The organism is Thalassotalea eurytherma, assembly GCF_030161415.1.
GTDB lineage: Bacteria > Pseudomonadota > Gammaproteobacteria > Enterobacterales > Alteromonadaceae > Thalassotalea_G > Thalassotalea_G eurytherma.
In genome coordinates this window covers 57,672-115,342 of the sequence record NZ_BSSU01000015.1, presented here as the reverse complement: position 1 = coordinate 115,342, position 57,671 = coordinate 57,672, and the positions used below count along the sequence as shown (strand labels likewise).

The following is a 57,671-nucleotide window of genomic DNA, read 5'->3' as shown; positions in this document are numbered from 1 at the left end:
GAAGCAGTATTTGAGCAATTAAGCGCAGATACATGGGTTATCTCAATAACACCGCAATTGAGAAAAGGGAAAATTGATTACCCGCTAAAAATAGAACAATTAGTTACGCTAGCAAAGCAGTTAAAAGTAAAGCGCATTATCTTAGTGAGCTCTACGGCAGTATTAAATGGCCTAACGGGTGACGTAAATGAGTCCGCTGCTCTAGATCTTAGTGCGCCGAAAGTGGATGTTTTAGCTCAGGCTGAACAACTCGTACTTGGCGTTGATAGCACAGCTATGCAAACCGCCGTCATTCGAATGTCAGGCTTAGTTGGTGAGGATCGTCATCCTGGACGTTTTTTCAAGCAGACTAAGCAATACACACAAGGTAATGCTCCTGTGAATTTAATTCACAAAGTCGATGCGGTTGGCTTGTTAGCGTGTTTGGTTAGCTGTAATGAGGTTTCAGGTATCTATCACGGTGTTAGTGAAACCAATGCAACTAAAGCCAATTTTTATCAGCAGTCTGCAAAGGTATTAGGTCAACCTGAACCCGCGTTTGATATCTCTGATAAAGAGGCAGGTTATAAACGTATTATTGGGATAGATTCAACAAATCGACTAGGTTATCAGTTTGAAATACCTGATTTAGTGCAGTGGATAGCAACATCGAAGTAACGGTGAATTAACGTCTGCCTTTGCTTGTCTAAAAAAATCTGCGTATGATGGGGTTACTGTTGTTTATCTCTTTTTGTTATGTCGTTTCGCGCTAAATATTCACTCGCCTTTTTGTTTCTTGCATTATTTGCTCATGTGTCCATCATGGATTTATTCTTTGTGAGTTATTCTGGCCCTGTTTTTTTATGGGAAGAAAATTTAGCGATTCGAACGGTGGTCGTGCATATCATATGTGCATTATTGTCAGCACTTAGTTATAAATTATTTGCTTATATTAGAAAGGATGCGGTTAAAGGTCGTATTGTTTTATCTGACAAAGTACTGGTTATTTGCTCTATCGCGCTTGTTTTTTCGATTGTATTTACCATTAGCCATTAAAAAAGAGGCTAATAAAATTAGCCTCTTTTTCTAAGCTTTAGATGACCCTGCTTATTACTTAATAAAGTAACCAACTGGCATCCATTGACCACTTTTTTTACTCAATGTTAACGTCTCAATCGATGACGCTTTATGTTCAAATTCCGTTTTATATTGGATGACAAGATACTCTCCATCAGGTACACCAGGTAAAGCGTTATAAGCGTTGTTACTTATTTCTGTGCGCGACCTTACTTCTCCTAATGGGGTTCTAACGTCCTGCAATGCGCTTTGCCATTTCTCTTGTGGTAACTGTGCTTTAAAGAAATCGTCGGTCTGATGCCAGCTTTGGCTATAGTCACCCGCATCTATAACTTTAAGCCAGTCATTTGCTATTTGCAGGCCCTGTGAATTCATTGCCAACACCTGCGCCGATATAAATAGCGATAGAATTAATGTCATGTATTTCATTTCAAAACTCCTTAGTTATGGTGTTTGTTGTTTCGACAGAGAGCATCGAAACAGCGACTATTTATTTTTATTGAGCCCCATGGTACTTAGCCATTGCTCAAAATTAAGTAAATTTGCAGGGAGAATGACTTTTCTGCTTTCATTACTTAACCCTTTCATTTTTGTTAAGTATTGCTCTGAAAGTTGCATTTCTATCGCCTGTTGCCCACCTTCTTGTGAAATAACGTTCGCCATTTTTTCTATGGCGTTACTGGTGGCTTCGGCAATAGCATAAATTTCCGCTGCTTTACCTTCTGCAGAGTTAATACGGCGCTGTTTTTCACCTTCAGAAAGGTTGATCATTTCACGTCGTAAACCTTCTGAACGGTTAATTCGGCTTGTTTTATCACCCAAAGATTTAGCAAGAATTGCTCGGCGTTCACGCTCGGCATTTACTTGTAATTCCATTGCGTTTTTTACCGTTAATGGTGGCGCGATATTTTTAATTTCGTAACGGTGAACACGAACACCCCAGCTTTCACCTGCTCTGTCGAGTACCTCTACAACTTTAGCACTGATAACATCACGCTCTTCGAATGTACGATCAAGATCGAGGGTACCGATAACTGAGCGTGTTGTTGTTTGGGCGAGTTGCGTCGCAGCAAATCGGTAGTCAGTAATGCCGTAACTAGCCTTGATAGGATCAACAACTTGAATGTAAATTACGCCATCAACTTCTACGTTGACCTCGTCACGAGAAAAACACTCTTGTGGCGGTACATTGATGGTTTCTTCTTTCAAGTCATGGATATAAGCAACACGATCAATGAATGGCAGTAACAGATGGAAACCTGCTTCCAACGTAGAGCGGTACTTTCCAAGACGCTCTACAACATACGCCTTCTTAGTTGGTACTAAACAAATAGATTTAACAAATTTAAACGCCACATAAAAAAAGATAGAGCCCCATATTGCAAGAATAAACAGGTCGAATTGTGATTGTGAAATAGGCATTATGCTTTACCTCCTTGCGTTGCGGCAGTGACTTTATCCATACCTTCAAAAAAGCCTTCAAGTTTGGCTATTTCAGTTGGTAACACTGAAATGTCAGCATTCGCTAAAATATCACCTGTTTGATTAATATATTGCTCCATTAAGCGCATCTTAATCGCATTATCTCCGCCTTCTTTTTGCACCGCTTTCGCGATCATGCTAACGCCTTGTGCTGAAGCTTGGGTTAGGATCTCTATTTCTTTTGCTTTACCTTCCGCTTCATTTATTTGACGTTGCTTGTCACCTTCAGAAAGGTTAATTGCTTCTTGTCTTTCACCTTCAGAAAGGTTGATTGTTGATTCACGTTCAGCTTCGGCAAGCGTGATTTCAGCACGTTTTGCTCGTTCTGCTTCCATTTGTTTTTCAAGGGTATGAATCACGTTAGGAGAAGGCGTTATATTTCGTACCTCATAACGCAATACTTTGATACCCCAAGGATCTGATGCTTTATCAATTTCTCGGACAATTGTTTCATTTAACGTATCGCGCTCAGAAAAGGTTTCACTTAAATTAAGCTTACCAATCTCGCTACGCATCGTTGTTTGCGCTAAGTTAACACTTGCTGTGCGGTAGTCTTCAATGCCGTAGCTGGCTTTCATGCCATCCATTACTTTGATATAGACAAGACCATCAACATTGATTTGAATATTATCTTTTGAAATACAGCTTTGTGCGGGAATATCTAATACTTGTTCACGCGTTTCATGGCGATAAGCTACGCGGTCAATAAATGGTATTAGAAAATGTACGCCAGGCTGCATAACAGCCCTAAACTTGCCTAAACGTTCAATAATACATACTTCTCTCATTTCCACGACAAGTATGAGTTTCAATAAAATGAACAGTAGGAATAAAAGACCAAAGGTCATTGTTGCTAACATAGGTAACTCCTTTGCTATGTTTTAAAATTAATTAGCTGTTTTAGGTTCAACAACTAAAGAAATGTTTTCTTTACATATGATGACTGCAGTCGTTCCTTCTTCAATCTTGCTGCCGTCACCAAGCGCTGTCCAAGACGTTCCTTGAAAGTCAACGCGGCCTTTTTGATGCCCAGGGCCAATAGTTTCAGTTACTTTGACTTCTTGACCAAAAACATCGAGCTCTTCATCGACATTGTCTATTCGCTGACGAGAAGGGAATAATTTATTGGTTACGTAATAGCCAATGAAAAGTAAAATAGTGGCGCTAATAAACCAAGTAGTAAGAACGGCAACACCGTCAGTAAGTAGGCTAGTTCTGATGCCTAGTGCTACGATGAGTGACGCGATACCTAGGTTTAGTAAGATTCCTCCAGGCACAAAAATTTCGGCACTCGCTAGTACGATTGTTAACACAATCCAAGTATCGAAAGATAGTAAAAAATCCATAGTTCCTCCGGATATTGTTGTACTCTTTTTATCAAGAGCGCGTGAGTTTGTTTTTCTCTTTACGGTGATCTTTAAAAGCAAGTAGCCAAAAGGCAACTTCTAAACCAAACCCAATAATCAATAAAATCAGTAAGTTGTTAATGCTTCCAAGGCTATAAAATACGATAGCAAGTACAAGTAATGACAGTATCAGTAAGTAGCGAATTAACTTCTTCATGATTTTCTCCTTGTCATAGAATATTTATTAACCTTATATCGGGTGACATAATATGTCAATGTGAAATTTTTGTTAAATTACGATTGGCTTGTCGTTTATTTGTTACGCGCTAAAACCTATGGCGGTAACAAATTGTTGCCTCTAATCATTAAACCTAAATAGAAGTAACTGACTGAATTGAGAGTGGTATAGATGTTGAAGACCACGATGAATTAGGTTTTTCTGTGGCTGATGTTGATCTCTGCAGCTGTATTTAGAAATAGACGGCTGCTAATAAAAGCTTACAGTAAGAAAATGGTGTTTTGGCATAAAGTCCTTAACACCATTTTTTTTTGCCTTATAATTCGGTTATTCAATACTTATAGCGATCTGCTATTTTCTTAAATCGGTGAAATCAGTGACTCAACCTAATATACATAAATGGCAAACTTTAATTGCCAACGTTAACTTAGCAACTATGACAAACGGTGCTAAAGGCTATGGTGAGATATTAAATGGTGCGCTGGCGATCAACGAAGGAAAAATTGCTTGGTTAGGTGAAATGTCAGCGATTCCTGAACATCAAACAGAATTAACTATTGATGGCCAAGGTAAATGGTTAACACCGGGTTTGGTCGATTGTCATACCCATATTGTTTTTGGTGGAAATCGCGCAAACGAATTTGAAATGCGCCTGCAAGGTAAAAGCTATGAGGAAATTGCCAAAGCGGGTGGTGGTATTATTTCGACAGTAAAAGCTACTCGACAAGCCAGCGAAGAAACATTATTGGCAGGTGCGTTGAAAAGAGCCAAAGCACTCAATAAGCAAGGCGTAACAACCATAGAAATTAAGTCTGGCTATGGCTTAGAAACCGAGACCGAACTGAAAATGCTTAAGGTGGCAACCCAAGTAGGGGAGCATTTACCAATTGATGTACAAAGAACTTTTTTAGGCGCACATGCATTACCACCTGAGTATAAGGACGATAGCCAAGGGTATATTGATCTCGTTTGTCAGGAAATGATGCCTAAAGTAAAAGAACACGCGTTAGCTGATGCTGTTGATGTGTTTTGTGAAGGTATTGCTTTTGATGCAGAACAAACAGAGCAAGTATTTGAATCGGCAAAAAGCCATGGTATTCCCGTAAAGGTGCATGCTGAGCAACTTTCTAATATTGGTGGCACTGAATTGGCTGCTAAATATTTAGCGTTATCATCTGATCATATTGAGTATTTAGACGAAGCAGGTGTAAAAGCTATGGCTGAAGCAAATATGGTTGCCGTTGTATTACCTGGCGCCTTTTACTTCTTAAGAGAAACTCAAAAACCGCCTATCGAATTATTAAGAAAGTATAACGTGCCAATGGCGGTTGCTAGTGACGCTAACCCAGGCTCTTCTCCTATCAATTCGCTACAATTGATGTTGAATATGGCTTGCACATTATTTAGGTTAACGCCTGCTGAGGCGCTTGCTGGTGTAACATGTTTTGGTGCTCAAGCGCTCGGCTTATCGAGTACAAAAGGTAAGTTAGCGATCGGTATGGATGCCGATATAGCGATGTGGGATATTCAACAGCCTGCAGAGTTGTGCTATCAGTTTGGTGTTAATCCACTTCATCAATTATTTAAACGTGGCGAATTAACAGGTTAAAGCAAAAGCTGTACAAAATTCGTTTTATTGCATAGGCTAAGTTAAACATCAACTGTGATGTTTAACTCTAGTGTAAGTAGTTGTGCATGATATATTCACGAATATTTTGGCTTTCTCTCTTTTTTGTCGCGTTTTCAGCTCGGGCTGAGAGTGTTAATTTCACGCTTAGTCATCTTTCATTAACGTTTTTTCTAGGTATAACCATTCCTGTGCTTGGCATGGCATTATGGCGTTCACTGAACAACGCCACTATTTTTGTTTTTCCAAGTTTACTTTGTATCACGCTACTCTTTTTTATTGGCTGCATAAGTCAAGATGCAAACTCGCTCAATCAGCGTAGTGATCATTTATGGCTATGCTCAGCCGCAAATGCCTATTTATGTTTATTATTTTTAATGCCTAACCGCAGTGATTGGCTATCAGAGCTTTTAATGCCTCGACTTCGGTGGTTAACAATTTCCATTGTTGCACTGTTCGTTGTTTTTGAAACAAGCTTGTTTGTTCTTCCTGATATCAATCACAATCTCACTTGGTTAGGCTGGTTTATGGTTACCGCATTAACCGCCTACATTCGTGGTTACATGTTAGTTCGCAGTCAAGCAAGTAGTTTTATTTGGTTGATGTGTGCGTTAGGCGTAACAGTCTCAAGCGGGACGATGTTCTGGTTATGGCTCAATGGAAGTATTGACGAGGGGCTCTTTTATTTGGTTATAGGCATTGGCTACACCATGGTGCTTACGCACTTTACATATACCTTAATAAGACATTCATCGGCAGAGAAAGAGTCTGGTGGAATCAGCCATGAAGATTGGCAATTATATGCACGCGACGCAGTAACAAACTTTCCTCTTCAGGGGCAAGCGACTAAAAAACTAGAATACTCCCTGCTAAATAATGAGCATCAAAAATTAGCAGCTATAGCATTTAAGCCAGTAAATTTTGCACAAGCCAACAAAATCTTAGGTTATGAAAATTCAGATGCTTTGCTACTACAGCTTGCCTATAGCATGCAAAAGCAATCGTTGAAAATTGATGGCTTAGTTAATTTATCCTTCGCTGATATTCCATTTTATGTGGCTAGATTGCACAGTCTTCATTTTCTCATCGTCGCTGATTTAACTGATAATAAATATGATGATAATGAAGTTGTTGAGCATATATGCCAGCAGCTGATTTCAGCATTACCACAGGCGATGACATTTAAAAGTTACACCATGAATTTTGAATTGGCCTTTGGTGTATCGATGCTGGCGAAAGGGGATAGCTCCGTTAAACAAGCCGTTACTTTAGCTGAAGATGCACTGTTAAAAGCTGAACAGCTAAATCAATCAATTTACTTTGTAGACCAGTCTATTAGTCAAATCTCTAAATCTCAATTAGTAAAAATGGAGCGATTAAAAGCCTGTATTGCAGAAGATGGCTTTGATTATCTCATTCAGCCACAAATTAACTTAGTAACCAAAGACGTTATCGGTTATGAAGTGACTATGCGTTGGCCATATAGTAAAACTGAAGATTTATCACAAGCGCAACTGCAAGAAATAGCGACGCAAAGTGGTGACGCCTTTAAAGTGTTCCAACAACTACTTAATACCGCCATTGATTGGCTTGAAACGCTGGAGTCAAAAGGCGCGTTAAAACCAGTCTCTATTAATTTTGAAAGCCTTGAATTACTTGATGAAGTAACAATAGAGCATATTGAACAAGAGCTGAAAAAGAAGTCTATTCAGGCAAACTATCTAATGATCTCTATTTCAGAGCACTTGCTATTGTCGGTTGGCGATAAGGTGCAGCTTGCCTTTGATCAGTTGAAACAGGTAGGGACGTTACTTTCTATCAATGATTTTTCTGGTAGCTATGAAGCGTTGCGCTATGTACGAAAATTAACGGTTGATCAAATTCGCATTAGTTGCGAATCGTTAATGTTTAAAGACAACAGAGAGCCTGAAAAGGCGATTACTAATGCGCTGATTCATTTAGCAAACGTTATTGAATTGCCGTTAGTAGGCACTCACATCAACAGTGCGTCAGTTGAATTGCTGTTTAGAGAGTTAGCGGGAGAAAACGCCCAAGGTGAAATTATTGCACCAGCGGTGCTCTATACTGATGCACCGCAATGGCTTGATAAGTGGTTAGCTCATCAGGAAAGCTCAAATAATGAATGAATCTAGCTTACTCAATATCTAATGGTTCGGGGGATAAAATGATGCCTGTATTATCGGCATATACATGATCATCGGGTAAGAAGGTCACGCCACCAAAATTTATTGCTGCATCTGCTTCACCAGTAAGCTCATCATTGGCACCCACAGGGATTGACACTAATGCTTGTATGCCGATATCAAAATCTTCTAGTGCATCAACATCACGCACGCTACCGTAACAAATGATACCATCCCATTGATTTTTTTGAGCAAGTTCAACAATAGAGGCATCTAATAGGGCGCGTCTTGTTGAGCCGCCACCGTCAATAACAAGTACTTGGCCACTGCCGTCTTGCGAGAGTACGTCTTTAATTAAGCCATTGCTTTCAAAGCACTTTATTGTGACAACTTTACCACCAAAAGAGAATCGACCACCATAATTACTAAAAATTGGCTCGACAACATCGATTAAATCGGCATAAATATCACAAAGCTCAGATGTATTGTATTCCATAAAGAGTGCTCATTGTTGGCTTGTTACGACAGATACCAGTATAACTTGTAAAATGGCATCTACAATAGCTAGATACCCTCACCTTACAATTTGTATTACAATGACTATAAGATATTAAATAATCGCAAAAAATTTAAAGACTCATTTGAATGGCAGAACAATTTTTTACTAGCCCAATATTATACTTGGTGGAAAGTATCGTCTTATTGTTATTGACGTTCTTTTTGCTGATGTTTTATCGTGGCTTTGGTCGTACTTATGTCAAACTTTGGGTTTACGCGCTTGGTGCATTAGTTATCAATCGTAGTGTGTCGCTAGTTATGTTGTCGCTTGAAGTTCCAAGGGCAACAGATCCTCTTCTTATCTCACTTACCTTCATTAATAAACTGAGTTTTAACTTTTTTGTTCTTTTTTTGTTATGGGCAATGTATCGTGCAGTCATCGATAATGCGATAAGTGCTAGGAAAATTGTCTGGAGTATTGTTGCTGTTGTTATGTTTACAACGATATCAGTAGGGCTCTATGCATTTGATGAGCTAGCGACCTATAACCGATTGTATTTGAGAGAAAGTTTAACCTCATTTCTGATAGGTTGTGGCTTCCTTACGATGAGTTTTTGGCTGTTCAACCAAAAGAAAATTTTCTTTGCAAGTCGTATTTTTATGTGGCTTTTCTTAGCAATGAGCTTTCGTTTTATTACTTATTCTTTAGCGTCGGTGATGCTTTTAGGCACAGAGTATTTTGGTGATATCGTGCGCGCAATTTTAGTTTTCGATAGCGGTGCTAATGCCGTTTTAGGTTATGCGATGTTGATCTGGATGCAGGGTGCAGAGCGCAACATTGCCGTGTCAGCTATTAATCGAGCTCAGTATTTAGGTAAACACGATCAACTTACTGGTGCACTTAACCGAGAACAAGTTATTGAAAAATTGCCAATTGCAATGGAGCGATGTCAGCAAAGTGGAGCGCGCTTAGCGGTATATTTGATCGACATTAAGCGCTTCAAATTTATTAATGATACTTATGGTTTGAGTGCAGGCGACTATATTCTTGCTCAGGTCGCGATTCGTTTATCAAAAAGCGTTTTAATGCCATCAGTCGTTGGACGGTTAAGTGGTGACTCATTTGTGTTTGCAATAGAAATACATGACTTAACGCAATTAACAAAAGCTGCAGATCATATTCATGACCTATTATCGGCGCCTTATAGCTATCAAAACATTAGTATTGAGCTACAAGCAAGTGTTGGCTATAGCTTGTATCCAGATCACGACAACAATGAAGAAGAGTTACTTAAAAAGGCCAATTTAGCCTTGTTCCAAGCTGAAACTGAAAACCTGAAAAGTGTTCAGTATATTGAGGGGATGCAGTCAAAAGGACGAGAGCTATTAGCTGTTGAAAAAGAGCTGAATAAAGCCTTTGAAAATAGCGAATTTGTTTTGTATTTCCAGCCTCAACTTAATTTATATAGTAATCGTTTAGAAGGGGTTGAAGCTTTGGTTCGTTGGCAACACCCTACTAAAGGGGTTTTAGCACCAGGTTTGTTTTTAGATAACATTGAACAATTATCGATGAACCGAGCACTTGATCATTACGTGTTAAGTTTAGCTGCACAAAAAGCTGCGAGTTGGATTAAAACATACAACAGACGAATTACTATTGCCGTTAATGTTACCTCCGTCGAGTTTCAAGATCCTCAATTTGTTGGTTACATTCAATCGTTACTTTATCAGCATGAGATACCACCAAATTGTCTTGAGTTAGAAATTACTGAAAATGTCGTTATTACTGACATAGAAAGTGTGATGAACACTATCGTAAAACTTCAGAACTTAGGGATACGGGTTTCTATTGATGACTTTGGTACGGGTTATTCATCGCTGGCTTACTTACGAAAATTGCCGATTGATAAGATAAAAATTGATCGTAGTTTTATTAGTGAAGTCGCTAATAACGATTCAGATGTTACCATTGTAAAGTCTATGATTAAGCTTTCACATGGCCTTGGAAAAAGGGTACTTGCGGAAGGCGTAGAAGACGCTAATCAATTACAATTACTTAGAAAATTAGGGTGTGATGCAGTGCAAGGTTATTATATTGCAAAACCCTTATCTGAAGACGAACTATCCAAATATTTAAACCGTTAAAATAAAAAACGGTTTAACCTCATACAATTTTTATTTAGGTCTATACTTTAACAATATCATTGTTTTAGGTGAGGCCCTTTGATGACCATTAAACAAAAATTAATGCTAAACATCGTAATCTTTATTGTTGCGTTGTTGATTATGTTGGGAATTTTATTATACGCGTTAAAGCAATCTTCATTGGAAGTGAAAATCACGCGTCATTTGGCTTATGTCGAACATGAAGTTTCGCAACTAAAGCACCACCAAAAAAACTTCCTGACTTTAAAAAATGAAGAGGATACTCAGGCTTTTGATAAAAGTTTGAAGGCCACGCAACAAGTCTTAGGGGTGATAAAAGAAGAAGTTTCGCATTTTGATGTAGACTTAGCGCCAATTAACTCAGTGATGAGCAAAATTAAACAATATGGTGAACTGTTTGACGATGTTGTTGAACAACAAAAAATTATTGGGCTAAATCCGAAAGATGGCTTATACGGAAGTTTGCGGGCAAGTGTGCATGTCGTTGAAGAAACGCTTGGCAGTAGTGACTTTGAACTATTGGCTGGGATGCTTCAGCTGCGAAGAAATGAAAAAGATTTCATGCTTCGCCTTGATGATAAATACGTATCTAGGCTGCAAAACAATACCCAAATTCTACAACAAAAAGTGCAAGCAAGCACCCTACCTGATGCAGTAAAGGGTGACTTAATCGATTTGTTATCTGCCTATGAAGCTGATTTTTTGAATTTAATAAACGCGCAACGCAAACTAGGTTACGCCCCTGATCAGGCGATGCTAGGCGAAATGAACCAAGTCAGCGAGGATATTCAAAAGCAACTTCAAATCATTTTGACAAACTCGACAACTGCTGTGGAAGGTCGCATTCAAACAGTACAACAATTTGCTTTTGTTGTGTTACTTATCATTATTGCTGGCGCTGTATTTTTAAGTGTTTACTTAAGCCGTAGTGTCATTACTACAATTACTGATATGAGAGACTTAATGCGTAAAGTATCAAGCACCAATGATCTGACGTTAAAGGCTGAGCTTAAAGGTAATGATGAATTGACTGAAATGTCGCAAGTATTTAATGATATGTTGGCTGCCTTTAGACATCTGATAGTGGAATGTAATCAATCCGTTGAAACTGTAAATATTGCCACTAACACATTAGCAGAGAATATAGGCCTTGCTAATGAAGGTGTTGAAACGCAAATGCAGCAAACAGATTTAGTGGCAACAGCTGTTACTGAGATGGTGGCAACAGTAGATGAAATTGCCAAAAATACCGAAGAAGCAGCTAGCAAAGCCCAACTGACCACGGAAAATGCCGACAATGGTAAAGAAGGGGTTAGCCGTACGATAGAGCAAATCTCGGTATTATCTTCCACGTTAGAAGAGTCAGAGCATATTGTCACTGAATTGGCGAAAGATAGTCACACCATTGGCTCAGTTTTAGATGTAATTCGCGGTATTGCGGAGCAAACAAATTTACTGGCATTAAATGCTGCTATTGAAGCTGCGCGTGCGGGTGAACAAGGTCGAGGCTTCGCCGTTGTTGCAGATGAAGTGAGAACATTAGCATCTCGTACTCAAGACTCTACCCAAGAAATTGAAGGTATTATTAGTTCATTACAAACCCGTACCAAAGAGATTGTTGAACATATGGGGACTTGTCGAAAACAAGGTGATGACAGTGCTGAGCAAGCGAGTTCTGCGGGTAAGATGCTAGAAGAAATCACAGCAGATGTATCACTGATCATGGATATGAGCACGGCAATAGCAACAGCTATTCAGGAGCAGAGCTCTGTAGCTTCTGAAGTTAATGAACACGTTGTGATGATACGTGATGTTACTGAACAAGCTGCTGATTCAGCAAAACAGAATGAGCACATGAGTGAAGAATTATCACAACAAGCTAAAGTGCTTCATACCGAGGTAAGCCGTTTTAATGTCTAGTGGAAATAACTAAACTTTTGTAATGAAAATGAAAAAGGGTCAGAGTCTATCAAACACTGACCCTTTTTAATGAAAGTCGTTTTATAGAATAAAGCGGCTTAAATCTTCGTCTTGAACAACGTCGTTCAATATTTTGTTTACATATGTTTCATCAATTTCAATGGCTTCACCTGATTTATCATTTGCATGGAATGAAATCTCCTCAACAAGACGTTCCATCATTGTATGTAAACGACGCGCACCAATGTTTTCAGTGCTTTCATTCACATGAAATGCTGCGTTTGCAATTGCTTTAACACCGCTATCTGTAAACGAAAGAGTAACGCCTTCAGTCGCCATTAATGCTTCGTATTGTTGCGTTAGGCTGGCATTTGGCTCTGTTAAAATACGAACGAAATCTTCAGCTCGTAATGCTTCTAACTCTACGCGAATTGGTAAACGGCCTTGTAATTCAGGAATTAAATCAGACGGTTTTGCCATTTGGAAAGCACCAGAAGCAATAAACAAGATATGATCCGTTTTTACCATGCCGTGCTTAGTGCTGACAGTAGAGCCTTCAACAAGTGGCAACAAGTCACGTTGCACACCTTCGCGAGATACATCTGGACCAGAGCTTTCACCACGCTTACAAATCTTGTCAATTTCATCAATAAAAACAATGCCATTTTGTTCAACTGCTTCAATGGCTTTTTGTTTTACCTCATCAGGGTTTACCATTTTTGCAGCTTCTTCTTCTTGAAGCGCTTTAAAGGCATCCTTGATTTTTAACTTACGCTTTTGCGTTTTGTCGTTAGACAAGTTTTGGAACATACTTTGTAATTGTGACGTCATGTCTTCCATACCAGGAGGCGCCATAATTTCTACGCCCATCGGTTGGGTTGCTAAGTCTAATTCAACTTCTTTATCGTCAAGTTTACCCTCACGTAATTTCTTACGAAATACTTGGCGTGTTGAGCTATTTTCAGATTTTTCTTCGTTACCAAACGTATCGCGAGGCGGAGGTAATAAAATATCTAAAATGCGCTCTTCTGCCGCTTCTTGTGCTAAATGTTTAACGCGCTCAACTTCTTGCTCTTTGGTCATTTTAATTGACATGTCAGCAAGATCGCGAATGATCGTTTCTACTTCTTTACCAACATAGCCAACTTCGGTGAACTTTGTTGCTTCAACTTTAATGAAAGGCGCGTTCGATAGCTTCGCTAGTCGACGAGCAATTTCAGTTTTACCAACACCTGTAGGGCCAATCATTAAAATGTTTTTAGGTGTTACTTCTGTGCGCAATTCATCATTTAATTGCATACGACGCCATCTGTTTCTCAAGGCGATGGCAACGGCACGTTTAGCTGAATTTTGACCAATGATATGGCGGTCTAATTCGCTAACAATTTCTCTTGGTGTCATATTCGACATATGTAAATCCTTAATAGATAGCTTGCGGGAAGTTACAGCTCATCAATCGTGTGATGCTGGTTGGTGAAAACACAAATGTCGCCAGCGATTTTCAATGATTTTTCAACAATATCTTTAGCGCCTAGATCGGTATTTTCTAACAAAGCTAATGCTGATGCTTGGGCATAATTACCACCACTACCTATTGCGATGAGATCGTGCTCTGGCTGAACAATATCACCATTACCGGTAATAATGAGCGATGTTTCTTCATCAGCTACTGCTAATAGTGCTTCTAATTTTCGCAGCGCGCGATCGCTACGCCAGTCTTTTGCTAGTTCTACTGCCGCTTTAGTTAAATGGCCTTGGTGCATTTCAAGTTTGCTTTCAAAACGTTCAAATAACGTGAAAGCATCAGCTGTACCGCCAGCAAAACCAGCGAGCACTTTATCGTGATAAAGACGACGTACCTTTTTGGCATTGCCCTTCATTACGGTGTTACCTAATGAAACTTGGCCATCGCCACCAATGGCGACTTTGCCGTTACGTCTTACAGAAACAATAGTAGTCACATTAAACCTCAATATTGTGGCCGAGTAGTTAGCTACTCGGCATATGCTATGAAGTTTAAATGAGGGAGAATTTTAATTTTTCAAGGGGAAACGTGTGATTAACGCCATAACCAAATTTGACAATAGTTCACTTGGTTACTTTTTAATAAATGCTTATCTTTCTCGGCAAGGCGCTTGCGTTCGTATGGACCAAGGATAACTTTAAACCACGTACCGTTTTTGCCTTTTGTTTCTCTTACTTGAGAGGTTATGCCGGCAAAAGCGATTTTAGCTTTTAATACTTCAGCCTGTTCACGCGATTTAAAGGAACCACATTGCATTTGATATGGTCCTTTGTTTGTTACTTCATACTCGCCTACTTCCACTTCTTTCGTTTCAAGCTCTTTCATGTAGTCCCACTTTTCTTGTGGGGGAGCTGGCAAATCAGTTTCTTGTTTAGCAGGCGCTGCTTTTTTAGTTTCTTCAAAAATAGGTGGTTGCGCTGGTGTTTGGTTTAGCTTCCATAACCCATAGCCAAAGGCTGCGGCGAAAAATATCGTGATAGCTAAAACGACCTTTAACTTTAAAGACATAGCCGGCGAAGGTTGCGCTTCTTTTTTATAGGGCGATTTTTTTTTGCTATTGGGTTTGCGAGAAACGTAATCTTGGGGAGCCATGGGAAATACCTACATCTGAAAAGAGTTATTTTAACTAAGTCGAAGTAAAAAAAAAGACTTTTTAGTCACGTGTTACCAAGTTAAGTCTTGAGGGTCGATATCGATAGACCATCGTACCTTTTTGCTACTTTCTAACGAAGGAATATTAACAATCATTAATTGCAACAATTGATGAAGCGCGGTACGACCTTTACTTTGAATCATCAGATGAAAACGATATTTGCCAGCGCGTTTTTCCATAGGCGCGGGCATTGGGCCTGCCATCATGCAGTCAGAGGTGGCAAACTGAGTGAGATCAGCAAGAAATTTTTGCGGATAACTTGGGTAGTTTGCCTCGGCTCGAATGAGCGCTTGAAAGGTAAATGGCGGTAATAAAGCTTGTTGGCGCTCGACTAGGGCAAACTTAGCAAAGTGATGGTAACCATTATTGACTAAATCTTGTAATAAGGCATGTTGGGGAAAGTTAGTCTGTACTAAAACTTTGCCTGGTTTGCTTGCACGTCCAGCTCTGCCAGACACCTGAACAAGCAGTTGAGCCAAGTGTTCAGGGGCGCGAAAATCATGACTAAATAGTGCACCATCGGCGCCGAGCACAGCAACTAATGTAACATTCGGGAAGTGATGCCCTTTGGCTAACATTTGTGTGCCAACCAGCACATTGTATTCATTGTTGTTAATTGCTTCGAGCATTCGTGTTAGCTCACCTTTTTTACGGGTACTATCGCGATCAATCCGGATGATATTGGCATCTTCAAATAATTCAGCGAGCTTCTCTTCAACTTGCTCTGTGCCTAGGCCGATACCTTCAAGGCGTACGCTGCCGCAATCATGACATTGGTGCGGGGTTGAGTGTTGATTACCACAATGATGACAAACCAGTTGTTGATCATTTTTATGCAAGGTAAACGGCTTATGGCAACGCTCGCACATTGCAATCCAATGACACTCTTTACAGGTAAGGGCTTGGGCAAATCCACGACGATTAATAAAAATTAGGACTTGTTCACCGCGCTTAATCGTTTGCTTTATTTCATGGGTTAACGTACCCGAAAAACCTTGGTCAACTTGTTGTTGAGCAATATCAATGAGGGTGATTGGCGCTAACGTGCTATTCCCCGCTCTTTTTGTTAATTGGTGATGATGGTATTTGCCGTTTAACGCATTTTGTAAGCTTTCTAAACTTGGCGTTGCAGTGCCCAAAATAACAGGTATATTTAGTTGTTTAGCGCGCAATATCGCGATATCTCTACCATGATACCTAAAACTGTCTTGCTGTTTTAGCGAGCTATCATGCTCCTCATCTATCACAATCAAGCCGAGCTTTTTTAGCGGGGTGAAAATAGCCGACCGCGTACCAATAATTATCGCGGCACTACCATTTTGCGCAGCTAGCCAAGTTGCCAGTTTTTCAGAGTTGTTTAATGCGCTATGGTGCAAATATATCGGGACGCTAAAACGCTTTTCAAAACGAGACAATGTTTGCGGTGTTAAGCCGATTTCAGGCACAAGTATAAGCACTTGCTTATTGTTCGACAGAACTTGTTCGATAGTTTGTAAATAGACTTCTGTTTTGCCACTACCGGTAACACCTTCTAGCAGGTGGCAGGCGAATTCGGTTGTTTGGTTGATTGCAGAAACCACAACAGCTTGTTCGGCATTTAAACTTAACTTATTGCTTTCGTTCAGCGATGCTTCATGCCATGTAAACACTTTGTCGGGACGTGCTTGTTCAATCAGCCATTGTTTTTTAAGTAAGCTATTGAGCTGTGCTTTGCTGTAGCCAAGTGTTCTAAGCTCTGGCCAAGTAATACCATGACTTTGCTCAACAACATCATATAACTCCGACTGTTTAGGGGCTTTTTTGGCAAGTTTTGAGCGCTCTGACTCGGTAGGGGGTATCTCTGAAGAAGCCAAATACTCTTTTTCTGGCTCAATGGTTGGTTGATTAATATTTCTTAGCGGCACAGGCAAAGCTTGCTGCATGACATCACCTATTGGGTGGTGATAGTAGTTTGCTGCCGTATGCAAAAGTTTTAGTAGATTAGCGTCAAAATGATACTTGTCTGTAACGCGAGATAGAATAGGCTTTATTTTTTCAAGATCACAATCATTACTTGTTTTAGTTATCACGCCAACAACTTTTCTTGGACCGAAAGGAACGACAACTCGTTCACCAAGTACAATATCATTTGTATGCAGCGTATCAGGAACAGCATAAGTAAATAGTTGCCTTAAAGGCACAGGTATTGCTACTTCAACAAATATATCTGCCACTAGATGTCTCGACGATTGCTTTCGCTATATTGTGAACTGTGAAGCGCTTAGTGCCAAGTAGTTTTCATAAAATTGATAGTGCGCAACTTTTTGAAAGTTAATTGTTTATATCTATTAAGCGTTATTGCGAAATAGGAAATATTTAGATAAGGTCGAAACACAAATATGCTTGTAATTTAACACGTTGTTGGCTTGTTACCTGCAGTTATTCTCCTATTAACCTTAAAGTAACATATGATATCTGATTCTCTAAAATTGAAAACTATCTCTCCGTTTTCTTCCCCTTTGAATATTGTTTTAGGCATAGATCACTTGTCTAAGTCTCATCACCTTTTTTTACAACGATTGGCGCAAAGTAATGAACGTTTTACTAACATTCACCAAGATAAGCCTAAAAAGGATTATCAAGATATCGAAGTAGATACCCGTGATATCCGTCTATTGATGTGGGCTAGCTCTGAATTCCCAGAACTTCGCATTCATGTTTTCCCTAATGCTGTTGCTATTGCTGAAATTGATATAACGGTAGAAGGGCACTTAACCGCAAAAGCAGTAGGTGACATGTGCAGTGACAAAACCGAGGTAATGCTTGCTGATGCTTACCCTCAATTTTTTAAGGATTTAAGACAAGCCTGTAGCTTTGAAAAAAATGACATTTTGACTTTTGATGATTCCAATACTCAAATTGACATCAAGTGGACAGCGCGAGCCTTGACCTTAGAAAAATCACAGCTGTCACAAGCGGGTATTGATACGTTTTTGAAAAATTGGTTGAAAGATACACAGCGCCCTGAAGACGCAGCAGATATTATTGCAGGACTTAAAACGTATTCGTTAACTTGGTTAAATTATGTTTTGATTGATCGCTGTCAACAAAATGAAGATCCGAGAATCTCTACAATGGTATTAGCGCAGTATTATTATTGCGCACAAGAAAACTGCAATAGCATGCTCAAGGACGCTATTGATAATGCTTATAATGGTTCTGACATGTCAATTACAGAAAAAAAACTGGCACAAAGTCGCGTTGCTACTCGTTTGCATCAAATAGATTTTCACGAACATTTGAAATACCTCAATCGATTCAAGCGAAAGCTTATTCACGATATTTTATCTAGTTGGGATTTTGAACAGATGACGGCAAATGGTCAGCGCATGATTGAGGTGTGTTCGAGCAGGTTAGAAGAAGTTGATAATAAACGTCGCGAACGAAGTACGGTGATGACAGATTTACTACTTGTAACATTGAGCTTCTTTGCTGTATTTGAGCTGTCTTTATATTTAACTGAATTTAGTCGAGAAGTGATGTCTCGTCCTGCGCTTGATTATCATGATGATGGCAGATCCTTCTTTTTAGAGTTTTTTGCCAATGTCGATGTTGATGTGATGTTTACCTTTGGTTTTGGTCTAACCTTCGCACTTGTTGTGATTTATGTACTAATCAAGGGGAAATAAGATGCGTATCACAACGACATTGCTATTACTTTATGTGCTGGTATTGCCGGCATTTGCTCAAAGTCTTTCTGTTACCACCGCGCCATGGCAACCCTACATCGATGAAAATCAAGGTGGCAAGGCTGCGAACCTTTTTGAACAAATTATGAGTCAGAACAACACCGCAGTTGAATGGCAAAGGCAAAATTATGACTTAGGTTTCGCGCAAGTGGTCAGTGGGCAAAAGCATGCTTCATTTCCCTATTTCAAAACATCAGAAAGAGTACAGCAGGTCCTTTTTTCTCGACCTGTATTCCAAGTAACAAGTCATCTGTATTTTAATCGCCAGTATCAAAAGAGTATTTTGATTAACCAATTGGGCGATTATCGTATTGGTCGAGTTGCAGGATACAGTTACGGTGAGCAAATGGATGCTTGGGTGAGTCAGGGCAAAATATTCATTAATGAACGACAAGCATTACAAGCGTTGCTTGATAATGATATTGACTACTTACCTATGACTGAAAGTGTGATGAATCACATGCTTAACACACAGTATTCCGCACAAAAACTTTTGATTTTACCTGTCGAGAACATAGCTGATCATGCTAGTTTGCATTTGATAGCGTCTAAAACCCCTAAAGGCGAAGCCATTATAGACCAAGTTAATCGGTTGATAGAACAAGCAGCTAGCTTCAAAAGCTTGCAACTTGAACCAGAGCGCTTAACTAAATCGCCTGATTTAGCCGTGCTTAATACATCAGAAGGTTATCCTGCCATTATCGCTCAAACAGATTTAAGCGGGTCTCCCTCTTATTACAGCTTAGCCAACGGTACTAAAGCGCTGGTGGTAGAATGGAGCTTAAAAATGACAGCGGCGTCTAAAACAGATCATATTTATCAAAATATGATGGAAATGAGTAAAGTCGTTATTCTTAATGGTCCATTAGTGGGTAAAGAAGTTTACGTTAAAAATATGCATATTGAGTTGCAATAATGATCAGTTTATTGGGTTGGGTAGGTACATTAACGTATTTGATTAACCACACATATATTTCTGTTAATAAGAATTGGCAGCGTAAAATTTATTACACAGGTAATTGCTTTGCCGCGATCTTATTGGTCATTAGCTCATATTATATTGGGTCGTATCAGGCGGTATTTATAAACGGGTTTTGGGCAATCATCAGTATTGCGTTGTTAGCGGGCGTTCCTATAAAGAGTATTCCAGTTAAAACGAAATACTATGTGGTCATGCTGGCGATGATTATTCTTTATATTGTTATTGATTCTGCCTTAAACCAGAAGCTCAATACTGTGGCAATGGGCTGGTCTTCGGCGTTTGTTTTTACGATTGGTTATTTGTTGTTTTGCAGTGAAAAATTGAGTCAAACACATTACTTATTGGGTGATGCATACGCGGCGTTAGTTTTATTACCTCAATTATGGTTTGATCACAATTGGCCAGTTTTTGTGTTAGAAATATCGTGGGCCACTATTTCTCTCTATGGTGTTTATATGCGCAAAGATAAGATCCACTTAATTGATTAACCATGTTTTTAAACATGTTTGAATATTATTTCTTACTTTGAAGAAAAAATATTCAATTATCGCTGTTTTATTCTTGTGTCAGTGTGCGTGATCAAGTATCATTCGCCACCATTAATTTTAACTCGTATGGTGCTTGGCAAAAGACCAAGTGGCGATGCGGCCTTAACAGAGGTTATCCCATGAAAGAAGGTATTCACCCTAATTACGTTGAGATCAAGGCAACTTGTTCTTGTGGTAATGTTATCACTACGCGTTCAACTGTAGCAAAAGATCTACACTTAGACGTATGTTCAGAATGTCACCCATTCTACACTGGTAAGCAAAAAGCTGCTGAGACTGGTGGTCGTGTTGACAAATTCAACAAGCGTTTCGCAGTGCTTGGTAAAAAATAAGCGATTGAGCTTATTTGAAAAAGCGCCTAAGGGCGCTTTTTTTGTGCCTAAAATAAAACTATTTCAATAAATTTAAAAAATTTAGCTCGGCGTTTAAACCCTTTTGTCAGATACTGCATCTAACTTAGTAACTTAATATTGTGAGAATGGACAAGTGCAGAGTAACCCCATCATTCAAGCCGAAGACAAATTTGGTGTAGATGAATCAACATGGATAGCTAAAGCGCAGCAAGGCGATCAAAACGCCTTTCACCAGCTTTATTTGCTGCATCACAGAAAGGTTTATGCCTTATGTTTTCGTATGCTTGCCGATGCCGGAAGCGCTGAAGATGTCTGCCAAGAAGTTTTTGTTCAAGTGTGGCAGAAAATAGTTAACTTTAGAGGCGAGAGTAAATTCTCAACATGGCTACACAGTGTGGCAACACATATTGTACTTAGCCATATTCGAAAGCATAAAAACTGGATACAAAAAGTATTTAGTGTCGAAGACCAAGGCATGATTGAAGAAAGTGCCGAGATGCAGGGATTAAGCGAATTGGATAAGCATATTATGAAGCTGCCTGAGCGAGCGCGCATGGTGTTTATATTATTTGCTGTTGAAGGTTATCGTCATGAAGAAATTGCGAGTTTATTAAAAATGGCAGTCGGTTCAAGTAAAGCTCAATATCACAGAGCAAGACAACTATTACAGGAGAGCTTGGAAAATGAATAATTCATCACAGAGTAGCCAAGCAAAGCTGGATAATGCGATCAACGATCTCAATTCAGAAATCGCACCAAGCAGAGACTTATGGCCTGGTATTGAAAAGGCGATTAGTCAGCAGCCAAGAGAGCAAGTGAAAAACAACCACTATAGTTGGCGATCAAATTTAGCGCTTGCCGCTTCAGTTGTTGCACTCGTAATCACATTAGTGAACGTTAATGGCTTGCCAAATCCATCAAATCAAACAGATGTTGTCGCGATGATGGTTGAGTCATTTGAGAATGAACGTCAAGCCATGTTAGTGAGCTTTGGTAACAAGCCAGTAAGTAAAAATGCACTCTCAGCTGACTTACAAAAGCAGTTAGACGAACTCATTAAAGCACGAAAAAGCATCATTTCGGCGTTAGAAGAAGATCCTGAAAATGCTGATTTAATACATTTATTGAAATTTACACAGCAGCAAGAATTATCGTTGCTAAACCATATTTATCGCCCTAAATGGCAAACGATTTAAGGACAGTATCATGAATATTTTTAAAAGTAGTATCGTACTATTAACAACAACAAGTTTATTGGCTGTTGCGGGTGAAAAAATAGACCAAACATTACCTATTGGCGATGTCACAAGTGTCGAGGTTGAAAACCTTCGAGGCAAAATAAAGATTGTTGGTCAGTCAGTAGATAGCGTTCACGTGGTAGGTGAACTTGATGATGAAGCTGAAGGTTTCACTTTTGAGCAAAACGGTAGTGTGATGTTAATTAAAGTTGAAATGCCACGCCACCTTGAAAATAATTGGTCACGACAAGAAACAAACCTAGAGATTACTTTACCGAAAAATGTCAATGTCAGCTTTTCGGGAGTGTCAAGTGACATAGTACTCTCTGAGCTAGATGCTGATGCGAGTGTTGGCACGGTAAGCGGCAATGTCGCTATAAAAAATATTTCTAAGCGCTTAGAAGTCAGTTCTGTTAGTGGTGACATTGATGCTCATCAAATTGGTAATTTAACTCACTTATCTAGTGTCAGCGGTAATATTGATACATCAGGTGCCAGTGGTAGTCTATTTGTTAAATCTGTAAGCGGTGATATTGAAGCAAAAAGCACGGCACCTATTGTTGAAGCAAAAAACGTATCTGGAGAAATGGTGTTATCACTAAATAGCGTAGAAGACTTAATGATGTCTACGGTAAGTGGCGATATAGACGCAGACCTAAGCTTAGACAATAACGGACAAATTAAATTGTCGAGTGTGAGCGGTGATTTTCATTTGAACTTTTTGAATGATGTGCAAGCGATATTTAGATTACGAGCGAGTGCTGGCGGTGATTTGATAAACCGTTTAACAAGCGTGAAGGCGAAAGAAGATAAATACGGCCCAAGCTCTCGCCTATCATTTGAAACTGGCAACGCAAGCTCTCGTGTCAGCGGTAGTACAGTCAGTGGTAATATTGTTTTAACCCATAAATAATCTCTCTTTTAAATGTGTAGTTGACTAAACTGAGTCAACTACACATTTTTCATTTTTTAAAACTGCAATATCTGTTAAATTACTCTTCTTATGTCAGACGTTTGTTTACTCAATGACAAACAGATTTGATCGTCGTCGTGTGTTAGGAAGTCCTTAATGGCAGAGCAAAAATTCGCTAAATCAAATAAAAAATCTTTTAAAGAAAAAGATCATCAAGTAGAACAGTTGCGTGTGCCGCCGCATTCGTTAGAAGCTGAACAATCAGTTATTGGTGGCTTATTACTTGATAATGAAACCTTTGACCGTGTTGGTGAAGCGGTTGTTGCTCAAGATTTTTATTCTCGTTCTCATCGAATCGTCTATGAAACCATTGGTGAAATGATTGAGAAAGGCGACCCTGTCGATTTGGTTACCTTAACCGAAGCGTTAGAAAACGATCAAAAACTTGATGACGCTGGTGGATTTGCCTACTTAGCTGAGCTTATAAAGAACACGCCTAGTGCCGCCAATATTGTTGCTTATGCTGAAATTGTCCGCGAGCGAGCAGTAACACGTGAGATGATCAGTGTTGCCAATGAAATTGCAGAGGCTGGTTTTGATACCCAAGGTAGAACCAGTGCTGAACTACTCGACTTTGCAGAAACTAAAGTATTCCAAATTGCCGAAGCTCGTGCTAACAAATCGGAAGGGCCGGAGAATATCAACTCGGTGCTTGAAAAAACCGTCGATAGAATTGAGAAGCTCTATCAACAACCGCACGACGGTGTTACCGGTGTAACAACTGGCTTTTCAGATTTAGATAAGATGACAGCAGGTCTTCAACCGTCAGATTTAATCATTGTTGCAGCGCGTCCATCAATGGGTAAAACCACTTTTGCCATGAACCTGGTTGAAACTGCCGCGATGACGGAAGATAAACCTGCCTTGATTTTCTCTCTTGAGATGCCCTCTGAACAAATTATGATGAGGATGCTCGCGTCTCTTGGCCGTATTGACCAAACGAAAATTCGTACCGGTCAATTAGGTGATGAGGATTGGGCACGGTTGTCTTCAACCATGGGGTTGTTGATTGAAAAAGGTAAGATGTATATTGATGACGCTGCTGGTCTAACGCCTACGGAAGTTCGCTCTCGAGCACGACGTATTGCGCGTGATCATGGCGGTTTAAGTCTTATCATGATCGATTACCTTCAGCTTATGCGCGCACCACAATTCTCTGATAACCGTACGTTAGAAATTGCAGAAATATCTCGTTCATTAAAAGCACTAGCAAAAGAATTGGAAGTGCCTGTTGTTGCGTTATCACAGCTAAACCGTAGTTTGGAGCAACGCTCAGATAAGCGCCCGGTTAACTCGGATTTACGTGAGTCAGGATCGATTGAGCAAGATGCCGATTTAATCATGTTTATTTATCGAGATGAGGTTTATCACGATAATTCTGAATTTAAAGGCATGGCGGAAATTATTATCGGTAAACAGCGTAATGGTCCGATAGGGCGAGTGCCGTTGACTTTCCAAGGTCAATTTTCTCGCTTTGATAATTATGCTGGTCCACATGTACTTGAAGAAGATTAATCGCTAATTATGTCGATTAGAACTGCCACTGTTCATATAGATTTAAATGCGCTTGTTGATAACTATGGCATTATTAAATCAATGGCACCCTATTCAAAGGTGCTAGCGGTACTAAAGGCTAATGGATACGGTCATGGCTTAGTGCGCATTGCTAAAGCGTTACCGCAAGCTGATGCCTTCGGGGTTGCTCGGATAGAAGAAGCCCTAGAGCTTCGTACTGCTGGTGTGATAAAGCCTATCGTGTTGCTTGAAGGTGTTTTTGATGATGCCGACATTGCCATTTTAGCGGCGAATAACTTACAAACGATTGTTCACACAAATGAGCAACTTAATGCAATCTTAAGTGCTGATATTGATCGTCCTTTAAAGGTTTGGCTAAAAATAGACACCGGCATGCATCGTTTAGGTATTGCACCAAGCCAATTTAATGAGTTTTACAGCGCTTTATCTAAGTCTGATAATGTGCATGACGATTTAGTATTAATGAGTCATTTTAGTTGCGCTGATGATTTAAATAATCAAACAACGAGTCAACAATTTGCGATTTTTGAGCAGTTAACGCAACAGTTAAGCAACCCTCGTTCGATTGCTAACTCTGCCGGTATCTGTGGTTGGCAACAAAGTCATTGTGACTGGATTAGACCAGGATTAATGCTTTACGGTGTCTCGCCACTTATCGGTAAATCTTCTCAAAATATTGGATTAAAACCCGTGATGACACTTCAATCGAGTGTCATTGCCATTCAGCAAGTAAAAAAAGGCGAAACAGTTGGCTACGGCGCTGCTTGGCAATGCCAAGAAAATACCTTTATTGGTGTTATAGCGATAGGTTATGGGGATGGGTACCCTCGGCATGCTAGCAATGGCACACCTGTTTTGCTAAATGGTCGTCGAGTACCACTTGCAGGGCGCGTTTCAATGGATATGATAACGGTGGATTTAGGCGCTGATTGCCAAGATAAGATTGGTGATATTGCAACACTATGGGGCGCTGAATTACCCGTTGAAGAAGTTGCGACATATGCGACAACTATTCCATATGAATTGCTTTGTAATATAACCCGTCGCGTTAAATATATTTAATTTTAAAAAAGGCCAGAACCCGGTTCTGACCTATTATTACTTGTGCTTACTTACCGACTAACAGCTTTCTCAAGCTCGGCAATTTTCTTTTTCATCTTTTGTTCAGCTAAGAACTTGTAATCGATTCCAGCAGCTGACAGTGATGCACCAGGTTGGAATGGATAACCTTCAATTGTCCCAAGGAACTCGCCAACTTTTTGCTGAATTGGTACGAATAACCACATGTTATCGGCATACCAGCGAAGGTACATTTCTGATTCTTCCCACATCACTTCATATGGGTCAGCCTTTAGGTTAATAACAACTGGCCATTGCGGAACAAAGCGGAATGCTTGGTTGATAGGGCCAACTTGGGTTGCAAAATGAACTTTCCAGTCATTCCAACGAACAGCGTTTAATTCACCTTCTGCGCCGAAGTAGTATATAGCGTCACGTGGTACTTGATCAGTTTCACCAGTTAAGTACGGCGTGTAATCATAACCGTCTAAGTGAACCTTGAACGTTTTACCGTTTGCTTTATGGCCTTTGCGTAATTTATCAGATAAGTCTTTTACACCAGCTGCAGAAAGTAACGTAGGCATCCAGTCTTCGTGAGACATCATGCCATTAAACTTAGTACCTGGTTTAACTTTACCCGGCCAGCGAATAAGCGATGGAATTCTAAAACCACCTTCCCACGTAGTACCTTTTTCACCATGAAATGGTGTGATACCACCGTCAGGCCATGATACTGTTTCTGCACCATTATCTGTGCTGTAAAGCACGATTGTGTTGTCAGCGATTTTTAAATCATCTAATTTATCTAATAACACACCAACTTGGTCATCATGCTCGACCATACCGTCAGCATATAAACCAACACCTGTGCGACCAACTGATTCTGGCTTTAAGCGAGTCCATACGTGCATACGGGTTGAGTTGTGCCAAATAAAGAAAGGTTTTTTCTCTTTATGTGCTTTATCAATGAATTTTAATGTGGCAGCTAAAAACTCTTCGTCTGCGTTTTCCATGCGTTTTCTTGTCATCGGGCCTGTATCTTCAACACGACCATCAGCATACGACTTTATAACACCACGAGGACCATATTTGCGCTTGAATTCAGGATCTTTCGGGTAGTAATAGGTCTCGGGTTCTTCTTCTGCGTTTAGGTGGTAAAGGTTACCGTAAAATTGATCGAAGCCATGGGCAGTTGGTAAATGGTTATCTTGATCGCCAAAGTGGTTTTTACCGTGTTGAGCAGTTATATAGCCGCGTTCTTTTAACAAGCCAGCAATGGTCGGTGTCCAATCAGGAATACCATGTTTTGAGCCCGGCATACCTATCGTTAACATACCTGTTCTGAATGGGTGTTGTCCCATCATGAAAGCCGCTCGACCTGCGGTACAACTGTTTTGCGCGTATGAGTCTGTAAATAACGCCCCTTCATTGGCTATCCGATCAATATTTGGCGTTTGATAGCCCATAATGCCATGGTTATACGCACTAATGTTGTGAACACCAATATCATCACCCCAAATGGCTAGGATATTTGGCCGAGATTTATCTGTTGTCGCATGAGCTAAGCTAGAGACAGCAAGTAACGCTGTAGCGACTAAACCTAGATGTTTATTAAACTTCATTTTTTTTATGTCTTTATCAAGAAAGATACTCCCATAAAATATAGTCAAGCTAACCAATCTCGCCAGAAAACTGTTAACTTTTTTTTAATATGTTATTTTTAATTTAATCAAGCTTCTATCTATCAAATTATGTAGTGATATATCCCTTGTTTTTATGAGGAAAAGAACGTTTATGAAACTTATTGGCTCAACCACATCGCCTTTTGTTCGAAGAATTAAATTGCTGACTAACAATCATCCGATTAAGTTCGTGGATATAGATATCTTTTCAGAGCAAGGGGCGGACATGCTAAGTGCCAATAACCCGGCGAGAAAAGTTCCTGTTCTGCAAGACGGTGATGTCACGATTTATGACTCACGAGTGATCTTTAATTATTTAATCGATAAGTTGTCACTACCTGAAATGACATGGCAACAACAAAATTTGCTGACCATTATTGATGCTGCGAACGACTCATTGGTGTCAATATTACTTTGCCAACGTTCAGGTTTTGACATCACAGAAGATAAGTTGTTTTTTAATTTACAGCACCAACGAGTTGAAAATGTATTGTTAGCACTAGCAAAACAAGTTGAGAACAAAGCATTTGATGAATGGCATTATCCGAGCATTTGCTTATTTTGTTTACTCGACTGGGCATTATTTAGAAACCTTGCTCAATGGCAGCATATTGCTCCTTTGAACCAATTTTATCAGCATGCGTTAACGCAATCGTTAGTGAAAGAAACAGATCCAAGAATATGACAGCACAGACGTTACCAAGTTTACTTGCTGGTCCAATCGTTAGGCATTGTAGTTCATCGCAAGTCAATTTTTGGTTGGTAACCGATAACGATTACCACATAAGGTTAAACCTTCGAATAGCAAATGATGGCATACAGCTATTTGATGGCATGCTTAATCAAGAACAATTGAAAACGATTAAGATTGGCCAACATGCCTATATTCAGCTCATCAGTTATCACTTTGTCGAACCAATGGGCGATAATGTTGAGCTTCAATATGATATGTCGTTTATTACAGGTGAAACTGAGCAGTTTAGTTTGGCGGACTTGTCGCACTTACATTACGATAAGTCTCCACTAAATGTTGTCGTCAAGTCTCGACTCAATAATGTGGTGCATGGTTCTTGTCGCAAACCGCACTACGATAGTGAAGATGCGCTGCTTCAGGTTGACGATAAAATCTCTCAGAGCCTTAATGATATTATTGAGCGGCCGGCTTTATTAATGATGTCGGGCGACCAAGTATACTGTGATGACGTCAGTGGTCCCATGCTAAACGCAATTCATCAGGTGATTGAACTGCTAGGGTTATACGATGAGTCTTGGCAGCTTTGCTCAAAAACCACTCAAGACCAACATGCATCAATCAATAACTCAGCGACATTATTGCAAAGTGAGCAAGGCTATTATCAACGACATCTATTTTTGCCTCATGATAGTGTCAACCATGGTCTTATCAATAAAATGTTTGGTGCAACTAAACAGCCTATTTTTACTTCGGTAAATGCTAAGAATCACTTGGTGACTGCTGCTGAAGTTTTTGCCATGTATTTACTTACTTGGTCGCCAATGCTCTGGCGATGTGTTGACATCGACCACTGTGATAGGTTGCCAGCTGAATTTCATGATGTGTATAACCAAGAAAAGCAGATTATTAATAAATTTGTAGATGGACTTGGCAATGTGCAAAGAGCGCTCGCTCATATTCCTACCTATATGATCTTTGATGATCATGACGTTACCGATGATTGGAACCTAACGAGGGCATGGGAGGAGTCTGCCTACCAAAACCCATTTTCAAAGCGCATTATTGGTAACGCATTGCTAGGTTATTTTTTATTTCAAGGCTGGGGCAATTCCCCTGCTAAAGTAGCACCATTAACACAAGCGATGGATGAGCACTTTACCAATGGCATCGTTAACCATGATGAGTTAGTCGACTTACTGCTAGATTTCGATGAGTGGCATTATCATTTAGACACTTCGCCTAAACTAGTGGTACTTGATACCCGCACCAGTCGCTGGCGCTCAGAAAGTTTTGCAGGTAAACCATCGGGGTTAATGGATTGGGAGTCACTTTGTGAGCTGCAACAGGAACTCATCAATCAACCAAGTGTTATTCTTGTCTCTGCCGCGCCTATTTATGGTGTAAAGTTGATTGAAACTATTCAGCGAATATTTACCTTCTTTGGTAAACCGTTGATGGTTGATGCAGAAAACTGGATGGCGCACTCTGGCACAGCTAATGTCATACTAAATATTTTTAGGCACTATAAAACGCCGCCACAATTCATTATTTTGTCTGGCGACGTGCATTATTCTTTTGTTTATGAAGTAGAGCACCGTTTCATAAAATCGCAATCAAGTATCCTTCAAGTCACTTGCAGTGGCATAAAAAATCAATTTCCTGCTCGACCTTTGTCAATTTTGGCTAAACTTAACAAAGTATTGTATGCAACCTATTCACCATTAAACTGGTTTACGAAGCGTCGTCGAATGAAAATCCGTTCAAGAAAACCGTCAATTGAAACCGATGGCGGGCTCGTTAATCAAAGTGGTATTGGATTATTACACATCGCCGAAGATAACAAAGTAAGTGCGCAACTGCTCTCCGCCAAAGGAGAGGTGATTGATTTTATTCCAAGATCAGATAAGGAGCGTACCGACTTATAACAGAGGTACGCTATGATCAAAAAACTCGAGCAAAGTACAGGACGTTATTTAGGTTTTTCTGTTGTCGGAAAAGCTTGTTTGGCAGAAGAGCAAACATGGAATTTAACCATTGAGGAAGCAATAAAAACCCATGATAAAGTGTGTATCCTTGTCAATTTAAGCGAGGATGTTCACTGGGGCGTTGATGCGGCTTGGCAAGACATTAAATGGATATTTTCTCACATTCGTCACTTTGACAAAATTGCTATCGTATCTTCTAGTCAAACCTGGCATTGGCTGATTACGATTGATAGTTTTTTTGCTTCGCTGATGAGTATCGAAGAAAAGCACTTTCAAACTAATGAATTAGACAAGGCTTGGCATTGGTTAAAGTCATCTTCATAGTGGTTAATCTTATCGAGAATGAGAATTGAGGTAATTATAAATCAAACACTTACTTTTACAGATGAGAATTTTAATTCTTGCTAATTCTCGATATAAATGAGAATTCATGAGTTCTATCTATTCCCCTCGTCCTATTATAGACCTAGCTTCATTCTGACAGACAACTAAGCCACCAAAGCGGTCATAAGATTAATAATCACCAGACACAAAAAAACATCAATCTCGACAATTAATGTTTTCTATAATCTGATACTAAAAGCTAAATTAAGGTTGTTACTTAAATTGGCGTGATGCTAAACCCATTATACCTAGCGCAAAAATAGCAAGTGTAGATGGTTCGGGTACCGAGGTAATGCTTGTTGTTGCTACAGGAATAGCACCATTTTCTTGTGCATCATACCCAAGTGCCAAATACAACGTAGCCTCACCAGAGAACTCTCCATACAAATCCCATTTATTTAATTGTGGCATCGACCATGAACCTGCTCCGATTACGAAGTTTTCGTTTACTTGGTCATCAATTCCGTTGTCAAAACCTAAGTTGCGAACTCTTTGGTTCGTGTCGCTGAACCACAATACAGAACCTCGATTATAGAAATTACCGTCAAACTGCGGGGCGCTAGTTAATTCATTACTGAATACTTTTGAAGCACCCGAGCCAGAGACGAAATTGTCAAGCGCTGGATCAAACGTCGTCGGCGTACGGCTAAGGTTGAGTTTGTCACCGACAAGCTGATACCTACCACCACCACCAAGAAATGGGTCGTTAACAAAAGCGCCGAAGGATTGCGTCCAGTCATGAAACATTAAGGCATAAGGATCGGCATTGGGATTGGTTGCAGTACCATCAAGTTTGAACACGATGTCTTCAGTAATAGTAAAGACACCAGTTCCGTTTGTTACGTCACCAGAAATTATTATACCAGCATTAGAGTTTAAGCTACAAACAGATATGATTAACCCAGCTAAAGTTAATTTTAATTTTTTGAATTTCATTTATATTCCTTTTAATCCTTTTCATGTTAAATCTACAATGAATCAATTATAAATAGATAAAAACTTTTGTAAGCGCTTACAGCAAGAGTCATTCCAAAAGAAAAAAATACCTTTTTTCAACTATATACATCCCTATGTTTTTTAATAATTTTTGTTCTGTAAAAAAAAACGACACTGGTTGATGAGTAATTGTATGATTTGGTTATGATTTATATCTTTAAGCTTAGTAAATGATGTGTTTATGTAACGGTATAATTTAGCAATTAAGATAGACAAATTTGGTCGTTTTCTTCAATTCTCATAATAAATGAGAATTTGCCCCTAAGTGAGAATTTCGAGAATATTCTCATTCCCGACAAGATTAACTAATAGTGATTTATCATTGCTGAAATATTCTAATATGCATATTTGGAATAAAAAATCGTTTTCTATTCTTTTTAATATTTATCAACCATAGCTATCATTTGCCTAATTATTGAAATAGGCGAAATGACAGTTATGTTGTCTAAACAACAAAATTCTACATTAAATTCAGGTCAGGCATCGTTAGATACTAACCAACTAGCTAGCTTGCAGCAGCTTACTAGCGGCTTTTCTCCGTTACAACTGGCTTGGGCAAGTGGCTATTTAGCGGCAAAGAGTGAACAACCCGGTTCAAGCCCTGCTATCGCACCTCAAGCACAAGCGAGTGCGACCTTAACTATTTTGTATGCATCTCAAACAGGTAATGCAAAAGGTGTTGCATCTAAGCTTGCAGAACAAGCAAAAAGTGCAGGCATTAGTGTTAACTTGAAAAATGTTGCTGACTATAAAGCGAAGTCTTTGAAGTCAGAATCTCATCTTTTAATTGTAGCGAGCACTAACGGTGAGGGTGAGCCGCCTGATGATGCGCTATCGTTCCATGAGTTTTTATACTCTAAAAAAGCACCAAAATTAGCTGATTTGTCATATAGCGTTTTATCGTTAGGTGATAGTAGTTATGAATTCTTCTGTCAAACAGGTAAAGACTTTGACGAGCAATTGAAGAAATTGGGCGCCAAACGAGTAGCTGAACGCGTTGACTGTGATGTTGACTACCAACATCAAGCACAGCAATGGTCGAAAGACATCGTTGAATCGCTTAAAGAAGAGCTTACGTCATCACAAAGTGCCGATGTTGTAACGTTACCGGTAAATGAGGTGGCATCAAGCCAATATTCAAAAGAATCACCTTACGAAGCTGAGCTGCTTGTTAATCAAAAAATAACCGGGCGTGATTCTGCTAAAGATGTTCGTCATATTGAGATTGATTTAACGGATTCAGGCCTGACGTATCAAGTTGGTGATGCGTTAGGTGTTTGGTTTGAAAATGATGAATCACTTGTCAATGACTTGCTTGCAACTGTCAAGCTTACTGGTGAAGAGTTAGTTAACGTTGGCACTAAAGAGCAGTCAATTAAACAAGCACTAATTGAAACGTTAGAAATAACACAATCGAACGGCAAGTTTGTTGAGTTTTGGGCAAATCAAAGTGATAACCAAGTGTTAAAAGCGTTGGTTGAAGATAAATCTGCACTTCGTGAATTCGCTCTGGAAAACCAAGTTATTGATGTTATCAAGCTGGCTCCGGCTAGCGTCGATGCACAAGCTTTAGCAAGTAGCCTTCGACAAATTACGCCACGACTATACTCTATTGCGTCAAGTCAATCAGAAGTCGATGAAGAGGTTCATTTAACCTTAGGTGTAGTGCAATTTGATAAGCAAGGCGAAAATCGCCTAGGTGGAGCTTCTGGCTTTTTATCTCAACGCTTGGACGAAGGTGGAAAAGTTAAGGTTTTTGTTGAAGAAAATAACAATTTCCGTTTACCGCAAAGCGATGATACCGATGTCATTATGATTGGTCCTGGTACTGGCGTAGCACCTTTTAGGGCGTTTATGCAGGAACGTGAAGCACGTGATGCTGGCGGACGTAATTGGATGTTCTTTGGTGATCAAACGTTTACTCAAGACTTCTTATATCAAGTTGAGTGGCAAAACTACCTTAAGTCTGGATTGTTAACGAAGATGGATGTTGCCTTTTCAAGAGACCAGGCAGAGAAAGTTTACGTGCAACACCGAATACAAGAGCATGCAGCCGATGTTTATGCATGGTTAGAAGCAGGCGCTCATTTGTATATCTGTGGCGACGCTAATCGTATGGCAAAAGATGTTCACCAGGCGTTGATTGACGTTATTGTTGAGCAAGGCAAGAAAACAGCTGAACAAGCTGAAGATTATTTAAAAACGTTGCGCGCTGACAAACGTTACCAAAGAGATGTTTACTAATGTCAAATACCGATTCTAAAACACAAGCTTTAGGGCAAGGCCCTATCATTGTTGAAGGCACAAAAGCCGTCAATGAGCGTATTAAAGGCGAAAGTAATTATTTACGCGGTACAATTAGCGATGATCTAACGGATCGCATGACGGGGGGCTTTAGCGCTGATAACTTCCAGCTTATTCGCTTTCACGGTATGTATCAGCAAGACGATCGTGACTTTCGTGCAGAGCGCCAAAAGCAAAAGCTAGAGCCGTTACATAACGTGATGCTTCGAGCACGTATGCCTGGCGGTATTATTACGCCAACGCAATGGTTAGCGATTGATAAATTTGCGCAAGAGCATACGTCATATGGCTCTATTAGATTAACGACTCGTCAAACGTTTCAGTTTCATGGTGTATTAAAACCACATATTAAATTAATGCATCAAACGCTTAATTCAATTGGTATTGACTCAATTGCTACTGCTGGTGACGTTAACCGTAACGTCCTTTGTACCTCTAATCCTGTTGAGTCATCAGTTCACCAAGAAGCTTACCAATGGGCGACGAAAATCAGTGAACATTTATTACCTAAAACTAATGCTTATGCTGAAATTTGGTTAGATGGTGAGAAAGTAGAAACGACTGAAGAGCCTATTTTAGGCAGCCAATACTTACCTCGTAAATTTAAAACCACGGTTGTTATTCCGCCGCAAAATGATGTTGATGTACATGCCAATGACTTGAACTTTGTTGCAATTAGCGAAAATGGCAAACTTGTAGGTTTTAATGTACTGGTTGGTGGTGGTTTGGCAATGACTCATGGTGATTTGTCCACGTATCCGCGTCGTGCCGATGATTTTGGTTTTGTGCCTTTAGATAAAACACTTGAGGTGGCCGCTGCTGTTGTTACGACCCAAAGAGACTGGGGTAATCGTGTTAATCGTAAAAACGCTAAAACCAAATACACGTTAGACAGAGTGGGTATTGATACCTTTAAAGCTGAAGTTGAAAAACGTGCAGGGCATGTTTTTGAAGCATCACGCCCTTATGAATTCACTGACCGTGGTGATCGTTTCGGCTGGGTTGAAGGAATTGACGGTAAACATCATTTAACCTTGTTTATTGAAAATGGCCGGTTACTCGACTATCCAAACAAAGCGCTGAAGTCGGGCGTAGCAAAAATTGCTGAAATTCACGCAGGCGACTTTCGCATGACGGCTAACCAAAACTTAATTGTTGCCGGTGTCGCTCAACAAGATAAAGCTCAAATAGAACAAATAGCTCGCAGCCATGGCTTAATTGATGACGGTGTTTCAAGCCAACGCAAAGACTCAATGGCTTGTGTTGCTTTTCCAACGTGCCCACTAGCAATGGCGGAAGCGGAACGTTATTTACCTGGTTTAGTCGACGATGTTGAAGGGATATTAGCGAAGCATGAGGTAAGCGATGAAAGCATCATTTTGCGCGTTACGGGTTGTCCAAACGGTTGTGGTCGCGCCATGCTTGCTGAAATTGGTTTAGTGGGTAAAGGCCCTGGTAAATATAATATGTATTTAGGTGGTAACACCGAAGGTACACGTATACCTAAACTGTATAAAGACGGTATTGATGAAGCGACTATCTTGTCAGAAATCGACACACTTGTTGGTCGTTGGGCGACGGAACGTCAGGCTGATGAATGTTTTGGTGATTTCGCTATCCGTGTTGGGGTTGTTGCTGAAGTGATTATCAGTGCGAGAGACTTCCATGTCTAACTCAGCAATTGATAACCGATTTCCGGCATCTTTGCCTGAAGCTTGGTTTGAACAGTGGAACAGTACGTTAGAGGGTAAAACGCCCGAACAGCGTATTGAATGGGCTTTAGAACACTTACCTGGTGAGTTTGTGCTTTCATCAAGCTTTGGTATTCAGTCAGCTGTTATGTTGCATATGGTCACGCAGGTTTACCCTGATATTCCTGTTTTATTAACTGATACCGGGCATATGTTTCCTGAAACCTATCAGTTTATTGATCAGTTAACCGATCGTATGAACTTAAATTTAAAAGTTTATCGTGCTAAAGAGAGCGCCGCTTGGCAACTCGCTAAATATGGTGAAGAGTGGTGTTTAGGTGATGATGAATTAAAACGTTACAACCGTCGGAATAAAGTTGAGCCATTAGAGCGCGGGTTAAAAGATTTAAACGCGAATTCTTGGTTTTCGGGTATTCGACGTCAGCAGTCTGATCATCGACAAGGTTTGTCTGTTATTTCTACATTGCGTGGCCGTTTTAAAGTACATCCAATTATCGATTGGTCAAATAAGGATGTCCATCAATACCTGATGAAGCATGATTTGCCATACCACCCGTTATGGGAACAAGGTTATGTCTCTGTTGGTGATATTCATAGTTCATCACCATTAACGGCGGGGATGGATGAAAGCGATACCCGCTTTAACGGACGAGCACGAGAATGTGGTCTGCATACCGATGGTGATGGCATCTAAGCATTGCTAGTAAAATGGTGAAGGATATTACTGACAATACCTTGTTGGGTATCCTCATCAGGTTTTTCGGCAATAAGTCTCGCAAGTTCACAGCCAGCAGGACTCAGTTTGTAGTACTTTAATACGGCGTTGTTCTTGACGCTGCGAAGTACAATAGGTTTACCTTGAAAAATTAAGCCTAATTCTTGCCCTTTCTCAAATGGAGCGGTTTCAGTCTCTTGATTAAAAAGTAATGCGTTTTCAGCAAGCGTAAGTAAATCGCTGAAATTTAATCCTAGTTTTGATAAGTCGATATTTTGTACTCTTTTTTTATCAAAACTATTCCAAATGCTTGGCGTTTGGTAACTGCCAGAAATAATTCGATATTGCTTGCCTGTATTATCACGCATGGCAATGGCCGTAGCCTTAGCAAAAAGCTTGGCGTCGTGAATACTTAAACCTTTAAATACTTTTAAGGTTTTGATGGCAAAAGAACCTGGCGTGTTGATTTCTTTAGCAAGTATTTTCGCCCATAGCTCTTGCATCGTTTTGTTACTGACTTCTTTTGCTAGTTCGGTATATTGAGCAAACCAGTCGGCATCAACTTGTTCGGCAATCGTTGAGGCAGAACAATAATGACCAGCTTTTACAATAATAGATTCAAGGTTCAATTGTTGACGTTGACTGTTTGTATAGGCTCTTCTTTCTGCCCGTTCTTGCAGTGGCATTTGCTTTTCTGGTGGTAAAAGGCTGCCATCGATTGCGAAAGCTTTTGCTAAGGTCAATAGTTGTTTGGCAGATGACAGACCACTTACGGATTTCTTTTCTGATATCTTCTCATTATCAGTTGTTTGAATAACGGCATTGTTGCTTTCAGAAACACTAATAATACTTTGTTTAGAGTCTTTTTTTTGTGTCATGTGTTGTTCCTGTTGTAATCTTGCTTGTTAAAATCAAGTTGCCGTTATTATTTAGTTATTTGCGATTGTCATAAGTTACACTATTCCGTCTATAATTTATTGAATAATATTACCCCTACTTTTATTATGTACTAGAATGTAAAGTAGGGAACAAGTTATATTTTTTGAGTTGTATCTAGGCTGAATTTAATATTCAGTTTTTTGAGGGCTATATGCAAGTAACAGAGCGTGCCGAAGAAGAATTCTTATTTTCTGATGATTTCTACGAAGATGATGTCGTAGACGAAAAAAGTGAAGATACATGGAAAGTATTGATTGTAGATGATGATCCTGAAATTCATTCAGTAACTCAACTCGCCTTATCCGATGTGCTTGTATTAGGCCGTTCGCTAGAATATTTACATGCCTATTCAGGGCAAGATGCTTGTCAGTTAATTGAGTCACGAGATGACATTGTTCTTGTCTTACTTGATGTTGTCATGGAAACAGATGATGCCGGCTTGAATGTTGTTAAATACATTCGTAATGAGTTAAAACGTCAAGATATTCGTATCGTCTTAAGAACTGGTCAGCCGGGATATGCACCTGAAGAAAGTGTCATCAAAGATTACGACATCAATGACTATAAAACCAAAACAGAACTTACCCGTCGTAAATTAGTTACAACGGTCTATGCTGCTATTCGTTCTTATCAACAAATTCATACCATTAACCAAAGCCAGCAAGGTTTAGAGAAAGTTATTGGTGCAACCTCTGAATTACTTGAACTTCATAATATTACTGATTACGCACACGGCGTTTTAGAGCAATTCAAAAGCTTACTTGCCAATATAACTGCCAGTGTATTTTGTGCGCGTGGCCAAGGGGTCATTGATGGTGCAGATGATTTAAGTTTATACGTGTTGGCACAAAGTGGCCTGCAAGCTGCAATTGTTAACCAAAAATGTAGCCAGGTACTTGATAGTGATGTCACTGAAGCATTAAATCGTTGCTTTACGCAAAAAGCTCATCATTTTGATGATAACTATGTCTCCTTATATTTAGCGCGTGGCGATTTTAGGACTGTCGTATATTTAGCGATCAATGAACCAATGCCTGAGTTTGCTAAACCGCTTTTAGAAGTCTTTCTAACTAATGTGGTGACGGGCTACGAAAATGTTCATTTATTTCAAAAGTTAAATAATGCTGCTTATAAAGATTGGCTAACCGATTTACCTAATCGTCTAGCTTTCGTGAATGAACTTGAGTACTTTTCTCATATCGATCAAGATGACTTTGTCGCTGTGCTTATCGATATTAGCCAATTTAGTGATATTAATGACGGGTTGGGCCAAGATATTGGTAACCAGTTACTAAAAGCTGTAGCGGCCCGCCTCAAAGGCTATGGTTCAACTTGTAAAGTTGCTCGTGTTGGTTCTGATGTATTTGGCTTAATTGGTTTAAGCTCTGTGCTGACACCTGAACGATTATCAGCAACCTTCATCGACCCATTTTCAGCTGGCGATCAATTCTTACCAATAAGTGCGTGTTTCGGCTTTTGCCGGCAGGGCGATGCCGGCGGACGTGGCGTTGAAGTGCTCAACCAAATTAATATCGCGTTAAACCTAGCTAAAAAAGATCGTAACGTGAATTACATGTACTACGCCAAAGAAATGGAAGACCAAACCCTTTGGCGCTTAGGCATGATCAGACAATTACGTCATGATTTTAAAGCCAATCGCTTAGCGCTTTGGTATCAGCCACAATTAGAGCTATCTTCAGGCAGAGTGATCGGTGCAGAAGCCTTATTGCGTTGGCAGACAGAAGATGGTCAGTTTATTTCTCCAGCGGTATTTGTGCCATTGGCGGAGTACTCAGGACTGATTATCGATATTGGCGACTGGGTGATAAACCAAGCGTGTAATCAAATCAAAGTGTTAGAGCAAAATGGGTTTAATGATGTAGGTATTTCCGTCAATGTCTCTATCCCTCAGTTTAAACGCTCTAATTTTGTTAATTCGATTATCGATGCAACAAAGCAACATCAAGTTGCAAGCAATAAACTCGAGCTTGAAATCACCGAAAATATCTTGATGGACGATCCGCAAGTGGTGATTGAGTCATTGACACGCTTAAAACAGGAGCAAATTAGTATAGCGTTAGATGATTTTGGTACGGGTTATTCGTCAATGAATTATTTATTGCAATTACCGATTGATCGCTTGAAGGTTGATCGCTCGTTTGTTCAAAGTATTGGTGATAGTGAGCATTCATTTATCGCTGAAACGATTATCAGCTTAGGTAAGCAATTAGACTTGAAAGTTATCGCTGAAGGTATTGAAGATATCGAACAGCAAGAGCACCTAATTAAACATGGCTGTGATGAAGTGCAGGGCTTCTATTACGCTAAACCAATGCCAAGCAATGAATTTATAGAATACTTGAAAAATAAAAAGTAACGTTTAATTACTTACAATAAAAAAGCCACGCAAAGCGTGGCTTTTTTGTCTTAGTTAATACATTTTATAAGAATTCGAAGGCTTTGAATACGCGATTTACGCCGCTAATATTGCGCGCTACTTCAACAGCAGCAGAAGCTTGCGTTTGTTCAACAACGCCCATTAGAAAAACTTCACCATTTTCGGTGACAACCTTGATATTAGTTGCATCGATGTTGTCATCAGTAAATAACGCTGTTTTTACTTTAGAGGTTAGCCAAACATCATTTGATTGCGTTGTAAGTGATGTTTCATTGCCAATACGCAACTGATTATAGACTTGAGAAACCCCATCAATATTATTGACTGTTTTAATCGCTAGGTCTCGTACATATTCGTTTTTCGCTTGTCCTACAACGAGGATACGACCATTAACGCTAACCACCTTAATTCTGCTGCCTTCAGTTAAGGCGTCTTGCTTTGCGATTTCAGCTAAGGCTTTGATTTCAATATTTTGGTCATCAATTTGCTGACCTACACTGCGGTTGTCTTTTGCAACCACCGCACCACCAACAACACCTACCACAGCGGCTGTTACACAACCTTGAAGCGCAATAGCAGTGCCGATAACGATAAAAAGCTTATTTATTTTCATGATTTAACTTTCACTTTGAGGGAATAATGTCGTGTCAATAATTTCACATAAACAATGGATAACAAGTAGATGTACTTCTTGAATACGAGCGCTGCGCGATGAAGGAACACGAATTTCTACATCGTTCTCGCCAAGTAAACCTGCAATATCACCACCGTCTTTACCAGTTAATGCAATAATCGGCATATCTCTCGCTACTGCTGCTTCAATTGCCTTAATCACGTTTCGAGAATTACCACTGGTTGAAATCGCCAGTAAAACGTCACCCTTGGCACCTAATGCTCGAACTTGTTTAGAGAATATTTCATCGTAGCTATAGTCGTTCGCAATTGACGTTAATGTTGAACTGTCAGTTGTTAGTGAAATAGCAGGTAAGCTAGGGCGATCAATTTCGAATCGGTTAAGTAATTGAGAAGAAAAGTGCTGGGCATCAGCTGCTGAGCCTCCATTGCCACAAGATAAGATTTTGTTGCCGGCTAATAGGCCTTGAACAAGGATCATACCTGCTTGTTCTATAGAGCCTGCAATTGCTTCGCTGGCGGCAATTTTAGTTTGAATGCTTTCCGTAAAGTTACTATTGATTAGGTCTAGCATGTAAGACTCCGTTAAAAGGCATTTTTCAGCCATGTAATGTCTGGACGTGTAGCTGAACCTTCGATCGCTACGACATCAAATCTGCAGCACGTATTATATTCATTTAAATTTGATTGTTGCAGGTAAAATTGTGCTGTTTTGATGATTTTTTGCTGTTTACTTGGGGAAACTGCATGAATAGCACCGCCGAATTGTGTTGACTGACGATATTTTACTTCGACAAAAACAAATGTGTCTTGCTCTTTGACAATTAAATCAACTTCACCAAATTTACAGGTGTAGTTGCGCTTCACTAGCGTTAAACCATGTGTTTGGAGATGCTGTTGAGCAATAAGTTCCATGGCTTGACCAACATCTCGAGTTGAACCGCTTTCGTCTATCATTTTGCTTATATCTGGTTTAGTAAATAAACGTTTTAGTCGTGAAGAAAACGGCATCTTTTACTGGGCAAAAGCTAATTGCTTTACGTCGCGTCGAGTGTATTGGCCCCATAACAGTGAGCGCGTTAGAATGTTTTCATCATTGAGCTTTAACACCCCTGTTTGCCCATAATGACGAACATAGGGCTTTGCCTTAAATGCATTGAATTTCTCAATGAGTGAAAGCGCATCGTAACCCATGGCAAAAATACGTTGCAATGAGTCACTGCGGTTTGGCCACAGCGCTTTGGCTTCTTTAGATAGCGGAGTATTTTGTTGCTCTGAATTTATTAACCAAGGCATTTCTGTAAATGTCATGCCATTTAAATCCACTAAGGCACTATCATCATGCGTTAAGCTATGACTGCGTGAGCTCGCATAAACGGGTATGATACTGGCAAACGTTGATGTATTTACATCTATGTAGGGCTTGATAAGACGCGTTTGTGCATTATTTCCAACGATGTAAATCATATCAATATCGCGTCGATTACGAGATTCCGTTTTAATGACTTGGTCAAGACGGATGCGAAGATCTTTATTACGTAACTCACTTCCTTCAACTGATAAGCTCTTTTTCAACTGGGTTTGCATTTCCTTGCCTTGACTATAGGTCATGCTTTCAATGGGTTGAGCGGTACTTTTAAACCAGTGAGTGGCAAATGCTTGAGCAATGCGTTGACTAACAGAATCGTTATGACTAAGTATTAATGGCTTTTGATAATTTTGATTGGCTAATTGTGAAGCAGCTTGTATAGCTTCATCTTCTGGGCGCATTGAGATTGCAATTTGGTTCTCATTGAGTTGATTGGCACTGGGTAAGTTAAGTAGCAAACTAGGTAATGTAATATTTTGTGCTAAAAACTGCTCAACGTGGCTCTTTAATAAGGGGCCAATTACGGCGCTAGCTTCAAGTGTAGTTAGTTGCTCTTCTAACGTCTCAAATTCTAAAGTGTTCGCATCAATAAAGTGTAGAACCGATTCGTTCTTATTTTGGTAAGCGGCTAACAAGCCTTGCTGAGCAACTTGTCCTGCCATTGCTTGTTTGCCTGATAGTGGCAGAATTACAGCGATAACTTGCTTGCTTTGTGATTCTTGCAGCTGATTATTAATGTGCGTTAAGGCGATTTGCTCTTTAAATTGTTCAGCAATCAAGTTTGCTGGATGCGTCGAGTGTTGTCGTTGCCAAGTGTCTAACTTACGAGTCATTACATCATCATTATGACCATATTGGTTGGCTATTTGCGTAAAGCTTAGCCACTGCGTCACCATTGGTGCTTTCTTGAGTTCTAGTTGCTGTTGTTGCCACTGGGTTAACTGGCTAAATTTTTCCCATAAGCGAACAATATCATCATTGCTACTTTGGCCATTCAAGGCAAATACTCGTAATTGCGCATCAAGCTGCAAGATCGTTTGATTTTGTTTTTCAGCAACAAGTGCTTGTAACTGATAAAACTTGATATCGTGTGGTAACTGAGCCGAAGTAACAAGTTCGTTGGCTTGTGTTAGTAGCGCTTGAATATCAGCATCTTCATCGAGCACGGTTAATGACTGCCCCTTGATAAGCAGCAATTGATATTGTCGTTCGTCAGTTAATAGCTCTGGCTTAGCTAATAGGTTTTTTGCTAGCCATAACGCATTACTGTGTTCTTCTTGCGCCAAGTATAGGTTTGCAGCATTCACCAAAAACTGGCTGGCTTGATCTGGGTTAGTATCCAATGATTGTTGTGACAGCTCGATAAAATATGCAGCGTCTTCAATAACTTCTTGTGGCTGCTCGACGACGGCAGGCGTTTTGGTTTGCTCTTGAGTGTGTTTTTTAGGGCCAGAAGAACAGCTCATTAATGTAAGTGTCGCAACTGCGGCAACCATTAATGGTGTATTTTTAGAAAAAAAGCGATTAAAAAGCACGTGGTTATATATCCGTATCGATAGCTGTAAGGGTATAATAAACGCCAAATTAAGTAGTCACAACACTTGTGATGAGGAAGAAGCTAATCATGCCGCAAAAATTCGTTGAATCTGGATGTCTTTATATCGTCTCTACACCAATTGGTAATTTAGCCGATATGACAGAACGTGCACTTGGCGTACTTTCACAAGTAGATTTAATTGCGTGTGAAGATACCCGACATACTCAACGACTACTTAATCATTTCACCATCAGTAATAAAACCATTTCTCTTCATGATCATAATGAGCATCAACGCCAAGACTATTTTGTCCAACTGTTGCAAGAAGGAAAGTCTATTGCTTTGGTTTCAGATGCGGGAACGCCGTTAATTAGCGACCCTGGTTTTCATATCGTAAAGCACTTAAGAGAGCATCAATTAAATGTTGTAGCTGTGCCAGGTGCATGTGCGGCAATTAGCGCATTGAGCGTTGCGGGACTGCCTACGGATCGATTTACCTTTGAAGGCTTTTTGCCATCAAAATCAGGTGCCCGCCAAAAAACACTGGCGAATTTAGCTCATGAAGAAAGAACCATGGTGTTTTACGATGCGCCGCGTAGAGCAATCGACACTGTTGAAGATATTGTTAGCGTACTTGGCGGTGATCGCCAAGTAGTCATGGCTAGAGAATTAACCAAAACCTTTGAAACCGTTCATAGCGATAGCGCACAAAACTTGTTGGCTTGGCTTGCTGAAGATCCTAATCAGCTTAAAGGTGAAATGGTGTTAATTATTGAAGGTAAAGAGAAAGACGATAAAGCTATTTCGCCTGAAATCGCTAGCACCCTTGAAATTTTGCTGGAAGAGTTACCACCTAAAAAAGCCTGTGCAGTGGCAGCTAAAATATACGGCGTAAAGAAAAATATGCTTTACGACTATGCGTTATCGTTGAAAAACTAGGGCAACGACAAAGGCCATTATTCAACCTTCTTTCACTTCATTGGCGTTGTGTTACCTAATGGGTGCGACCAACACCATGTTAGCACGCTAAAAAACTGCATATACTGCTTAATACTTATTCAATTTTATTGAGCAACATAATGAAAATACTCTCTTTAGTGCTGGGGTGTGCAGTGCTAGCGTCAACTATTTCGTTCGCCAAGTCTTCAGATACGATTGTTGATGACGTGACCGGTGAGTTAGTACAGCTTCGCGAAGACGGGCGTGGCGATCGCGTAGTTGGCTCGCCGTGGGCAACACGTTCTCCAATACTTGCTGTAAACGGTATGGCGGCAACCTCTCATCCATTAGCTACGCAAGTCGCCATCGATATTTTGCAAGATGGTGGCAGTGCGATGGACGCAGCAATCGCAGCAAATGCAGCAATCGGATTAATGGAACCAACAGGCAACGGTATTGGTGGCGATTTATTTGCCATTGTTTGGGATCCTAAAACACAAAAACTTCATGGTTTAAATGGCTCCGGCCGTTCAGCTAAAGGTCAATCATTAGCGCAACTAAAAGCTAAAATTGGTGATGTGTCTCAAATTCCTAATTGGGGAACTGCACCAGTAACTGTGCCTGGCACAGTCGATGCTTGGTTTGAGCTTCATCAAAAATTTGGCAAATTACCAATGGCTACCAACTTGTCGCCTGCTATTCGTTACGCTAACGAAGGATTCCCTGTCACAGAAGTTATTGCTTACTACATGGATATATACCAAAAGCGCTATGAAAGGCTATTTAAAGCGGGCGAGATTGAGGAAATTGAAAATTATCAATCGACTTATTTAATCGATGGTAAAGCACCAGTTCACGGACAACTATTTAGTAATCCTGATTTAGCTAAAACGCTTGAAAAAATCGCCAAAGGTGGTCGAGATGCATTTTACAAAGGTGACATTGCGAAAACTATGGATGGCTACTTTAAGCGAATTGGTGGACCGCTGAGGTATGAAGATTTTGCTGAGCATAGCAGTGAATGGATTAACCCTGTATCAGTAAATTACCGCGGTTATGATGTGTGGGAATTGCCACCTAATGGTCAAGGTATTGCTGCATTACAAATGCTCACTGTACTAGAAAACTATGACTTAAAAAGCATGGGACATAATAGTGCCGATTATTTGCATGTCATGACTGAAGCTAAGAAACTTGCGTTTGAAGATCGCGCGCGATTTTATGCCGATCCTACCTATCAAAACATCAATCTAGATTACCTACTATCAGAAAAGTACGGCAAGCAACGCGCACAGCGTATTGATATGAAAAAAGCCGCTAACCAATTAGAACATGGTGACCCTAAGCTCATTGAGGGCGATACGATTTATCTCACCGTAGCAGATAAAGATGGCATGATGGTTAGCTTAATTCAAAGTAACTACCGTGGCATGGGTACTGGTTTAGTTGCTGACGGCTTAGGTTTTATTTTTCAAAACCGTGGCGCGCAATATTCTTTGACACCGGGGCACCCTAATGTTTATGCAGCAAATAAACGACCGTTTCATACAATAATCCCCGCTTTTATCACCAAAGATAATAAACCTTATATGAGCTTTGGTTTAATGGGCGGTGCAATGCAGCCCCAAGGTCATGTGCAAATGGTCACTAATATCGTTGATTTTGAGATGAACGTTCAGCAGGCAGGCGATGCAGCGCGTTTCCATCATAAAGGCTCTACGTCACCAACGTGGGAAGGCCGAATGAAAGATGGCGGTGTTTTAGAGCTGGAAAGTGGTGTACAGGCAAATGTGGTTCGAGCGTTGCAGAAACGTGGCCATAAAATCCATATTACCAGTGGGCCGTTTGGTGGCTATCAGGCGATATTAAAAGATCTAGCATCAGGCGTATATCATGGTGCTAGTGAAATGCGTAAAGATGGCCAAGCCCAAGGTTATTAGTTGATTAATAAAAAGGTTGGCTGATACGTTATAACCAACCTTTTTGTTTTGCGATACGACCGGCTTCAACACGGTTACTGGCATTGAGTTTTGCGATACATTCAGATAAATAATTTCTCACTGTACCTTCTGATAGAAATAGCTTATCGGCAATTTCTCCTGTTTTTAACCCTTCACTTGCTAAGCGTAGCGCCTTGCGCTCTTTATCCGTTAACGGATCGTTGTCATCTAACGCGCTAATGGCAAGTTCAGGATCAATCACTTTTCGACCATTATAGACTTGATTGACGGCGTCAACTAATTGATCAGAAGGCGCTTCTTTTAAAATAAACCCTTTAACGCCTGCCTGCATCGAACGCTTGATATAACCCACTTTACTGAACGTTGTCATGATAATAGTTTTTATCGCAATGGGTTGTTGTGCCAAGTGCTCGGCTAGTTCAATGCCCGTCATTTCCGGCATTTCAATATCGGTTAAGACAATATCAACCGTGTTGTCTTCAAGTATTTTAACGGCTTGCTTGCCATTTTCAGCCTGGCCAATGACATCGATATTGTCTTCAAGAGACAGTAACGCCGATATAGCACCCCTCACCATAGCCTGATCTTCAACGACTAATACTTTTATCATTTTATACATCCTTGCAAGTTATGCTAACGGCAAAACCATCGTCACACTTGATATCACAATTCGCACCTATTTGCTGGCAACGTTCTTTAATACCTTGTAAACCATTGCCTTCATTAAGCGTTTTACATTGCCCATTATCTTGAATATGTAGGCGTAACCCCTCTTTTTGCTCGAGCACGATTTCAACGCTATCACCCTTGCTGTGTCTCAAAATATTGGTGACCAACTCTGTGAGCATCAAGACAAGTTGTGACTCTACTTGTGGTGATAGTTCGCCAATGTCGACAACCCTATTTACGTGAAAGCCATTTGATTTTAAATTGGATACGAGCTTGGTAATTTGACCCGTTAAATTGACTTCTTTTAAGCCTGATACGGCATGGCGAACTTCCGCTAGCGTTGTTCTTGATAATGTTGCTACTTCTTCAATTTGTTGCGCGGCATTGTCAAATTGCGACTTTTCCATCAGCTTATGCGCAAGTTCAGCTTTGAGAGCGATTGAAGAGAGTGAGTGACCCACTAAGTCATGTAAATCGCGGGCAATTCTTTCGCGCTCTGCGATGGTGGCAAGTTGTTCGATTTGCTGTTGGCTTTTTTCTTCTTTCGCGCGGTAAATTCGGTCTTTGCGTTCAGCCTGCCCTAAAAAGAACAAACCCACAGAAACAATGGTTGCTGGCACAAGAAAATACACATCAACATAAGAGTTAAAAAAGGCGGTTGCGACAATACACCCTAATGTCACCCATAAACCAAAGAAGCCTTTATTAAAGCTAAAATTAAATCCTAGGAAATAGGCAGCGAAGCCAAACAATGCTTGCGTACCTGGTGTAATAGCGGTGCCAAAGGTAGCTAGTGAAATGATGGCAATAACGGGTACGAGTGCTTTTTCTCCTGGTTTTGTGCAGGCTTCTTTGTAGCAATAGACAAACAGTGCGTAGAGCGCAATAACAAACAGGAGTTTTGTTGGCCAAAAGTACGCGAAGTTAAAAAATAGCGGTAAGAAATAAAATAATGAAAATGCTAACGGGCCCCATACCCAATAAGGCTTTTTGTCTTGTGCTAAGGCGATGTTAAAGTCGTTGTTCATTATTTTCTCCTGATTATTTAATACGTTACCTAGATTGACGTGATTTGCAACACTTGCCTTATCTTTATGCTAATTCGGCTGTTGCTAAATTTTGCTGGTTTGCATTGACCATTTTGTAGCGCTTAATCAATTGATACAGGCTAATGCTATAAACAAAAACAATGGTAAACGGAATAACGATAAAACTATGCTCAGGGAAAATAATCCAACCCACTAAAATAAGCGAAGTACGCGTTAATGTATGAACAACACCAACATTGTGCTCTAGTGTCCAAGAAATCGGAATCCACATTAAGCCAGAAACTATACCAATCGCCATAGGTACTGCCGTGTGATCTTGAATGCCAAATGGAATCGCGATAGCAAAAGCACACCAACTCATGACTAAGGTATATAGAAATAATGAATCAAACGGATTACGTTCTTCTTTTTTGACCAGTAACTTTTCACCCGTGAATTTTGATAAAAAGAGCGCTAAATAAAAGATGCAACCGGTACCAATATATACAGGTAGTACCATTTGCTCTGCTGGCATGAATAGCGCCATAATGCCTAAACAAAACCAAACAATGGTGCCAGCAATTGGCATAGTGATTAACGGCTTTTGTTTGTATTCTTCTCTGTATTGCTCAAGTGTTTTAGTTGTCATGATACTTTCCTTGTTAGCCGCTTACTTCCGTAAAGCGGCTATCTAGATTGATTGTCTTAGCTCTTGATGTTTATTTGATTTCGCTTACTTGTTTTTGCTGATTAGCATATTTGCCCAGCCGTAATCTGGCGCAATATTTAGCGCTTGCTGCCAATCTTCAACAGCGGCTTCAGTGTTATTCATTGACTGATTTGCCAAACCGCGCCAAACAAATGCTTCCGCATGCCCCCATTGGTTTTCGCTAGTGTCTGATGCAAATAATGTTAGCGCAGTGTCTAGCGTTTTAAGGGCCGCTGATTTACTACCACCAAATATCGCTGGCGTATTGTATTCACTCACAGCCTTAACTAAATGAGTACGCGGACTTTGCGGCGCGTAAGTAAAAGCATTACTCAGTGCCTTGCCTGCTTTAGGACCGTAATAAGCACCTTTCATTGGCTGATAGCCTATTTGTAAACCATAGCTTTGTGATAGTAGTGCCCATGCTTCACCATCTTCAGGGTGCTGAACGGTATGCGCTTCAAGTGTTGCTATTGCGTTATTTAATGATTTAATTGCCGCGTCAGGCTCAGCCATCAAATTTTGAGTAATTGATAAGCGGTAGAAAGCTAATGCTTTGTCGTATGTTTGCGCTTGATTAGTCAGTGACACTAAGGTGTTTTTGTCTAACTGCATTGCTGCGCTCTCGATAGCGTCAATTTGTGTTTGTTCTGCTAGTGCAGAAGATGATGCGATAAATAAACTAAATAAAATGACCTTTTTCATGTGTATATCCTTGTGGTTTAGTTAGTCATGTTGACTTCGTTGTTGCTACAGGACTAATTGTTATGCACAGGCAAGTTTTTGTTTAGGGACGAAAGTCATCAATGTGATATGACAAATGTCATGAATATCGTCATAGCGAAATGATATTGCTTGATGTACAATGCGCCTCGAGTTGGCCAGACAATCGCTGCTTTATCGTTGTACCTGATGTTTCGGCAAGAGGTATACGGGTAAAGGGGAGGAAAGTCCGGGCTCCACAGAGCAGGGTGCCAGATAACGTCTGGGCGGCGTAATGCCGACGACAAGTGCAGCAGAGAGAAGACCGCCGATGGCTAGCAATAGCACAGGTAAGGCTGAAAGGGTGCGGTAAGAGCGCACCGGGCGACTAGTAATAGTTCGTTGCAGGGTAAACTCCACCTGGAGCAAGACCAAATAGGGTTTCGTACGGCGCGGCTCGCGTTGAAACCGGGTAGGTTGCTTGAGCCTTAGAGCGATTTAAGGCCTAGACGAATGATTGTCCCTTTTCTTCGGAAAAGTACAGAACCCGGCTTATCGGCAGACTCATTGATTTTAGAAGCCGCTTGAATTTCAAGCGGTTATCTAAAATCCCTTATATTTCATATCATTAAATTCAAAAGTTGGTACACGGTTTTGATTTTCAATGTCTTTTATTTCTCTTCAAAAATCATCCTATTTTTTGTTTTGGCTAGAGTTTTTGCTTGATAAGATCATTTTGTATTTTTAACTTTAGCGCCAAAAAGTGGTACACAGTTTGATACACGGTGGCCTACTCAACCATATAACGTGAAAGCTGTAGCTGGTAATAAGTACTTATACCTTCGTAAACAGTGGTTTTATTTTCGAATGAGACTACCTAAACGGTTAGGTGTTAGGGAAATTCGCTTCGGCCTACAGACACAAAACCTCATTTCAGCAATCAAACGCATTAATCAATTCAAGCCTTATATTCAACAGTTAAAACAACTTGTTATCACGTCAAAATCATTAGACCATATTGAGGGTAAACCACGGTTACTAATGATAAAGGACGCTATGTTAAAGCAATTACAATTAGGTGATATTGATGTCTTAATTGTTGAAATGGAGCAAGGGTATTCAAACGGTGCTCATGCATTAAATGTACTTGGGCAAACCGAGTTGTTTAGTGATGACAACCAATTTAAAGAGCAGCTTTCCTACATAGCTCAAGCCTCAGATAACAATACCCGCACCGCACGCCTTAACAAAGTTATTGCTGGTTTGTCTGAAGTAGATAAGTGGCCTTTTATGGAAGCTTTGTCTTCTATGGTTAAAATGTTGGTTGGCTTAACCGATGAAGCTACAATGCTGGTACATATGAGCTGGCAAGACAACTACTGTTAGACAAAGGATTTGAAACCGATACTTCATCATTGGCGTTTCGGGTGTTGGTCAGTAAATTAGCCACATCGACCAAGGTACAACGTGAATTAATGCAATCGTTATTTGAAGATGATGCCTGTAATCGAAGTAAGTAAGCTTGCCTTATTACGTTGTTTTATTGAACGATTTATATCGTCACACAGAGTACAACAACCTACTTGTTACTATATCAACCAGTTCCGCATTACTAAACGGTTTTTGTATATGTGCAATATTATCTAAAATAATGCCTCTCTTACTGATTATGTCATCGCTATAACCTGAGACGAAAACAACTTTGCATCTAGGGTGAAGTGCCAGTAATTGTTCACTAATTTGTTTACCATTTCTCGTCTCAGACAGTATGATGTCTGTCAGTAGTAGGTCAACCACGATACCTTTTATCGCGATTTCATGAAACATCAAATTACTACTTTCAAAACCAAAGACACAAAATCCAGCGGTAGTCAGTACTGAAACTAGTAAATCTCTGACTTGTTTATCATCTTCCAGTACAACAATATTTTTTTCGGTGTTGTTAAAATGATGTTGTTGCTTACACGTTTCATCTAATGAAACGTTTTCGTGATGCTTAGGGGGGGCTTTGTGCAGAGGCCACTCAATTATGAATTCAGTACCGACCTCTCCTTCGATGTTTGCACTAACAGTACCACCATACTGTGAAATAATGGTAAAGACCGTAGCTAATCCCAGGCCTGTTCCTATTCCTTTTTTGGTGGTAAAAAAAGGTTCAAAAATTTGTGATTTAATCTGTTCTGTCATCCCGCAACCATTGTCCTCAATGCTTAAAGAGACAAAATGTGGTGACTGACTATCTCTCAATACAATATTGATCTGTTTTTGTGTTGAGCTATCAGTATTAAGCATTGCATCACGCGCGTTGACGATGAGGTTGAGTAAAACTTGGTCGATATGACTGGAATCGGCAAAAACCCAGTATTTGCTGGCCGCATCGATAGAAATGACGATATCTTCATCGATGATCGATGAGTAGGTAGTTAGGGTATTTGTTATGTGAAGTCCGAGCTCAACCACTTCAGGCTTAATAATATCTTTACGGCTGAAAGTGAGCAGCTTTTCGGTGAGTAGTTTAGATTTATCAGCCGCTGATAACACATGCTGTAAGTAACCTAGAAATTTTGGTGGTAGCTCGCTAGACTTTAATCCACGCTCGAGTAATTGTGAATACCCTATAATAACGGCTAGCATGTTGTTGTAGTCGTGGGCAATTCCTCCGGCTAAGCGTCCGATAGATTCAACACGTTGACTTTGACTGAGGTTGTTAGTAAGTATTTTATTTTCTTCTTCTTTTTCTTTTAATTCAGCTAGGTTTTCATAGCAACAAATAAGTCCGTACAGTTCTTGTTCTGAATTAATTAACGGTCTTATTGTTTCCTTTATCGGTAGGCTATTATCACCAGTAATAACAAGGTCTCGCTCTCTGATGTGAGACACTAAGTTACCCGAGAGGATTTCTGACTCTGTTTCAACATCAGCATCAATGTGAATGCTTTGAAGGTCTGTGTGCTTTGAGGATTTACCGACAATTACGTCACTGGAATCAATACCTAGGTCACGCAAATAAGCACTGTTGCAGCCCAAGTAATAGCCTTTTATATCTTTCCAATATATACGGTGTGGCATAGCCTCAATGACATCTCGAATCATCCTTTGTGCTTGATTTTTTAGAGAGGTTTCGCGTTTTAACCAGAGCGTCTGTTGAACAGTAATCTCAGTCAGTAGATCGAAAGATTTAATCAATGCCTGCGCATCAAATGAGTCTGAGGAACAAGTCAGGGTTTCCAAGCAGGATTGATGAAAAGCAATAACGTCTTCGATCGAACAGTTCTCTATGGCTAACTGTTTACCGAGCTCCGAGCAAAAGTATAAAATCTCTTCTCCACCCTCGGTTATATAGGTTGCTATATGACTGATATACGTTTCCCTATATCTATCTAGATACTTATTCATAAATGTACTCACAAAAACAACAGACATCATCATTTTCAGACCATGACTCTGAGAGAAATCCAACAATATGTCTGGGAGTCATTCTGCATAACTGAGGGATTACCTGTGTCTTTACTTCGGTGAGACCATCAGTGAACATTAACAGAGAGGTTGGTAAATCAATGTGTATCTTTTGTAGGTTATAGTGTTGTTTATGTCTGCCCAGAATGCCGGGATATGACGATAGAGAACGACAACATTTACGCGATATTAAGTAACATCGAATGTTACCGACTCCATAATAGTGTAGCTTGCCAGATGTTGGATAAAATTGAGCAAAAAACATCACAGCACCTCGCGTATTAATGAGTTCTGCTTCACAGGCGGCGATTAAAGTAGGGAGCGATTCTTTTGCTGAGCTTTGGATAATTTTTTGTGCAATATCTGCTACCTTTTTAGCTGCCGCGCCATGACCCACAGCGTCTATCATCACATAAACAACACTGTCTGTTCTTCTTTGAATGATACACCTGTCGCCACTCTCTATTTCCCCGTATTTTTTTCCTTGATAAAGAGGCATTAAACACACCGCTTAAAGCACGTTATCGATGTGCCGGTTTCCGAGGTCGATATTTGGAAGTTATCCATCAGTCGTTTTACACCAGGTAGCCCTCCCCCTAAACCGCCATTTGTTGAGAAACCATCCTCAAGTGCATCAGTGACGGATTTGATACCTGGCCCTTTATCATAGCTCGCGACTTTGATCCCTACCATGCCATCTGGCTCTACGATCGACATTTCAATTACACCGCCCTCTAAGGCATGAAAAAATAGGTTATAAGCAAGCTCAGACACGCATGTAACCACCTCTGTTAAACATGTTGCACTGCAACCGACAGACATCATGAGTTTTTTAGTCTCGCCTCTTGCTTTAGCAATATGCCATTCTTTTTTGATAGTAATGGCTGTCATTAACCGAGTCATCTACCTATATACCCTTCCTTTAATGATGATTTCAACAAGGGTTTTTCCTGGCATCGAGTTGATGTTCAATTCATGAACCAATCTTTTTGCACCCGGTAAACCTAACCCTAGCCCGTTACCTGTTGAATAGCCATCGTTCATTGCCAGCTTGGGGTTATCTATACCTGGTCCATGGTCAACGATTTGTGCAATTACCATGTGGTACCCATCTAAGGTTTTTTCGAAAAGGTAACAATCTCCCTCTGTTGCGTAGGTGAGTACATTCCGTGTAATTTCAGATATTGCGGTAGCGAACCTAGTTTGTTCACTGACTGAAAAGCCTGATTTTCGGGCGAGCTCTCTGCCTTTTTGTCTAGATATAACAATATCCTGTGTACATTTAATTGGTATATCATCAACTTGGTTTAGATAATTTTTATCCATGATATTGATCGATCTTCACTAGTTGGCTATTGAAATTTTCTATCGTTTGATGTCAAAAAATTAAAGGCTTTTTCGAGCGATAGAAAGGTATCAATTTTAGTTAACATCATTCCCATGTCGACGAGCGTTGACGAAACTGCTGGCTTTACACCGCAAAGCAGAAAAGCACTTCCTTGTAATTTTACCATCGTTGTGAGATCACCGAGTACCTTTGCCATATAAGAGTCTATAACGTCTAAGGTAGAAACATCAATAATCACACCTTTTGCCATAAGTTTGTTGTTTTTTTTCAATAATTCTGACTGAAACGATAATACCTCCTCGTCTGTCAGTTCTGTTTGAATGGATGCGATCAAAATAGAATTCAGGTATAGAATCGGGATCTTCTTCATCTAAGACGCTTCCCTAAGGCTCAGCCCATCCCGTTCATTGGCATGACTGATTGCGTTCTCTAGCGTATTGAATGTTTCAACTTGGCTCAAATCTACACCAAGTTTTACGATAGTCATCGCGGCATTGGGGCTGATCCCTGACAAAATAACTTTAGTCCCCACCATTTTTGCTGCCGAGATGGTTTTAAGAATATTGTTGGCTACGTGCGTGTCAAATGTGGCGACGGCTGTCATATCGAGAATAGCTATCTCTGCTTGATTTTCGACTACAGCATCAAGCAAGGACTCAATTATTTTCTGTGCTCTTGCTGTATCAATAATGCCCATTAATGGCATTAACAGTAAGCTCTGTGAGATTTTCACAATAGGCGTATCGTGCTCTAATGCATAAGCCTGTGATACTATTGTTTCTTCACGAGCATCTGTGTATATTTGAAATGTCAGCACCGCAAGATCATCGATAAGATTATTAAAATCTATAAATTCTTCAGCTAATGCCTCTCTTGCACTATCGCTGACAAAAGTATAAATGGTTCTCTTGAATTCAAGAAGGTAATTCGCGGTTTGAGTGGGTGTGAAGTTATTCAAAGCACGAAATGAAGCAAAAGAATGTAACTCCTTTTCTAGCAGCGAGTATGACTGTGAGGCACTGATATTGTTGTAATCATGTTCAATACTTTGCAATACTAACTCAAGTATAGTCGAGCAATCATCGAACTCTCTTGTTTTGTCGATGGAAGAGTTTGATGTTACGGCTGTTACCCAATGATTAATGATATTTTCTTTGTTTTTATGCACGAGTGCTTTTATTTTTTCGAAATTTTTCATGATGTTGCCTTTTTATGTGCTCTGTTGTTCGGGTTGTTATCTTCCCAATTAAGTAGACACGTTGTAACGTGTGTTGCGTTAATAGGCTTACTAAAAAAGTAACCCTGTCCATATTTACAGCCAGCCTTTATCACTTCTTGGAGATCTTGGCGCGTCTCAATGCCTTCAGCAACAATCTTCAGTTCCAGCTTTTTCGCAAGATCTACAATAGATTGCACAATAATTTTAGACTTGTCGGTAGAGTGCATTGATTGAATAAATACTTTGTCAATTTTAAGTTCGGTAAACGGACCATTTTGCAGCATGTTGACAGAGGAGTAGCCTGACCCAAAATCATCTATCGATAGCTGAAACCCCATTAGGCGAAACCTTGCAAGGATTTCTAACGAGACCGAATTTTTTTCAAGTAGTACTGTCTCAGTTATTTCCAGCGTGATCATGTGAGGGGAGAGACCATACACAGTAACTTTTTCGAACAGAAAATCCGGCAAGTCTTGTTGACATAACTCAACGCTCGACAAATTTATCGATAATCCCAGCTGCCTATTGAATGTGATAAAACGGGCAAAATGCGATAGACTTTTTTCAACAATTTGATTGGTTAACTGGCCAATTAAATTATAGTTTTCAGCTAATGCAATAAAATGTTCTGGCGGAACAAAAACGCCGGCTAATTGCCATCTCGCTAAGGCTTCTAGTCCGGTTATTTCGTTGGTTTCAAGATTGATTTTAGGTTGAAAGTAGACATCGATTTCTCCACTTTTAAGAGCATTACTAAACTTAGTTGCAAGTCGGCAGGATAAATTGTTGTCTGATTTTTGTTCAGCTCTGCTAACCGATGTGAATTGAGGGGGTTCCAATAGCTCATCTAAAAACCCAATATCAAAAGGTTTCTGTAAAATGGTGTGAAAGTTTAAGTTGTGGAGTTGACAGATCTCTTTTGCGGATTCCAATAAAGGCATTGCTTGTCCTGAGGTCACTGAAATATAACCAGCAAAGTTTATATCCTTGAGAAAGCGCAGAACTTGCAGTCCGTCTAAGTTTGGCATTGATAAATCGATAACAATATGGTCTGTCTCTGCTAAGTCAAAGCTCAACACTGCTCTAGGGTCTGTGATAACCTGACAACAGGCCCCAACAGTGCGAAGAGCTTCAGAGAAAAAAGAAGAAAAATCCTTGTCATCATCAATCAATAATAGGTTCACTGGCTGGTCTCCGTTGCTGTTTGCTTTGAGGTATAACGGCATCAATGGGATACTTTATTTGCCACTTGTTGAGTAGTTGCCTTATATTTTTATGTAGTTCAACTTTGGATAAAAAACCACAAGCCCCTAGATTTATAGCTTCGCTTACCAGATCTTTTCTGGTATCACCCGAGAACATCACAATATGTTTTTCAGGAAACTTATTTTTAAACCAAGCCAGTAATATCAGTCCGCTGGTCTCTTGAAGATTAATATCGATGAAGACAAGCTGTGCTTCAGCGACTTTTGCCTCTTCGGTGAGGGTTTTCACTGATGTATATGTGACGATATCTTTAAAGCCAACCTCTCTTAGAATCTCACTGGCTAACTCAGCCATCGAAGGCTCGTCATCTATGATGACAATACCAGAATCTTGGGTCAGTGCAGGTTGAACAGTCATTTTGGGTGCCTCAGAGCCTCATAATAAAATATGATCAAAGTATATCGACTATAAAGAGGTTTATTTATGATATTCGGACTAAAAAAGTCAAAAAAACGACAAACTGACAACAGATATTTGTATGTCTATGCTGTTATCATTAGTTTTTGTGTTCTATTTAATAGTGAAAAAACACAATATCTTCATTAGCAAATCATCAAAATATTGAAACATGCCTTTAATTACTATGCTTGCTGAAGAAATGAACATGATTGAAAACTTGCGCAACAAGCTATGTAGGTTACAGCTATAGGTAGACTAAAAACATCTAGTAAATAAAAACATGGATTGAATCTTGGTGTTAGCCGATATTATTGCTAGGATGCTTTGCCCTTTGCCCTTTGCCCTTTGCAGTGATTGGCGCTCTGCAACCTCTTTGCTGTCAGTTCAACTTATACCGTTTTTTGTTCGGGAAGTTCTGTTGTGTGATTGCTGAGCTCATTGACAAATTTTCTTGGTGTTACACCAAAGATCTCTTTGAAGCATTTAGAGAAATAGCTTTGCGTGTAAAAGCCGACGAGCTCTGCTGTTATTGTCACTGATAGCCCAGACCTTAAATAATCTTTCGCGATGTTGAGGCGATATACCTTTATAGCTTTTGCGGGTCCATAGCCAAAAACATCATTACATTTGCGCTGCAGTTGCCTTTCGCTAGTTGCTAAACCTTTAGCCATATCAGTAACAGAAAAATTTGGGTCTCGATAATATTCTTTCAGTAGCTTGTCAATTTTTTTACTGAAGGCTAAATGAAATGGGGCTATGTATCGGTATGTGGTGGAATTATGAGCAGGAATTGCTTGCTGAGACGATATGACATTAATGATGTTCTGAACTTTTCGAAGTAAAAAATCTATGTCAAACGGCTTAATGATATAGTCAATAGCACCGAGGTCCATCCCCTCGTTTATTTTTACTTTTTGGTCTTCTGTTGATATCAATATAACAGGTATGTGTCTTGTTTGTGTGTTGCCCACAAGTGCTTCGACTAGTTGCAAGCCATTTAAGTAGGGCATGTAAATATCGGTTATTATGAGGTTGGGCTGATGTTCGATAGCCAT

General features: G+C 40.0%; 55 protein-coding genes and 1 other RNA gene (2 of these 56 cut by a window edge). 26 read left to right on the top strand and 30 right to left on the bottom strand.

Annotated elements, in window-relative coordinates; genetic code table 11:
- Positions 1-657 carry the 3' portion of a Rossmann-fold NAD(P)-binding domain-containing protein gene (locus QQK02_RS14835; RefSeq protein WP_284208886.1) on the top strand. Its footprint begins 174 nt before the window's first position, so the window shows 657 of its 831 coding nt (coding positions 175-831); the start codon falls outside the window, past its left edge; it ends in the stop codon at positions 655-657.
- Positions 658-801: 144 nt separating this feature from the next.
- Entirely contained in the window at positions 802-1,035 is a 234-nt protein-coding gene (locus QQK02_RS14830) for a hypothetical protein (protein ID WP_284208885.1), read from the top strand.
- A 54-nt stretch (positions 1,036-1,089) separates the two neighbouring features.
- On the opposite strand, the gene QQK02_RS14825 is transcribed toward QQK02_RS14830, so the two are convergent.
- From QQK02_RS14825 to QQK02_RS14805, 5 genes are read right to left on the bottom strand one after another with little or no spacing between them, the layout of a single operon-like run.
- Positions 1,090-1,485 (bottom strand): DUF4019 domain-containing protein, encoded by a 396-nt coding sequence (locus QQK02_RS14825; protein ID WP_284208884.1) that lies wholly within the window; start codon positions 1,483-1,485, stop codon positions 1,090-1,092.
- A 57-nt stretch (positions 1,486-1,542) separates the two neighbouring features.
- The gene (locus QQK02_RS14820; protein ID WP_284208883.1) at positions 1,543-2,478 is read right to left on the bottom strand and encodes an SPFH domain-containing protein; all 936 of its coding nucleotides are present in this window, start codon (positions 2,476-2,478) and stop codon (positions 1,543-1,545) included.
- Positions 2,478-3,398: an SPFH domain-containing protein gene (locus QQK02_RS14815; protein ID WP_284208882.1), complete on the bottom strand. Its 921-nt coding sequence runs from the start codon at positions 3,396-3,398 to the stop codon at positions 2,478-2,480. Before QQK02_RS14815 ends, QQK02_RS14820 begins: the two co-directional genes overlap by 1 nt.
- 27 nt (positions 3,399-3,425) lie before the next feature.
- Entirely contained in the window at positions 3,426-3,884 is a 459-nt protein-coding gene (locus tag QQK02_RS14810; protein ID WP_284208881.1) for an NfeD family protein, read from the bottom strand.
- Between the two features lie 31 nt (positions 3,885-3,915).
- Positions 3,916-4,101: a hypothetical protein gene (locus QQK02_RS14805; protein ID WP_284208880.1), complete on the bottom strand. Its 186-nt coding sequence runs from the start codon at positions 4,099-4,101 to the stop codon at positions 3,916-3,918.
- Positions 4,102-4,558: 457 nt separating this feature from the next.
- Between QQK02_RS14805 and hutI the strand changes: the two genes are divergently transcribed.
- Positions 4,559-5,731, top strand: a complete 1,173-nt coding sequence (gene hutI, locus QQK02_RS14800; RefSeq protein WP_284208915.1) for an imidazolonepropionase — start codon at positions 4,559-4,561, stop codon at positions 5,729-5,731.
- Between the two features lie 86 nt (positions 5,732-5,817).
- The gene (locus QQK02_RS14795) at positions 5,818-7,896 is read left to right on the top strand and encodes an EAL domain-containing protein (RefSeq protein ID WP_284208879.1); all 2,079 of its coding nucleotides are present in this window, start codon (positions 5,818-5,820) and stop codon (positions 7,894-7,896) included.
- 7 nt (positions 7,897-7,903) lie between these two features.
- Here the strand turns inward: QQK02_RS14795 and rraA are convergent, their stop codons facing one another.
- Positions 7,904-8,389, bottom strand: coding sequence for a ribonuclease E activity regulator RraA (gene rraA, locus QQK02_RS14790; protein WP_284208878.1), 486 nt, complete (start codon positions 8,387-8,389; stop codon positions 7,904-7,906).
- Between the two features lie 149 nt (positions 8,390-8,538).
- On the opposite strand from rraA, the gene QQK02_RS14785 reads away from it, so the two are divergent.
- Together QQK02_RS14785 and QQK02_RS14780 are read left to right on the top strand one after the other, a co-directional pair.
- A complete protein-coding gene (locus tag QQK02_RS14785; protein ID WP_284208877.1) occupies positions 8,539-10,536 on the top strand; it encodes a putative bifunctional diguanylate cyclase/phosphodiesterase in 1,998 nt (665 codons plus the stop codon).
- An 81-nt stretch (positions 10,537-10,617) separates the two neighbouring features.
- Positions 10,618-12,477: a methyl-accepting chemotaxis protein gene (locus QQK02_RS14780; RefSeq protein WP_284208876.1), complete on the top strand. Its 1,860-nt coding sequence runs from the start codon at positions 10,618-10,620 to the stop codon at positions 12,475-12,477.
- An 81-nt stretch (positions 12,478-12,558) separates the two neighbouring features.
- Here QQK02_RS14780 and hslU read toward each other — a convergent pair whose 3' ends face one another.
- From hslU to priA, 4 genes are all read right to left on the bottom strand, one after another.
- Entirely contained in the window at positions 12,559-13,887 is a 1,329-nt protein-coding gene (gene hslU, locus QQK02_RS14775; RefSeq protein ID WP_284208874.1) for an HslU--HslV peptidase ATPase subunit, read from the bottom strand.
- Positions 13,888-13,919: 32 nt separating this feature from the next.
- Complete coding sequence (gene hslV / locus QQK02_RS14770; protein WP_284208873.1) at positions 13,920-14,438, bottom strand: ATP-dependent protease subunit HslV; 519 nt, start codon at positions 14,436-14,438, stop codon at positions 13,920-13,922.
- Between the two features lie 98 nt (positions 14,439-14,536).
- On the bottom strand, positions 14,537-15,094 hold the full coding sequence (locus tag QQK02_RS14765; protein WP_284208872.1) for an SPOR domain-containing protein: 558 nt from the start codon (positions 15,092-15,094) through the stop codon (positions 14,537-14,539).
- A 72-nt stretch (positions 15,095-15,166) separates the two neighbouring features.
- Positions 15,167-17,368 (bottom strand): primosomal protein N', encoded by a 2,202-nt coding sequence (gene priA, locus QQK02_RS14760; protein WP_284208871.1) that lies wholly within the window; start codon positions 17,366-17,368, stop codon positions 15,167-15,169.
- Between the two features lie 312 nt (positions 17,369-17,680).
- On the opposite strand from priA, the gene QQK02_RS14755 reads away from it, so the two are divergent.
- The 9 genes from QQK02_RS14755 to alr all read left to right on the top strand — a co-directional run bounded on the left by QQK02_RS14755 (position 17,681) and on the right by alr (position 25,575).
- Entirely contained in the window at positions 17,681-18,823 is a 1,143-nt protein-coding gene (locus tag QQK02_RS14755; RefSeq protein WP_284208870.1) for a hypothetical protein, read from the top strand.
- 1 nt (position 18,824) lies between these two features.
- Positions 18,825-19,799: a substrate-binding periplasmic protein gene (locus tag QQK02_RS14750; protein ID WP_284208869.1), complete on the top strand. Its 975-nt coding sequence runs from the start codon at positions 18,825-18,827 to the stop codon at positions 19,797-19,799.
- Positions 19,799-20,353, top strand: a complete 555-nt coding sequence (locus tag QQK02_RS14745) for a CBU_0592 family membrane protein (protein ID WP_284208868.1) — start codon at positions 19,799-19,801, stop codon at positions 20,351-20,353. The genes QQK02_RS14750 and QQK02_RS14745 overlap by 1 nt, the downstream gene beginning before the upstream one ends.
- Before the next feature lie 179 nt (positions 20,354-20,532).
- Complete coding sequence (gene rpmE, locus QQK02_RS14740; protein ID WP_284208866.1) at positions 20,533-20,745, top strand: 50S ribosomal protein L31; 213 nt, start codon at positions 20,533-20,535, stop codon at positions 20,743-20,745.
- A gap of 154 nt (positions 20,746-20,899) precedes the next feature.
- Positions 20,900-21,457: an RNA polymerase sigma factor gene (locus QQK02_RS14735; RefSeq protein ID WP_284208865.1), complete on the top strand. Its 558-nt coding sequence runs from the start codon at positions 20,900-20,902 to the stop codon at positions 21,455-21,457.
- The gene (locus QQK02_RS14730) at positions 21,450-21,962 is read left to right on the top strand and encodes a hypothetical protein (protein WP_284208864.1); all 513 of its coding nucleotides are present in this window, start codon (positions 21,450-21,452) and stop codon (positions 21,960-21,962) included. Before QQK02_RS14735 ends, QQK02_RS14730 begins: the two co-directional genes overlap by 8 nt.
- A 10-nt stretch (positions 21,963-21,972) precedes the next feature.
- Positions 21,973-22,917, top strand: a complete 945-nt coding sequence (locus QQK02_RS14725; RefSeq protein ID WP_284208863.1) for a DUF4097 family beta strand repeat-containing protein — start codon at positions 21,973-21,975, stop codon at positions 22,915-22,917.
- A gap of 156 nt (positions 22,918-23,073) precedes the next feature.
- On the top strand, positions 23,074-24,492 hold the full coding sequence (dnaB, locus tag QQK02_RS14720; RefSeq protein ID WP_284208862.1) for a replicative DNA helicase: 1,419 nt from the start codon (positions 23,074-23,076) through the stop codon (positions 24,490-24,492).
- Between the two features lie 15 nt (positions 24,493-24,507).
- Entirely contained in the window at positions 24,508-25,575 is a 1,068-nt protein-coding gene (alr, locus tag QQK02_RS14715) for an alanine racemase (protein ID WP_284208914.1), read from the top strand.
- Positions 25,576-25,625: 50 nt separating this feature from the next.
- Here the strand turns inward: alr and QQK02_RS14710 are convergent, their stop codons facing one another.
- Positions 25,626-27,194, bottom strand: a complete 1,569-nt coding sequence (locus tag QQK02_RS14710) for an arylsulfatase (protein ID WP_284208861.1) — start codon at positions 27,192-27,194, stop codon at positions 25,626-25,628.
- Between the two features lie 172 nt (positions 27,195-27,366).
- On the opposite strand from QQK02_RS14710, the gene QQK02_RS14705 reads away from it, so the two are divergent.
- The 3 genes from QQK02_RS14705 to QQK02_RS14695 are packed head-to-tail and all read left to right on the top strand — an operon-like array spanning position 27,367 to position 30,257.
- Complete coding sequence (locus QQK02_RS14705; RefSeq protein ID WP_284208860.1) at positions 27,367-27,939, top strand: glutathione S-transferase family protein; 573 nt, start codon at positions 27,367-27,369, stop codon at positions 27,937-27,939.
- Positions 27,936-29,873 (top strand): metallophosphoesterase family protein, encoded by a 1,938-nt coding sequence (locus QQK02_RS14700; protein ID WP_284208859.1) that lies wholly within the window; start codon positions 27,936-27,938, stop codon positions 29,871-29,873. The genes QQK02_RS14705 and QQK02_RS14700 overlap by 4 nt, the downstream gene beginning before the upstream one ends.
- A 12-nt stretch (positions 29,874-29,885) precedes the next feature.
- On the top strand, positions 29,886-30,257 hold the full coding sequence (locus tag QQK02_RS14695) for a SpoIIAA family protein (protein WP_284208858.1): 372 nt from the start codon (positions 29,886-29,888) through the stop codon (positions 30,255-30,257).
- Between the two features lie 273 nt (positions 30,258-30,530).
- Here the strand turns inward: QQK02_RS14695 and QQK02_RS14690 are convergent, their stop codons facing one another.
- Positions 30,531-31,253, bottom strand: coding sequence for a PEP-CTERM sorting domain-containing protein (locus QQK02_RS14690; RefSeq protein WP_284208857.1), 723 nt, complete (start codon positions 31,251-31,253; stop codon positions 30,531-30,533).
- 489 nt (positions 31,254-31,742) lie between these two features.
- Between QQK02_RS14690 and QQK02_RS14685 the strand changes: the two genes are divergently transcribed.
- From QQK02_RS14685 to QQK02_RS14675, 3 genes are read left to right on the top strand one after another with little or no spacing between them, the layout of a single operon-like run.
- A complete protein-coding gene (locus QQK02_RS14685; protein ID WP_407705049.1) occupies positions 31,743-33,557 on the top strand; it encodes an assimilatory sulfite reductase (NADPH) flavoprotein subunit in 1,815 nt (604 codons plus the stop codon).
- On the top strand, positions 33,557-35,290 hold the full coding sequence (gene cysI / locus QQK02_RS14680; protein ID WP_284208856.1) for an assimilatory sulfite reductase (NADPH) hemoprotein subunit: 1,734 nt from the start codon (positions 33,557-33,559) through the stop codon (positions 35,288-35,290). Before QQK02_RS14685 ends, cysI begins: the two co-directional genes overlap by 1 nt.
- A complete protein-coding gene (locus QQK02_RS14675; protein ID WP_284208855.1) occupies positions 35,283-36,023 on the top strand; it encodes a phosphoadenylyl-sulfate reductase in 741 nt (246 codons plus the stop codon). The genes cysI and QQK02_RS14675 overlap by 8 nt, the downstream gene beginning before the upstream one ends.
- Here QQK02_RS14675 and QQK02_RS14670 read toward each other — a convergent pair.
- Positions 36,020-36,922 (bottom strand): TIGR03899 family protein, encoded by a 903-nt coding sequence (locus QQK02_RS14670; protein ID WP_284208854.1) that lies wholly within the window; start codon positions 36,920-36,922, stop codon positions 36,020-36,022. The genes QQK02_RS14675 and QQK02_RS14670 overlap by 4 nt on opposite strands.
- Positions 36,923-37,134: 212 nt before the next feature.
- Here QQK02_RS14670 and QQK02_RS14665 point away from each other — a divergent pair, with 212 nt between their 5' ends.
- Entirely contained in the window at positions 37,135-39,360 is a 2,226-nt protein-coding gene (locus QQK02_RS14665) for a bifunctional diguanylate cyclase/phosphodiesterase (RefSeq protein WP_284208853.1), read from the top strand.
- A gap of 64 nt (positions 39,361-39,424) precedes the next feature.
- Here the strand turns inward: QQK02_RS14665 and dolP are convergent, their stop codons facing one another.
- Genes dolP through QQK02_RS14645 form a run of 4 tightly spaced genes read right to left on the bottom strand, consistent with a single transcriptional unit; the run spans position 39,425 to position 42,918 of the window.
- Positions 39,425-39,994, bottom strand: coding sequence for a division/outer membrane stress-associated lipid-binding lipoprotein (dolP, locus tag QQK02_RS14660; protein ID WP_284208852.1), 570 nt, complete (start codon positions 39,992-39,994; stop codon positions 39,425-39,427).
- A gap of 3 nt (positions 39,995-39,997) precedes the next feature.
- Positions 39,998-40,588: a phosphoheptose isomerase gene (locus QQK02_RS14655; protein WP_284208851.1), complete on the bottom strand. Its 591-nt coding sequence runs from the start codon at positions 40,586-40,588 to the stop codon at positions 39,998-40,000.
- Between the two features lie 11 nt (positions 40,589-40,599).
- On the bottom strand, positions 40,600-41,025 hold the full coding sequence (locus tag QQK02_RS14650; RefSeq protein ID WP_284208849.1) for a YraN family protein: 426 nt from the start codon (positions 41,023-41,025) through the stop codon (positions 40,600-40,602).
- A 3-nt stretch (positions 41,026-41,028) separates the two neighbouring features.
- Positions 41,029-42,918, bottom strand: a complete 1,890-nt coding sequence (locus QQK02_RS14645) for a penicillin-binding protein activator (protein WP_284208848.1) — start codon at positions 42,916-42,918, stop codon at positions 41,029-41,031.
- An 89-nt stretch (positions 42,919-43,007) separates the two neighbouring features.
- On the opposite strand from QQK02_RS14645, the gene rsmI reads away from it, so the two are divergent.
- A complete protein-coding gene (rsmI, locus tag QQK02_RS14640) occupies positions 43,008-43,859 on the top strand; it encodes a 16S rRNA (cytidine(1402)-2'-O)-methyltransferase (RefSeq protein ID WP_284208847.1) in 852 nt (283 codons plus the stop codon).
- Between the two features lie 140 nt (positions 43,860-43,999).
- Positions 44,000-45,799 carry a gamma-glutamyltransferase gene (gene ggt / locus QQK02_RS14635; RefSeq protein ID WP_284208846.1) on the top strand — a complete coding sequence of 600 codons (1,800 nt, stop codon included), beginning with the start codon at positions 44,000-44,002 and terminating at the stop codon, positions 45,797-45,799.
- A gap of 28 nt (positions 45,800-45,827) precedes the next feature.
- On the opposite strand, the gene QQK02_RS14630 is transcribed toward ggt, so the two are convergent.
- The 4 genes from QQK02_RS14630 to QQK02_RS14615 all read right to left on the bottom strand — a co-directional run bounded on the left by QQK02_RS14630 (position 45,828) and on the right by QQK02_RS14615 (position 48,931).
- On the bottom strand, positions 45,828-46,430 hold the full coding sequence (locus QQK02_RS14630; RefSeq protein WP_284208845.1) for a response regulator transcription factor: 603 nt from the start codon (positions 46,428-46,430) through the stop codon (positions 45,828-45,830).
- Between the two features lies 1 nt (position 46,431).
- A complete protein-coding gene (locus QQK02_RS14625; RefSeq protein ID WP_284208844.1) occupies positions 46,432-47,517 on the bottom strand; it encodes a sensor histidine kinase in 1,086 nt (361 codons plus the stop codon).
- Positions 47,518-47,581: 64 nt separating this feature from the next.
- The gene (locus QQK02_RS14620) at positions 47,582-48,166 is read right to left on the bottom strand and encodes a DUF7010 family protein (RefSeq protein ID WP_284208843.1); all 585 of its coding nucleotides are present in this window, start codon (positions 48,164-48,166) and stop codon (positions 47,582-47,584) included.
- 84 nt (positions 48,167-48,250) lie between these two features.
- Positions 48,251-48,931: a tetratricopeptide repeat protein gene (locus QQK02_RS14615; RefSeq protein ID WP_284208842.1), complete on the bottom strand. Its 681-nt coding sequence runs from the start codon at positions 48,929-48,931 to the stop codon at positions 48,251-48,253.
- Between the two features lie 168 nt (positions 48,932-49,099).
- On the opposite strand from QQK02_RS14615, the gene rnpB reads away from it, so the two are divergent.
- Together rnpB and QQK02_RS14605 are read left to right on the top strand one after the other, a co-directional pair.
- An RNA gene (rnpB, locus tag QQK02_RS14610) (RNase P RNA component class A) lies at positions 49,100-49,499 on the top strand.
- A gap of 296 nt (positions 49,500-49,795) precedes the next feature.
- Positions 49,796-50,314 carry a hypothetical protein gene (locus tag QQK02_RS14605; RefSeq protein WP_284208841.1) on the top strand — a complete coding sequence of 173 codons (519 nt, stop codon included), beginning with the start codon at positions 49,796-49,798 and terminating at the stop codon, positions 50,312-50,314.
- Positions 50,315-50,488: 174 nt separating this feature from the next.
- On the opposite strand, the gene QQK02_RS14600 is transcribed toward QQK02_RS14605, so the two are convergent.
- The 9 genes from QQK02_RS14600 to QQK02_RS14560 form a co-directional block, all read right to left on the bottom strand.
- Complete coding sequence (locus QQK02_RS14600) at positions 50,489-52,324, bottom strand: ATP-binding protein (RefSeq protein WP_284208840.1); 1,836 nt, start codon at positions 52,322-52,324, stop codon at positions 50,489-50,491.
- Positions 52,317-52,883 (bottom strand): SpoIIE family protein phosphatase, encoded by a 567-nt coding sequence (locus QQK02_RS14595; protein ID WP_284208839.1) that lies wholly within the window; start codon positions 52,881-52,883, stop codon positions 52,317-52,319. The genes QQK02_RS14600 and QQK02_RS14595 overlap by 8 nt, the downstream gene beginning before the upstream one ends.
- Entirely contained in the window at positions 52,883-53,275 is a 393-nt protein-coding gene (locus QQK02_RS14590) for an ATP-binding protein (RefSeq protein ID WP_284208838.1), read from the bottom strand. Before QQK02_RS14590 ends, QQK02_RS14595 begins: the two co-directional genes overlap by 1 nt.
- A gap of 12 nt (positions 53,276-53,287) precedes the next feature.
- The gene (locus tag QQK02_RS14585; protein ID WP_284208836.1) at positions 53,288-53,710 is read right to left on the bottom strand and encodes an ATP-binding protein; all 423 of its coding nucleotides are present in this window, start codon (positions 53,708-53,710) and stop codon (positions 53,288-53,290) included.
- 26 nt (positions 53,711-53,736) lie between these two features.
- On the bottom strand, positions 53,737-54,102 hold the full coding sequence (locus QQK02_RS14580) for an STAS domain-containing protein (protein WP_284208835.1): 366 nt from the start codon (positions 54,100-54,102) through the stop codon (positions 53,737-53,739).
- A complete protein-coding gene (locus QQK02_RS14575) occupies positions 54,103-54,930 on the bottom strand; it encodes an STAS domain-containing protein (RefSeq protein WP_284208834.1) in 828 nt (275 codons plus the stop codon).
- The gene (locus QQK02_RS14570; protein ID WP_284208833.1) at positions 54,927-56,135 is read right to left on the bottom strand and encodes an EAL domain-containing response regulator; all 1,209 of its coding nucleotides are present in this window, start codon (positions 56,133-56,135) and stop codon (positions 54,927-54,929) included. Before QQK02_RS14570 ends, QQK02_RS14575 begins: the two co-directional genes overlap by 4 nt.
- Positions 56,116-56,574: a response regulator gene (locus QQK02_RS14565; protein WP_284208832.1), complete on the bottom strand. Its 459-nt coding sequence runs from the start codon at positions 56,572-56,574 to the stop codon at positions 56,116-56,118. Before QQK02_RS14565 ends, QQK02_RS14570 begins: the two co-directional genes overlap by 20 nt.
- Positions 56,575-57,005: 431 nt before the next feature.
- Positions 57,006-57,671, bottom strand: partial view of a response regulator transcription factor gene (locus tag QQK02_RS14560; RefSeq protein ID WP_284208911.1) — the 3' portion only. 102 nt of this gene lie beyond the right edge of the window; only the last 666 of its 768 coding nucleotides appear in the window; its start codon lies off the right edge, out of view; it ends in the stop codon at positions 57,006-57,008.

What these genes read in the sequence shown, in the direction of transcription:
- QQK02_RS14830 (WP_284208885.1), top strand. Translation starts at nt 802, where the DNA reads ATGGATTTATTCTTTGTGAGTTATTCTGGCCCTGTTTTTTTATGGGAA.
- QQK02_RS14825 (WP_284208884.1), bottom strand. Translation starts at nt 1,485, where the DNA reads ATGAAATACATGACATTAATTCTATCGCTATTTATATCGGCGCAGGTG.
- QQK02_RS14820 (WP_284208883.1), bottom strand. Translation starts at nt 2,478, where the DNA reads ATGCCTATTTCACAATCACAATTCGACCTGTTTATTCTTGCAATATGG.
- QQK02_RS14815 (WP_284208882.1), bottom strand. Translation starts at nt 3,398, where the DNA reads ATGTTAGCAACAATGACCTTTGGTCTTTTATTCCTACTGTTCATTTTA.
- QQK02_RS14810 (WP_284208881.1), bottom strand. Translation starts at nt 3,884, where the DNA reads ATGGATTTTTTACTATCTTTCGATACTTGGATTGTGTTAACAATCGTA.
- QQK02_RS14805 (WP_284208880.1), bottom strand. Translation starts at nt 4,101, where the DNA reads ATGAAGAAGTTAATTCGCTACTTACTGATACTGTCATTACTTGTACTT.
- hutI (WP_284208915.1), top strand. Translation starts at nt 4,559, where the DNA reads ATGACAAACGGTGCTAAAGGCTATGGTGAGATATTAAATGGTGCGCTG.
- QQK02_RS14795 (WP_284208879.1), top strand. Translation starts at nt 5,818, where the DNA reads ATGATATATTCACGAATATTTTGGCTTTCTCTCTTTTTTGTCGCGTTT.
- rraA (WP_284208878.1), bottom strand. Translation starts at nt 8,389, where the DNA reads ATGGAATACAATACATCTGAGCTTTGTGATATTTATGCCGATTTAATC.
- QQK02_RS14785 (WP_284208877.1), top strand. Translation starts at nt 8,539, where the DNA reads ATGGCAGAACAATTTTTTACTAGCCCAATATTATACTTGGTGGAAAGT.
- QQK02_RS14780 (WP_284208876.1), top strand. Translation starts at nt 10,618, where the DNA reads ATGACCATTAAACAAAAATTAATGCTAAACATCGTAATCTTTATTGTT.
- hslU (WP_284208874.1), bottom strand. Translation starts at nt 13,887, where the DNA reads ATGTCGAATATGACACCAAGAGAAATTGTTAGCGAATTAGACCGCCAT.
- QQK02_RS14765 (WP_284208872.1), bottom strand. Translation starts at nt 15,094, where the DNA reads ATGGCTCCCCAAGATTACGTTTCTCGCAAACCCAATAGCAAAAAAAAA.
- QQK02_RS14750 (WP_284208869.1), top strand. Translation starts at nt 18,825, where the DNA reads ATGCGTATCACAACGACATTGCTATTACTTTATGTGCTGGTATTGCCG.
- QQK02_RS14745 (WP_284208868.1), top strand. Translation starts at nt 19,799, where the DNA reads ATGATCAGTTTATTGGGTTGGGTAGGTACATTAACGTATTTGATTAAC.
- rpmE (WP_284208866.1), top strand. Translation starts at nt 20,533, where the DNA reads ATGAAAGAAGGTATTCACCCTAATTACGTTGAGATCAAGGCAACTTGT.
- QQK02_RS14730 (WP_284208864.1), top strand. Translation starts at nt 21,450, where the DNA reads ATGAATAATTCATCACAGAGTAGCCAAGCAAAGCTGGATAATGCGATC.
- QQK02_RS14725 (WP_284208863.1), top strand. Translation starts at nt 21,973, where the DNA reads ATGAATATTTTTAAAAGTAGTATCGTACTATTAACAACAACAAGTTTA.
- dnaB (WP_284208862.1), top strand. Translation starts at nt 23,074, where the DNA reads ATGGCAGAGCAAAAATTCGCTAAATCAAATAAAAAATCTTTTAAAGAA.
- QQK02_RS14710 (WP_284208861.1), bottom strand. Translation starts at nt 27,194, where the DNA reads ATGAAGTTTAATAAACATCTAGGTTTAGTCGCTACAGCGTTACTTGCT.
- QQK02_RS14705 (WP_284208860.1), top strand. Translation starts at nt 27,367, where the DNA reads ATGAAACTTATTGGCTCAACCACATCGCCTTTTGTTCGAAGAATTAAA.
- QQK02_RS14700 (WP_284208859.1), top strand. Translation starts at nt 27,936, where the DNA reads ATGACAGCACAGACGTTACCAAGTTTACTTGCTGGTCCAATCGTTAGG.
- QQK02_RS14695 (WP_284208858.1), top strand. Translation starts at nt 29,886, where the DNA reads ATGATCAAAAAACTCGAGCAAAGTACAGGACGTTATTTAGGTTTTTCT.
- QQK02_RS14690 (WP_284208857.1), bottom strand. Translation starts at nt 31,253, where the DNA reads ATGAAATTCAAAAAATTAAAATTAACTTTAGCTGGGTTAATCATATCT.
- QQK02_RS14685 (WP_407705049.1), top strand. Translation starts at nt 31,743, where the DNA reads ATGACAGTTATGTTGTCTAAACAACAAAATTCTACATTAAATTCAGGT.
- cysI (WP_284208856.1), top strand. Translation starts at nt 33,557, where the DNA reads ATGTCAAATACCGATTCTAAAACACAAGCTTTAGGGCAAGGCCCTATC.
- QQK02_RS14675 (WP_284208855.1), top strand. Translation starts at nt 35,283, where the DNA reads ATGTCTAACTCAGCAATTGATAACCGATTTCCGGCATCTTTGCCTGAA.
- QQK02_RS14670 (WP_284208854.1), bottom strand. Translation starts at nt 36,922, where the DNA reads ATGACACAAAAAAAAGACTCTAAACAAAGTATTATTAGTGTTTCTGAA.
- QQK02_RS14665 (WP_284208853.1), top strand. Translation starts at nt 37,135, where the DNA reads ATGCAAGTAACAGAGCGTGCCGAAGAAGAATTCTTATTTTCTGATGAT.
- dolP (WP_284208852.1), bottom strand. Translation starts at nt 39,994, where the DNA reads ATGAAAATAAATAAGCTTTTTATCGTTATCGGCACTGCTATTGCGCTT.
- QQK02_RS14655 (WP_284208851.1), bottom strand. Translation starts at nt 40,588, where the DNA reads ATGCTAGACCTAATCAATAGTAACTTTACGGAAAGCATTCAAACTAAA.
- QQK02_RS14650 (WP_284208849.1), bottom strand. Translation starts at nt 41,025, where the DNA reads ATGCCGTTTTCTTCACGACTAAAACGTTTATTTACTAAACCAGATATA.
- rsmI (WP_284208847.1), top strand. Translation starts at nt 43,008, where the DNA reads ATGCCGCAAAAATTCGTTGAATCTGGATGTCTTTATATCGTCTCTACA.
- ggt (WP_284208846.1), top strand. Translation starts at nt 44,000, where the DNA reads ATGAAAATACTCTCTTTAGTGCTGGGGTGTGCAGTGCTAGCGTCAACT.
- QQK02_RS14630 (WP_284208845.1), bottom strand. Translation starts at nt 46,430, where the DNA reads ATGATAAAAGTATTAGTCGTTGAAGATCAGGCTATGGTGAGGGGTGCT.
- QQK02_RS14625 (WP_284208844.1), bottom strand. Translation starts at nt 47,517, where the DNA reads ATGAACAACGACTTTAACATCGCCTTAGCACAAGACAAAAAGCCTTAT.
- QQK02_RS14620 (WP_284208843.1), bottom strand. Translation starts at nt 48,166, where the DNA reads ATGACAACTAAAACACTTGAGCAATACAGAGAAGAATACAAACAAAAG.
- QQK02_RS14615 (WP_284208842.1), bottom strand. Translation starts at nt 48,931, where the DNA reads ATGAAAAAGGTCATTTTATTTAGTTTATTTATCGCATCATCTTCTGCA.
- QQK02_RS14605 (WP_284208841.1), top strand. Translation starts at nt 49,796, where the DNA reads ATGAGACTACCTAAACGGTTAGGTGTTAGGGAAATTCGCTTCGGCCTA.
- QQK02_RS14600 (WP_284208840.1), bottom strand. Translation starts at nt 52,324, where the DNA reads ATGAATAAGTATCTAGATAGATATAGGGAAACGTATATCAGTCATATA.
- QQK02_RS14595 (WP_284208839.1), bottom strand. Translation starts at nt 52,883, where the DNA reads ATGCCTCTTTATCAAGGAAAAAAATACGGGGAAATAGAGAGTGGCGAC.
- QQK02_RS14590 (WP_284208838.1), bottom strand. Translation starts at nt 53,275, where the DNA reads ATGACAGCCATTACTATCAAAAAAGAATGGCATATTGCTAAAGCAAGA.
- QQK02_RS14585 (WP_284208836.1), bottom strand. Translation starts at nt 53,710, where the DNA reads ATGGATAAAAATTATCTAAACCAAGTTGATGATATACCAATTAAATGT.
- QQK02_RS14580 (WP_284208835.1), bottom strand. Translation starts at nt 54,102, where the DNA reads ATGAAGAAGATCCCGATTCTATACCTGAATTCTATTTTGATCGCATCC.
- QQK02_RS14575 (WP_284208834.1), bottom strand. Translation starts at nt 54,930, where the DNA reads ATGAAAAATTTCGAAAAAATAAAAGCACTCGTGCATAAAAACAAAGAA.
- QQK02_RS14565 (WP_284208832.1), bottom strand. Translation starts at nt 56,574, where the DNA reads ATGACTGTTCAACCTGCACTGACCCAAGATTCTGGTATTGTCATCATA.